Annotated in this window: 55 protein-coding genes; 33 read left to right on the top strand and 22 right to left on the bottom strand. The window is 73.9% G+C overall.

The window, feature by feature from the left end; genetic code table 11:
• Nucleotides 1-85 precede the first annotated feature (85 nt).
• Nucleotides 86-1054 (top strand): fibronectin type III domain-containing protein, encoded by a 969-nt coding sequence (locus tag AC069X_RS34510; RefSeq protein WP_478735010.1) that lies wholly within the window; start codon nt 86-88, stop codon nt 1052-1054.
• 239 nt (nt 1055-1293) lie between these two features.
• Nucleotides 1294-3273, top strand: coding sequence for an ATP-binding protein (locus AC069X_RS34505; RefSeq protein ID WP_478735008.1), 1980 nt, complete (start codon nt 1294-1296; stop codon nt 3271-3273).
• Nucleotides 3274-3434: 161 nt separating this feature from the next.
• On the opposite strand, the gene AC069X_RS34500 is transcribed toward AC069X_RS34505, so the two are convergent.
• Nucleotides 3435-3620, bottom strand: a complete 186-nt coding sequence (locus tag AC069X_RS34500; protein ID WP_125815414.1) for a DUF5999 family protein — start codon at nt 3618-3620, stop codon at nt 3435-3437.
• 155 nt (nt 3621-3775) lie between these two features.
• On the opposite strand from AC069X_RS34500, the gene AC069X_RS34495 reads away from it, so the two are divergent.
• Entirely contained in the window at nt 3776-4198 is a 423-nt protein-coding gene (locus AC069X_RS34495; protein WP_478735006.1) for an SRPBCC family protein, read from the top strand.
• Between the two features lie 63 nt (nt 4199-4261).
• Here AC069X_RS34495 and AC069X_RS34490 read toward each other — a convergent pair whose 3' ends face one another.
• Complete coding sequence (locus AC069X_RS34490; protein ID WP_478735004.1) at nt 4262-5491, bottom strand: acyl-CoA dehydrogenase family protein; 1230 nt, start codon at nt 5489-5491, stop codon at nt 4262-4264.
• A 177-nt stretch (nt 5492-5668) separates the two neighbouring features.
• Between AC069X_RS34490 and AC069X_RS34485 the strand changes: the two genes are divergently transcribed.
• Nucleotides 5669-6313, top strand: coding sequence for a TetR/AcrR family transcriptional regulator (locus AC069X_RS34485; protein ID WP_478735002.1), 645 nt, complete (start codon nt 5669-5671; stop codon nt 6311-6313).
• Nucleotides 6314-6325: 12 nt separating this feature from the next.
• Here AC069X_RS34485 and def read toward each other — a convergent pair whose 3' ends face one another.
• The gene (gene def / locus AC069X_RS34480; RefSeq protein ID WP_478735000.1) at nt 6326-6874 is read right to left on the bottom strand and encodes a peptide deformylase; all 549 of its coding nucleotides are present in this window, start codon (nt 6872-6874) and stop codon (nt 6326-6328) included.
• A 121-nt stretch (nt 6875-6995) separates the two neighbouring features.
• Between def and AC069X_RS34475 the strand changes: the two genes are divergently transcribed.
• From AC069X_RS34475 to AC069X_RS34450, 6 genes are all read left to right on the top strand, one after another.
• Complete coding sequence (locus AC069X_RS34475; protein ID WP_478734998.1) at nt 6996-8234, top strand: MurT ligase domain-containing protein; 1239 nt, start codon at nt 6996-6998, stop codon at nt 8232-8234.
• Between the two features lie 26 nt (nt 8235-8260).
• Nucleotides 8261-8989 carry a type 1 glutamine amidotransferase gene (locus tag AC069X_RS34470; protein WP_478734996.1) on the top strand — a complete coding sequence of 243 codons (729 nt, stop codon included), beginning with the start codon at nt 8261-8263 and terminating at the stop codon, nt 8987-8989.
• A gap of 206 nt (nt 8990-9195) precedes the next feature.
• The gene (locus AC069X_RS34465) at nt 9196-10221 is read left to right on the top strand and encodes a 6-phosphofructokinase (protein ID WP_478734994.1); all 1026 of its coding nucleotides are present in this window, start codon (nt 9196-9198) and stop codon (nt 10219-10221) included.
• Nucleotides 10222-10312: 91 nt separating this feature from the next.
• Entirely contained in the window at nt 10313-11269 is a 957-nt protein-coding gene (locus tag AC069X_RS34460; protein WP_478734992.1) for a cytochrome c oxidase assembly protein, read from the top strand.
• A 32-nt stretch (nt 11270-11301) separates the two neighbouring features.
• A complete protein-coding gene (locus AC069X_RS34455; protein WP_164720846.1) occupies nt 11302-11460 on the top strand; it encodes a hypothetical protein in 159 nt (52 codons plus the stop codon).
• 68 nt (nt 11461-11528) lie between these two features.
• Nucleotides 11529-12239, top strand: coding sequence for a lysophospholipid acyltransferase family protein (locus tag AC069X_RS34450; RefSeq protein ID WP_478734990.1), 711 nt, complete (start codon nt 11529-11531; stop codon nt 12237-12239).
• Between the two features lie 56 nt (nt 12240-12295).
• On the opposite strand, the gene AC069X_RS34445 is transcribed toward AC069X_RS34450, so the two are convergent.
• The 8 genes from AC069X_RS34445 to AC069X_RS34410 form a co-directional block, all read right to left on the bottom strand.
• Nucleotides 12296-13963 (bottom strand): alpha/beta hydrolase, encoded by a 1668-nt coding sequence (locus tag AC069X_RS34445; protein WP_478734988.1) that lies wholly within the window; start codon nt 13961-13963, stop codon nt 12296-12298.
• Nucleotides 13964-14135: 172 nt separating this feature from the next.
• The gene (locus AC069X_RS34440) at nt 14136-14933 is read right to left on the bottom strand and encodes an urease accessory protein UreD (RefSeq protein WP_478734986.1); all 798 of its coding nucleotides are present in this window, start codon (nt 14931-14933) and stop codon (nt 14136-14138) included.
• Complete coding sequence (gene ureG, locus AC069X_RS34435) at nt 14918-15613, bottom strand: urease accessory protein UreG (protein ID WP_478734984.1); 696 nt, start codon at nt 15611-15613, stop codon at nt 14918-14920. Before ureG ends, AC069X_RS34440 begins: the two co-directional genes overlap by 16 nt.
• 41 nt (nt 15614-15654) lie before the next feature.
• A complete protein-coding gene (locus AC069X_RS34430; protein WP_478734982.1) occupies nt 15655-16329 on the bottom strand; it encodes an urease accessory protein UreF in 675 nt (224 codons plus the stop codon).
• Between the two features lie 43 nt (nt 16330-16372).
• Entirely contained in the window at nt 16373-18094 is a 1722-nt protein-coding gene (locus AC069X_RS34425) for an urease subunit alpha (protein WP_478734980.1), read from the bottom strand.
• On the bottom strand, nt 18087-18398 hold the full coding sequence (locus AC069X_RS34420) for an urease subunit beta (protein WP_478734978.1): 312 nt from the start codon (nt 18396-18398) through the stop codon (nt 18087-18089). The genes AC069X_RS34425 and AC069X_RS34420 overlap by 8 nt, the downstream gene beginning before the upstream one ends.
• A 14-nt stretch (nt 18399-18412) precedes the next feature.
• On the bottom strand, nt 18413-18715 hold the full coding sequence (locus tag AC069X_RS34415; protein WP_478734976.1) for an urease subunit gamma: 303 nt from the start codon (nt 18713-18715) through the stop codon (nt 18413-18415).
• A 325-nt stretch (nt 18716-19040) separates the two neighbouring features.
• Entirely contained in the window at nt 19041-19490 is a 450-nt protein-coding gene (locus AC069X_RS34410) for an ATP-binding protein (protein ID WP_478734974.1), read from the bottom strand.
• A 198-nt stretch (nt 19491-19688) separates the two neighbouring features.
• Between AC069X_RS34410 and AC069X_RS34405 the strand changes: the two genes are divergently transcribed.
• Together AC069X_RS34405 and AC069X_RS34400 are read left to right on the top strand one after the other, a co-directional pair.
• Nucleotides 19689-20573 carry a helix-turn-helix domain-containing protein gene (locus AC069X_RS34405; protein ID WP_478734973.1) on the top strand — a complete coding sequence of 295 codons (885 nt, stop codon included), beginning with the start codon at nt 19689-19691 and terminating at the stop codon, nt 20571-20573.
• Between the two features lie 12 nt (nt 20574-20585).
• Entirely contained in the window at nt 20586-20807 is a 222-nt protein-coding gene (locus AC069X_RS34400; protein ID WP_478734971.1) for a DUF397 domain-containing protein, read from the top strand.
• Between the two features lie 8 nt (nt 20808-20815).
• Here the strand turns inward: AC069X_RS34400 and AC069X_RS34395 are convergent, their stop codons facing one another.
• A complete protein-coding gene (locus tag AC069X_RS34395; RefSeq protein ID WP_478734969.1) occupies nt 20816-21988 on the bottom strand; it encodes an 8-amino-7-oxononanoate synthase in 1173 nt (390 codons plus the stop codon).
• Between the two features lie 179 nt (nt 21989-22167).
• Here AC069X_RS34395 and bioB point away from each other — a divergent pair, with 179 nt between their 5' ends.
• From bioB to bioD, 3 genes are read left to right on the top strand one after another with little or no spacing between them, the layout of a single operon-like run.
• The gene (gene bioB / locus AC069X_RS34390; RefSeq protein ID WP_478734967.1) at nt 22168-23433 is read left to right on the top strand and encodes a biotin synthase BioB; all 1266 of its coding nucleotides are present in this window, start codon (nt 22168-22170) and stop codon (nt 23431-23433) included.
• Complete coding sequence (locus tag AC069X_RS34385) at nt 23426-24760, top strand: adenosylmethionine--8-amino-7-oxononanoate transaminase (protein ID WP_478734965.1); 1335 nt, start codon at nt 23426-23428, stop codon at nt 24758-24760. Before bioB ends, AC069X_RS34385 begins: the two co-directional genes overlap by 8 nt.
• Before the next feature lies 1 nt (nt 24761).
• Nucleotides 24762-25478, top strand: a complete 717-nt coding sequence (bioD, locus tag AC069X_RS34380) for a dethiobiotin synthase (protein WP_478734963.1) — start codon at nt 24762-24764, stop codon at nt 25476-25478.
• A gap of 21 nt (nt 25479-25499) precedes the next feature.
• Here the strand turns inward: bioD and AC069X_RS34375 are convergent, their stop codons facing one another.
• Entirely contained in the window at nt 25500-26150 is a 651-nt protein-coding gene (locus AC069X_RS34375; RefSeq protein ID WP_478734961.1) for a hypothetical protein, read from the bottom strand.
• Between the two features lie 174 nt (nt 26151-26324).
• Here AC069X_RS34375 and AC069X_RS34370 point away from each other — a divergent pair, with 174 nt between their 5' ends.
• Both AC069X_RS34370 and AC069X_RS34365 read left to right on the top strand, forming a co-directional pair.
• Nucleotides 26325-26984, top strand: a complete 660-nt coding sequence (locus AC069X_RS34370; protein WP_478734960.1) for a class I SAM-dependent methyltransferase — start codon at nt 26325-26327, stop codon at nt 26982-26984.
• 136 nt (nt 26985-27120) lie between these two features.
• Entirely contained in the window at nt 27121-28539 is a 1419-nt protein-coding gene (locus AC069X_RS34365) for a serine/threonine-protein kinase (protein ID WP_478734958.1), read from the top strand.
• A gap of 79 nt (nt 28540-28618) precedes the next feature.
• Here the strand turns inward: AC069X_RS34365 and AC069X_RS34360 are convergent, their stop codons facing one another.
• The gene (locus AC069X_RS34360; protein ID WP_478734956.1) at nt 28619-29044 is read right to left on the bottom strand and encodes a GNAT family N-acetyltransferase; all 426 of its coding nucleotides are present in this window, start codon (nt 29042-29044) and stop codon (nt 28619-28621) included.
• Nucleotides 29045-29257: 213 nt separating this feature from the next.
• On the opposite strand from AC069X_RS34360, the gene AC069X_RS34355 reads away from it, so the two are divergent.
• From AC069X_RS34355 to mug, 5 genes are all read left to right on the top strand, one after another.
• A complete protein-coding gene (locus AC069X_RS34355) occupies nt 29258-30598 on the top strand; it encodes a hemolysin family protein (RefSeq protein WP_478734954.1) in 1341 nt (446 codons plus the stop codon).
• Complete coding sequence (locus AC069X_RS34350; protein WP_478734952.1) at nt 30595-31614, top strand: hemolysin family protein; 1020 nt, start codon at nt 30595-30597, stop codon at nt 31612-31614. Before AC069X_RS34355 ends, AC069X_RS34350 begins: the two co-directional genes overlap by 4 nt.
• Nucleotides 31615-31650: 36 nt before the next feature.
• Nucleotides 31651-32433 (top strand): SGNH/GDSL hydrolase family protein, encoded by a 783-nt coding sequence (locus AC069X_RS34345; protein ID WP_478734950.1) that lies wholly within the window; start codon nt 31651-31653, stop codon nt 32431-32433.
• 71 nt (nt 32434-32504) lie between these two features.
• Complete coding sequence (gene purB / locus AC069X_RS34340; protein ID WP_478734948.1) at nt 32505-33938, top strand: adenylosuccinate lyase; 1434 nt, start codon at nt 32505-32507, stop codon at nt 33936-33938.
• Nucleotides 33935-34483 carry a G/U mismatch-specific DNA glycosylase gene (gene mug, locus AC069X_RS34335; RefSeq protein WP_478735029.1) on the top strand — a complete coding sequence of 183 codons (549 nt, stop codon included), beginning with the start codon at nt 33935-33937 and terminating at the stop codon, nt 34481-34483. The genes purB and mug overlap by 4 nt, the downstream gene beginning before the upstream one ends.
• A 14-nt stretch (nt 34484-34497) precedes the next feature.
• Here the strand turns inward: mug and AC069X_RS34330 are convergent, their stop codons facing one another.
• From AC069X_RS34330 to AC069X_RS34320, 3 genes are read right to left on the bottom strand one after another with little or no spacing between them, the layout of a single operon-like run.
• Entirely contained in the window at nt 34498-34935 is a 438-nt protein-coding gene (locus AC069X_RS34330; protein ID WP_478734946.1) for a hypothetical protein, read from the bottom strand.
• A 40-nt stretch (nt 34936-34975) separates the two neighbouring features.
• Nucleotides 34976-35740, bottom strand: a complete 765-nt coding sequence (locus tag AC069X_RS34325) for an ABC transporter permease (RefSeq protein WP_478734944.1) — start codon at nt 35738-35740, stop codon at nt 34976-34978.
• A 5-nt stretch (nt 35741-35745) separates the two neighbouring features.
• Nucleotides 35746-36660, bottom strand: coding sequence for an ATP-binding cassette domain-containing protein (locus tag AC069X_RS34320; RefSeq protein WP_478734942.1), 915 nt, complete (start codon nt 36658-36660; stop codon nt 35746-35748).
• A gap of 108 nt (nt 36661-36768) precedes the next feature.
• Between AC069X_RS34320 and AC069X_RS34315 the strand changes: the two genes are divergently transcribed.
• The 3 genes from AC069X_RS34315 to AC069X_RS34305 all read left to right on the top strand — a co-directional run bounded on the left by AC069X_RS34315 (nt 36769) and on the right by AC069X_RS34305 (nt 39854).
• Nucleotides 36769-37944: a sensor histidine kinase gene (locus AC069X_RS34315; protein WP_478734940.1), complete on the top strand. Its 1176-nt coding sequence runs from the start codon at nt 36769-36771 to the stop codon at nt 37942-37944.
• 4 nt (nt 37945-37948) lie between these two features.
• Nucleotides 37949-38599: a response regulator transcription factor gene (locus tag AC069X_RS34310; protein WP_478734938.1), complete on the top strand. Its 651-nt coding sequence runs from the start codon at nt 37949-37951 to the stop codon at nt 38597-38599.
• 100 nt (nt 38600-38699) lie between these two features.
• The gene (locus AC069X_RS34305; protein WP_478734936.1) at nt 38700-39854 is read left to right on the top strand and encodes an ROK family transcriptional regulator; all 1155 of its coding nucleotides are present in this window, start codon (nt 38700-38702) and stop codon (nt 39852-39854) included.
• 126 nt (nt 39855-39980) lie between these two features.
• Here AC069X_RS34305 and AC069X_RS34300 read toward each other — a convergent pair whose 3' ends face one another.
• Nucleotides 39981-40733: a GntR family transcriptional regulator gene (locus AC069X_RS34300; RefSeq protein ID WP_478734934.1), complete on the bottom strand. Its 753-nt coding sequence runs from the start codon at nt 40731-40733 to the stop codon at nt 39981-39983.
• A gap of 379 nt (nt 40734-41112) precedes the next feature.
• Between AC069X_RS34300 and AC069X_RS34295 the strand changes: the two genes are divergently transcribed.
• From AC069X_RS34295 to AC069X_RS34280, 4 genes are all read left to right on the top strand, one after another.
• The gene (locus AC069X_RS34295; protein WP_478734932.1) at nt 41113-41964 is read left to right on the top strand and encodes an alpha/beta fold hydrolase; all 852 of its coding nucleotides are present in this window, start codon (nt 41113-41115) and stop codon (nt 41962-41964) included.
• A gap of 115 nt (nt 41965-42079) precedes the next feature.
• On the top strand, nt 42080-43666 hold the full coding sequence (locus AC069X_RS34290) for an alkaline phosphatase D family protein (RefSeq protein ID WP_478735027.1): 1587 nt from the start codon (nt 42080-42082) through the stop codon (nt 43664-43666).
• Between the two features lie 208 nt (nt 43667-43874).
• On the top strand, nt 43875-45308 hold the full coding sequence (locus AC069X_RS34285) for a GNAT family N-acetyltransferase (protein WP_478734930.1): 1434 nt from the start codon (nt 43875-43877) through the stop codon (nt 45306-45308).
• Nucleotides 45309-45469: 161 nt separating this feature from the next.
• On the top strand, nt 45470-47179 hold the full coding sequence (locus AC069X_RS34280) for a DUF885 domain-containing protein (protein WP_478734928.1): 1710 nt from the start codon (nt 45470-45472) through the stop codon (nt 47177-47179).
• Nucleotides 47180-47252: 73 nt separating this feature from the next.
• On the opposite strand, the gene AC069X_RS34275 is transcribed toward AC069X_RS34280, so the two are convergent.
• A complete protein-coding gene (locus tag AC069X_RS34275) occupies nt 47253-47768 on the bottom strand; it encodes a rhodanese-like domain-containing protein (protein ID WP_478734926.1) in 516 nt (171 codons plus the stop codon).
• A 94-nt stretch (nt 47769-47862) separates the two neighbouring features.
• Between AC069X_RS34275 and AC069X_RS34270 the strand changes: the two genes are divergently transcribed.
• Nucleotides 47863-48309 (top strand): Lrp/AsnC family transcriptional regulator, encoded by a 447-nt coding sequence (locus tag AC069X_RS34270; protein ID WP_405981783.1) that lies wholly within the window; start codon nt 47863-47865, stop codon nt 48307-48309.
• Nucleotides 48310-48370: 61 nt separating this feature from the next.
• Here AC069X_RS34270 and AC069X_RS34265 read toward each other — a convergent pair whose 3' ends face one another.
• Together AC069X_RS34265 and AC069X_RS34260 are read right to left on the bottom strand one after the other, a co-directional pair.
• Nucleotides 48371-51382: an AAA family ATPase gene (locus tag AC069X_RS34265; protein WP_478734923.1), complete on the bottom strand. Its 3012-nt coding sequence runs from the start codon at nt 51380-51382 to the stop codon at nt 48371-48373.
• The gene (locus tag AC069X_RS34260) at nt 51379-52545 is read right to left on the bottom strand and encodes an exonuclease SbcCD subunit D (protein ID WP_478734921.1); all 1167 of its coding nucleotides are present in this window, start codon (nt 52543-52545) and stop codon (nt 51379-51381) included. The genes AC069X_RS34265 and AC069X_RS34260 overlap by 4 nt, the downstream gene beginning before the upstream one ends.
• Before the next feature lie 259 nt (nt 52546-52804).
• Between AC069X_RS34260 and AC069X_RS34255 the strand changes: the two genes are divergently transcribed.
• Complete coding sequence (locus AC069X_RS34255) at nt 52805-53062, top strand: hypothetical protein (RefSeq protein ID WP_478734919.1); 258 nt, start codon at nt 52805-52807, stop codon at nt 53060-53062.
• An 81-nt stretch (nt 53063-53143) separates the two neighbouring features.
• Nucleotides 53144-54127, top strand: a complete 984-nt coding sequence (locus AC069X_RS34250; protein WP_478734917.1) for a vanadium-dependent haloperoxidase — start codon at nt 53144-53146, stop codon at nt 54125-54127.
• Here AC069X_RS34250 and AC069X_RS34245 read toward each other — a convergent pair.
• Nucleotides 54112-54741, bottom strand: a complete 630-nt coding sequence (locus tag AC069X_RS34245; RefSeq protein WP_478734916.1) for a YigZ family protein — start codon at nt 54739-54741, stop codon at nt 54112-54114. The two genes, AC069X_RS34250 and AC069X_RS34245, sit on opposite strands and share 16 nt — an antisense overlap.
• Before the next feature lie 104 nt (nt 54742-54845).
• Between AC069X_RS34245 and AC069X_RS34240 the strand changes: the two genes are divergently transcribed.
• Complete coding sequence (locus AC069X_RS34240) at nt 54846-55250, top strand: CoA-binding protein (protein WP_478734914.1); 405 nt, start codon at nt 54846-54848, stop codon at nt 55248-55250.
• The last annotated feature ends 87 nt before the right edge of the window (nt 55251-55337 follow it).

Here is a 55337-nt window from a genome sequence, read left to right as displayed (position 1 = left end):
CTTGTGGGCCCGCCTCCCCCGTGCCATATATGTCTAGACCACCTGCGGCCGGCCCGGCGCACACACCCCCACCGGAAGGCGTCCCGTGCGAGGCACCCCTGACCCGCGCCGCGCATGGACGCCGGCGCTCGCGCTCGGACTGGCCGCCGCCCTGACGGCGTGCGGCGCGGACGGCGACACCCGCCCCCCGCGCACCCCCGCCGGACTCACCGCCCAGGCGGGCAGCGCCACCTCGGTCCACGTGATGTGGCAGGCTCCGGACACCGCCGACGGGGTCAGCGGCTACCAGGTGTTCCAGGACGGCCGGCTGGTCCGGGAACTCCCCGCCGACAAGACCATGACGGACATCACGGGCCTCACCCCGCGGACGGCCTACGCCTTCTCCGTCCGGGCCGAGGACGCCGCCGGGAACCGCTCCCCGCTCAGCACCCCCGCCGAGGTGACCACGCCGGAGGCCAGGGCCGAGGACCGCCAGGCCCCCACCGCACCGCCCTCCGCCACCGGGCGCGCCGAGGGGCCCCGCGCCGCCCGGCTGGAGTGGGGCGCGGCGGCCGACGACACGGGCGTGACCGCGTACGACGTCTACCAGGCCGGGATCCGTGTCCACACCGCCCCCGGCACCGACGGGAGCACCACCGTCACCGGGCTCCAGCCCGGCACCGCCTACGTGTTCACCCTCCGCGCCCGCGACGGCTCCGACAACTCCTCCCCCGACGGCCCGCCCGTCGCCGTGACCACACCGGCCGACCCCGGCCAGGCCCCGCACACGGCGCCCGGCTCGTTCACCGCCACCGCCTCCCCCGGCGCGGTGGAGCTGGGCTGGACCGCCCCGGAGACCGGCCGGACGACGACCGAGTACCAGCTCTACGTCAACGACCGGCCCGTCACCGTCATCCAGTTCGGCGCCGGGGCCGTACCCGAGGGCAGGGCCGGCTACCGGCTCACCACGACCGAACCGGCCGGGACGGCCTGGACCCTGAAACTGCGCGCCCGGCTGCCCGACGGCAACTGGGGGGCCTTCTCCGAGGAGCGGCGGATCCTGCTGTCCGGCTGACCCCGCCGGAGCCGCCCCCGCCGCCGATCCGGCCCGAACGGCAGACCCGGCGAAAGAAGATCGCGCACAATACATCCGTGTTCGGTGAGTACTCGGTCAACCACAATCAGACAGAATCCCCGTGCGGGGACCCCGCACCGGACCCGGGCCCCGTGCCGCGGAACCTGCCGGGGAACCTGCCTCCGGAAGCAGCCGGATTCATCGGCCGCGAAGGCGAACTCAGGCGCCTGGACGGCCTGTTGGGCGAGCGAAGACTGGTGACGCTGACCGGGGTCGGCGGCGTCGGCAAGTCCCGGCTCGCCCTCCGCGCCGCCACCCGCCACAGCCGGGCCGCCCCGGCGGGCGGCGCCCGGGCCGTCTCCGCCTGGCCCGACGGGATCTGGTGGGTGGAACTGTCGCCGCTGCGCGACCCGGCGCTCCTCACCACCACCGTCGCCCACGCCATCGGGCTCGCCGACCACTCCGTGCACCCCCTCGACGAGGAGCTGTGCGCGTGGATGGCCGACAAGGCCCTGCTGCTCGTCCTCGACACCTGCGAGCACATGGTCGCCGAAGTCCGCCACCTCGCCGGCGAACTCCTCCAGTCCGCACCCGGCCTGACGGTGCTCACCACCTCCCGGGAACGGCTCGACTCCCCCGGCGAGAGCGTGCTCGAAGTCCGCCCGCTCCCCTGCGAGGGCCCCGACAGCGAGGCAGTGGCCCTCTTCCGGGCCCGCGCCCTGGCCGCCGGCCCGCAGGCCGCCGCCGACTTCGCCGATCCGGACCGGGCCCGGACCGCCGCCGAGGTGTGCCGCCGGCTGGACGGCATCCCGCTCGCCCTCGAACTGGCCGGGGCCCGGATGCGGCTGTGGAGCCTGGAACAGATCGCCCAGCGCCTCGGCACCCGCTTCGAGGTGCTCTCCGGCCCCCGCGCCGTGCTCCCGCCCCGGCACCAGACCATGCGGACCGCGATCGGCTGGAGCCACGAGCTGTGCGAGCCCGTGGAACGGCTGCTGTGGGCCCGGCTGTCGGTCTTCAGCGGGGACTTCGACGTGGCCGCCGCCCGGGCCGTGTGCGCCGGCGGCCCGCTGCCGGCCGCGCGGGTGGAACGGGTACTGGAGGGCCTGGTCGCCAAGTCCGTCGTGCGGCGCTCCGAGGAGCGGGGGGCGGGGGCCCGCTACCGGATGCTGGACACCATCCGGGAGTTCGGCCACGACTGGCTGGCGGAGCTCGACGAGGTACGGACCGTCGCGGACCGGCACGCCCACTGGTACGCGGCCCTGTGCTCGGCCGCCGAACGGGGCTGGCTGGGGCCGGGCCAGCTCGACTGGTACCGCAGGATGAGCGCCGAGCACGCGCAGCTGCGCACCGCCCTGGAGCACCTGCTCGGCACCGACCCCTCGGCGGCCCTGGAGATGGCCGGGGCCCTGTGGTTCTTCTGGTTCTCGTGCGGGCACCTCCACGAGGGCCGGGCCTTCCTGGAGCGGGCCCTGCGCGGGGCACCGGCACCGGGACCCGCCCACGTCCAGGCGCAGTGGGCGCTCGGGCTGACGATGCTGCTCCAGGGCGACATGGCGCGGGCCCAGGCGGTGGGCGCCGAGTGCACCCGGGCCGCGGCGCTGCTCGCCGACCCGGAGCGGCGGCTGCGCGCCGCCTACCTGCGGGGGGTGTCGATCCTGATGCCGGGCGACCCGGTGGGGGCGCTCGCGGTGGCGGGGCCCCGGGCGCGGGAGGGACACGGGGGGCGGGCCGAGGGGGCGGGCCGGCTGCTGTGCCGGCTGGTCACGGCGTACGCGCTGTGCGACCTCGGGCGCTTCGAGGAGGCCACCGAGGAGGCGCACGGGCTGCGGGAGGCCTGTGCCGACCTGGGCGAGCGCTGGCTGCGGGCGTACGCGGACTACGTCCTGGCCGTCGCGGCGCTCGGGCTGGGCCAGCACGGCGAGGCCGCGCGGCACGTACGGGCCATGCTGTCCGGCAAGCGGCTGCTCGGCGACCGCTTCGGCATCGCGCTGGGCCTGGACCTGCTCGCGGCGGCGGTGGCGGCCCTCGGCGACGGGGAACTGGCCGCGCGGCTGCTCGGCACCGCGCACGCGTGGTGGCGCACGGTGGGACGGCCCCAGATGGGCTCCCCCTCGCTGACGGCCCTGCGGGACCAGGGCGAACGGCAGGCCAGGGAGGCGATCGGCGACGCGGCGTACGAGACCGCGTTCCGGGGCGGTGCCGCGGCACCCACCGGCTGACCGCGTCGTACGGCCGAGCGGCAGCCGGTGGGGCCGCGTAATGCCTGGGCTCCCGTCAGTACGGGAGGGGTCTGCCCGACGGTGTGCGCAGGTCCAGGTCTCGGGGGGCGGGCTTGGGGACGGGCTTGCGGATCAGCTGCTGGCGCATGCTGCCTCCTCGCTCAGACCAGGGCCGGCCGACGGGGTTCCACCGTCCGGCCTTCGGGGAGCAGTTCACCGGTGTCGTCGAAGATGACCACGCCGTTGCACAGCAGGCTCCAGCCCTGTTCGGGATGGGAGGCCACCACGCGTGCGGCTTCGTGGTCGGCGCTGTCGGCGGGCGGGCAGGGGGGCTGGTGGGAGCACATGGCGCACCTCCTCGCAGTGTGGCGCGGGAGGGCCGGTGGTCACCCGGTCTGATCCGCGATCCACGGTGGCGGTGAGTATTACTGATCGCCACCCTCCGACGGAAGCCATATTCGACGTCCAGTTCAGGGTGTGTATGCCCGCTTACCATGCGCTCATGCCCGTTATCCGGATCATTCGCCGCACGCCCCTCCCGCCGGCCGAGGCCTGGGAGCGGCTGACGGACTGGGAACGCCACGGCGCACAGGTGCCGCTGACCCGGACGATCATCGAGACGGAGCCGCCGACGCGCGCCGGAACGCGCTTCACGGCGCGCACCGGAGTGGGAAGCATCACGCTGGACGACCCCATGGAGGTCGTCGTCTGGGACCCCCCTCGACTGGTCCGGCTGGAGAAGCGCGGCCGGACGGTGACGGGCTGGGCGGAAATCGAACTCCGCCCGGCCCCCGGCGGGGGCACGGAGGCCCTGTGGCGCGAGGACCTCCGCCTGCGCCCCCTCCCCCGCGCCCTGGACCCCCTGGTGGCCTGGACGGCCCACCGCCTCTTCGCCCGAGCCCTGACCAGACTCCTCCACCCGTAGGGACCGGGGCGCGGCCCGGGGGTGTCCGGGGGCGGGCGCGCCCCTGGCCCGGTGAGGCCGCGGCTAGCGGATCGGCATGCCCGAGAGCGTCCGCGCGATCACCAGGCGCTGGATCTCGCTCGTCCCCTCGAAGATCGTGTAGATGGCGGCGTCCCGGTGCATCCGCTCCACCGGGTACTCCCGGGTGAAGCCGTTGCCGCCGAGGATCTGGACGGCCTGGGCGGTGACCTTCTTCGCCACCTCGCTCGCGAAGAGCTTCGACATCGAACCCTCCGCCGAGGTGAACGGCTTGCCCGCGACCGCCATCCAGGACGCCCGCCACACCAGCAGCCGCGCCGCGTCGATCTGCGTGCGCATGTCCGCGAGCTGGAAGGCCACCCCCTGGTTGTCGATGATCGGGCGGCCGAACTGGGTGCGGGTCTTCGCGTAGTCGAGGGCGACCTCGTACGCCGCGCGCGCCGTGCCGACGGCCATGGCGCCCACCGCCGGCCGCGAGGCCTCGAAGGTGGCCATCGCGGCGTTCTTCACCCGCTCACCGCCACCCGCCGCCGCCCGCTCACGGGCCCGCGCGAGCCTCTCGTCCAGCTTCTCCTTGCCGCCGAGCAGGCAGGACCCGGGGACCCGTACGTCCTCCAGGACCACCTCGGCCGTGTGGGAGGCGCGGATGCCGTGCTTCTTGAACTTCTGGCCCTGGGACAGGCCGGGGGTGTTCGGCGGCACGATGAAGGAGGCGTGGCCCTTGGTGCCGAGCTCGGGGTCGACGACGGCGACGACGATGTGGACGTTGGCGATGCCGCCGTTGGTGGCCCAGGTCTTGGTGCCGCTGAGCACCCACTCGTCCTTGGCCTGGTCGTACACGGCCCGGGTGCGCATCGCGCCGACGTCGGAGCCCGCGTCGGGCTCGGAGGAGCAGAACGCGGCGACCTTCACGTCGTCCGGGGTCCCGTACATCTGCGGGATCCAGGTGCCGATCTGCTCCTCGGTGCCGTTGGCGACGACGCCGATGGCGGCGAGGCCGGTGCCGACGATGGACAGGGCGATGCCCGCGTCGCCCCAGAAGAGCTCCTCCATCGCCATGGGGATGCCGAGGCCGGTCGGGTCGAAGAACTGCTGGGCGTAGAAGTCCAGGGAGTAGATGCCGACCTTGGCCGCCTCCTGGATGACGGGCCACGGAGTCTCTTCCCGCTCGTCCCACTCGGCGGCCGCGGGCCGGATCACGTCGGCGGCGAAGCCGTGGATCCAGTCGCGGACCTGCTTCTGGTCGTCGTTGAGCTCCATGGTGAATTCCGCCATGTCCCCTCCAGCTGTCTCGCTCGATTACCGTTACTCCCGGTAACCCACACCGTGGCCACAGTCTGTTACCGGCCGGTAAGCACTGTCAAGCGCCGCCGATTCGGTGACGGGGGTGTGCGGGGTGTTACGTTGCGTGGGCGTCACGCACCATCGCAAGGGCGGGGAGAGAAACACGTCATGGAGACCAGTCAGCAGGCGGGCGAGCCGGGAGCGGGAGAACGCCGCCGGCGCGAGCTGCTCGAGGCGGCGGACCGCGTCGTACTCAGGGACGGCCCCAAGGCCTCCATGAACGCCATCGCGGCCGAGGCCGGCATCACCAAGCCGATCCTCTACCGGCACTTCGGCGACAAGGCGGGCCTCTACCAGGCGCTCGCCGTCCGGCACACCGACGCCCTGCTCGACTCGCTGCGCGCCGCGCTCGACGCCCCGGCCGAACGCCGCCGGCGGGTGGAGTCCACCCTGGACACCTACCTCGCCGCCATCGAGGCCCGCCCGCAGGTCTACCGGTTCCTCATGCACCCCGCCGAGGACTCGCAGAGCAGCGAGCGCGGCTTCGACGTCGGCCTGCACTCCGCCCCGCTGCTGCGGCGGCTCGGCGAGGAGCTGGCGAAGGTGGTCGGGGAACGGGTCGACCTCGGCCCCGGCGGCGAACAGCTCGCCCGGATCTGGGGCCACGGCATCGTCGGCATGATGCACGCCGCCGGCGACTGGTGGCTCGGCGAGCGCCCCTGCGATCGGGCCGCGCTGGTGGCGGGCCTCACCGACCTGCTCTGGGGCCGCCTGGCCACCGCCGGGAACCGCGAGGACGGCCCCGGCTTCTGACCGCGCCGCCCGTCAGGCCCCGGTCCCACCCCACGGGGCCTTGCGGATGGCCCGGCGCAGCCGGCGGGCGCGCAGCCCGGTCACCCGGTCCGCGTAGACGGTGCCGTCGAGGTGGTCGCACTCGTGCTGGAGGCACCGGGCGAAGAACCCGGTGCCCTCGATCCGCACCGGTGCCCCGTCGGACGTGACGCCCTCGACGACCGCCCGGTCGAAGCGCGGGGTGCCCGCCTCCAGGCCGGGCAGCGACAGACAGCCCTCGGGACCGGTGAACTCGTCCCCGTCGGCCTCGACCAGGCGGGGATTGACGACATGACCGACATGACGGACGTCCTCGTCGTCGGGACAGTCGTAGACGAAGACCCGCTGCCCGGTCCCGATCTGGTTCGCGGCGAGGCCGACGCCCTGGGCGGCGTACATCGTGGCGAACATGTCCTCGATGAGACGGTCGAGTTCGGGGCCGAAGGCGGTCACCTCCGCGCAGGGCGTGTGGAGCACCGGGTCACCCAGGAGGCTCATGGGGCGGACGGAACCGGTGGTACCGGGGAGGGGACGCTGTCGCATGGCGGTAAGCGTACGACGGGCGAATATATGAGGAGATCCGCGGCGACCTGGGGCGCCGCGGTCAAGGCCGCGGCCGGTACTGGATAGGCTGGGGCGACCGACGCTAGGAGGACAAGGGACGATGGCAGGCAACACGGAGCCGCTTTCGCCGCGGGCCAAGCTGGCCGTGACGGCGGGCAAGGCCGCGGCGGCGGTGTCGCGGGCCGCGGGACGCGGAAGCGGATCGGTGATCGGAGGCAAGGTCGCACTCAGGCTGGACCCCGATCTTCTCGGCGCGCTGGCGCAGCATCTCGATGTCGTCCTCGTCTCCGCGACGAACGGCAAGACCACGACGACCCGACTGATCGCCGAGGCCCTGCGGGCCAGCGGTCCGGTCGTGTCGAACGCGCTGGGCGCGAACATGCCGGCGGGCATCACCTCGGCCCTGGCCGGAGGCTCGGACGCCAAGTACGGCGTCATCGAGGTGGACGAGAAGTACCTGGCCGGGGTGGCCCGGGACGTCACCCCCAAGGTGATCGCCCTGCTCAACCTCTCCCGCGACCAGCTGGACCGCGCGGCCGAGACCCGCATGCTCGCCGAGAAGTGGCGCGAGGGACTCCAGGGTTCCAAGGCGGTCGTGGTCGCGAACTGCGACGACCCGCTGATCGTGTGGTCGGCGTCCTCCTCGCAGAACGTCGTCTGGGTCGCCGCCGGCCAGGAGTGGAAGGACGACGCCTGGTCGTGCCCCTCCTGCGGTGGCGTCATGCAGCGCCCGGGCGACGACTGGTTCTGCGGCGAGTGCGGCTTCCGCCGCCCGAGCCCGAGCTGGGTGCTCTCCGGCGACCACGTGCTCGACCCGCACGGCAGCGCCTGGCCGATCCACCTCCAGCTGCCCGGCCGCGCGAACAAGGCCAACGCCGCCACCTCGGCCGCCGTGGCCGCCGTGTTCGGCGTGCCCCCGCAGGTCGCGCTGGAGCGCATGTACCAGGTGCAGGCCGTCGCCGGCCGCTACGACGTGGTCAACTTCATGGGCCGTGAGCTGCGGCTGCTGCTCGCGAAGAACCCGGCGGGCTGGCTCGAAACGTTTTCGCTGATCGACGGGCCGCCGGCCCCGGTGATCCTCTCGGTGAACGCCCGCGGCGCGGACGGCACCGACACCTCCTGGCTCTGGGACGTGGACTACCCGCGCCTCGCCGGGCACCCGATCTTCGTGATCGGCGACCGCAAGCTGGACCTCGCGGTACGTCTGGAGGTCGCCGGGCTGGACTTCCGCGTCTGCGAGACCCTCGACGAGGCCGTCCAGCTGGCGCCGCCCGGGCAGATCGAGCTGATCGCCAACTACACGGCGTTCCAGGACGTGCGCCGCCGCGTCGGCAACTAGTAACCGGACCTTCGAAGGACAAGAGCATGAGCGACAACAGCCTGCGTCTGGTGTGGGTCTACCCCGACCTGCTCAGCACGTACGGAGACCAGGGCAACTGCCTCGTCGTGGAGCGCCGGGCGCGCCAGCGCGGCCTGGACGTGCAGCGCGTCGACGTGCGCAGCGACCAGCCCATTCCGACCTCGGGCGACATCTACCTGATCGGCGGCGGCGAGGACCGGCCGCAGCGGCTGGCCGCCGAGCGGCTGCTGCGCGACGGCGGCCTGGAGCGCGCCGTCTCGAACGGGGCGATCGTCTTCTCCGTCTGCGCCGGGTACCAGATCCTCGGCAACGAGTTCGTCAACGACATGGGCGAGCGCCAGCAGGGCCTGGGCCTGCTGGACGTGGTGACCGTGCGCGGTGAGGGCGAGCGGTGCGTCGGCGACGTCATCGCCGACATCGACCCGCGCCTGGGCCTGCCGCAGCTGACCGGCTTCGAGAACCACCAGGGCGTCACCCACCTCGGCCCGACGGCACGGCCGTTCGCCCGGGTGACCATGGGCCGCGGCAACGGCACCGGCGACGGCACCGAGGGCGCGTTCAACGACACCGTGTTCGGTACGTACATGCACGGCCCCGTGATGGCGCGCAACCCGCTCATCGCGGACCACCTGCTGAAGCTGGCCCTCGACGTGAACGCGCTGCCGGCCATAGACGACCGCTGGTATGACGCGCTGCGCGCGGAGCGCATCGCGGCTGCCACGCAGACCGCGTAGAGGGCGCTCCGCCCTTCCCGCCCGGCTTCCGGCCCGGACCCCTTCGGGGGTCCGGGCCGGTGTGCTTTCGTACGATCTTCTGTTTGTTCCGACCATCCTGTGGAGGATGGTTCAGTCCACCGGGAAACCGCTTGTAGGGTGACGGGTAGTTCCAACCGGACGACGTGGTCCGGTCGTCGGCCCACGTTGCAAAGGTTCTTCCTGCCATGCGCATTGGTGTGCTCACTTCCGGCGGCGACTGCCCCGGCCTCAATGCCGTCATCCGCTCCGTCGTGCACCGCGCCGTCGTCGACCACGGCGACGAGGTCATCGGCTTCCACGACGGCTGGCGCGGCCTCCTGGAGTGCGACTACCGCAAGCTCGACCTGGACTCCGTCGCCGGCATCCTGGCCCGCGGCGGCACCATCCTCGGCTCCTCCCGGGTCCAGCCCGCGCACCTGCGCGACGGCGTGGAGCGGGCCCGCGGGCACGTCGCGGACCTCGGCCTGGACGCCATCATCCCGATCGGCGGCGAGGGCACCCTGAAGGCCGCCAACCTTCTCGCGCAGGGCGGTCTGCCGATCGTCGGCGTCCCGAAGACCATCGACAACGACATCGCCTCCACCGACGTCACCTTCGGCTTCGACACCGCCGTCGGGGTCGCGACCGAGGCCCTGGACCGGCTGAAGACCACCGCCGAGTCGCACCAGCGCGTGATGGTCGTGGAGGTCATGGGCCGCCACACCGGCTGGATCGCCCTGCACTCGGGCATGGCGGCCGGCGCGCACGCCATCGTCGTCCCCGAGCGGCCCTTCGACATCGAGGAGCTGACGGCGATCGTCGGCGAGCGCTTCTCGGCGGGCAAGCGGTTCGCGATCGTCGTCGTCGCCGAGGGCGCCAAGCCCCGGCCCGGCACGATGGAGTACCAGGCGGGCGGCAAGGACCAGTACGGCCACGAGCGCTTCGCCGGCATCGGCAACATCCTGGCCGTCGAGCTGGAGCGCCGCCTGGGCAAGGAGGCCCGTCCGGTCATCCTGGGCCACGTCCAGCGCGGCGGCACGCCCACCGCGTACGACCGCGTCCTGGCCACCCGCTTCGGCTGGCACGCGGTGGAGGCGGCGCACCGCGGCGAGTTCGGCATGCTGACGGCCCTGCGCGGCACGGACATCGTGATGGTCCCCCTCGCGGAGGCCACCTCGACCCTGAAGACGGTCCCGGCGAACCGCTACGACGAAGCCCAGAACGTGCTGTGATGTTTCCCCCCTTCTGAGACCGCCCCCGGACGCGATCGCGTCCGGGGGCGGCACTACTGTGGTGGGGCGCCACAGTCAAGGGAGTGAAGGCATGGATCACAGCGGGCACGGCATGGACATGAACATGGACCTGCCGCCGTTCACTCTCGGGCGCGGGCTGGAGTTCTCCTTCGACGCCTTCTTCCTCTTCGGTTCGCTGCTGGGGCTCGCCCTCTACGGGTGGGGCGTCCTGCGGCTGCGGGGGCGCGGAGACTCCTGGCCGGTGGGCCGGACCATCGCCTTCGTCACCGGTGTGCTGACGGTGCTGCTGGTGATGTGCACCAAGCTGAACGACTACGGCATGGTCATGTTTAGCGTGCACATGGTCCAGCACATGGTGATCAGCATGATCACGCCGATCCTGCTGCTGCTCGGGGCGCCGGTGACGCTGGCCCTGCGGGCGCTGCCGCCGGCGGCGCGGGGCCACAAGGGGCCGCGCGAGCTGCTGCTCATGCTGCTGCACAGCCGGTACATGCGGATCATCACCCACCCGGCCTTCACGATCCCGATGTTCATCGCGAGCCTCTACGCGCTGTACTTCACCCCGCTCTTCGACTTCCTGATGGAGAGCAAGCCCGGCCACATCGGGATGATGGTCCACTTCCTCGCCGTCGGCCTGATCTTCTTCTGGCCGATCATGGGCGTGGACCCGGGTCCGCACCGACCCGGCTACGTGATGCGGATGCTGGAGCTGTTCGCGGGCATGCCCTTCCACGCCTTCTTCGGCATCGCGCTGATGATGGCGAGCGAGCCGATGATCAAGACGTACGCCAGTCCGTCGGCCTCCCTGGAGATCGACCCGCTGCTCGACCAGCAGTGGGGCGGCGGCATCGCCTGGGCGTTCAGCGAGATCCCCTCGGTGCTGGTGCTGATCGCCCTGATCTACCAGTGGTACCACTCGGAGCAGCGGGTGGCGCGGCGCTCGGACCGGGCGGCCGACCGGGACGGCGACAAGGAGCTCGCCGCCTACAACGCGTATCTCGCCTCGCTCCAGCAGCGCGGCCAGTAGCGCGGAGCCCGCATCAGGCGCCACCATGGGGCATGACCGGATCCGTTAAGGCGATGGCCGTCACGACCTTCGCCGCCCTGGTGGCCGTCTCCACGTACTCGGTGGCGCTCGGCAGCAACGGCTGGCTGTGGTTCGGCTGGGTGGTGCTGGGCCTGCTGACGATGGGGCTGGCCGCCTCGCACAGCGCCTGACCCTCCCCGCCCCGTGCTGACCGTCCGTAGGATGGCCGTGACATAGGGGCATCGACGGGAGCGGCCTGGTGTTCTACCACTTGCTCAAGCACGTTCTGCTCGGTCCGCTGCTGCGGCTGCTGTTCCGGCCGAGGATCGAGGGGCTGGAGAACATCCCCCCGGACGGCGCCGCGATCGTCGCGGGGAACCACCTGTCCTTCTCGGACCACTTCCTGATGCCCGCGATCCTCACGCGCCGGATCACCTTCCTCGCCAAGGCCGAGTACTTCACCGGGCCGGGCCTCAAGGGCCGGCTGACGGCCGCCTTCTTCCGCAGCGCCGGGCAGATCCCGGTGGACCGCTCGGGCAAGGACGCCGGGCAGGCGGCCCTGCGCGAGGGGCTCGGCGTACTGGCCAAGGGCGAGCTGCTCGGCATCTACCCGGAGGGCACCCGTTCCCACGACGGGCGGCTCTACAAGGGCAAGGTCGGCGTGGCGGCGATGGCGCTGGGCGCGGGGGTGCCGGTGGTGCCCTGCGCGATGCTCGGCACCTTCGAGATCCAGCCGCCCGGCCAGAAGCTCCCGAAGATCCGGCGGGTCACCATCCGCTTCGGGCAGCCACTGGACTTCTCCCGGTACGCGGGCATGGAGGGCGAGCGGGCCGTGCTGCGCGCGGTCACCGACGAGATCATGTACGCGATCCTGGGGCTCTCGGGCCAGGAGTACGTGGACCGGTACGCCGCCGAGGTGAAGGCCGAGGAGGAGGAGAAGCGGAAGAAGGCCCGGCGCCTGACGCGCTGAGCCTCCTCCCGCCCCTGTCACGGGGTACTGCCGGTGTCAGGTACTGCCGCGGGGTCCTAGCGGACGACGGCCGGAAGCTCCTCGGTCTGCGCGGGCGCGGCGGCCGGAGCCTCGGCGAGGGACTTCGCCGCGGCCGGGGCCGGCGGGACCGGGGTGGCGTGCGGGCCGCACTTCACGTCCTGCGCGTCGACCTTGCCGGTGAGCAGGTAGGCGTCCACGCGGGTGTTGATGCAGGGGTTGACGAGGCTGGTCACGCCGTGCGAGCCGGCGTTCTGCTCGGTGATCAGGCGCGAGCCCGGCAGGCGGCGGTGCAGCTCGACGGCGCCCTCGTACGGGGTGGCCGCGTCGCGCTCGGCCTGGACGATCAGGACCGGGGCGATGCCGCGCTTGGCGCCGACCTCGATCGGGGTGCTCTGCTTGGACTTCCAGGTCGCGCAGGGCAGGTTCATCCAGGCGTTCGACCAGGTCAGGAACGGGTACTTCTTGTGGAGCTCGCTGTTGTCCCGGTCCCACTTGGTCCAGCTGGTCGGCCACTTGGCGTCGGCGCACTCCACCGCGGTGTAGACGGCGTTGGAGTTCTCGGAGGCGGCGTTGCCCTTGGTGTCGGACATGTCCGGGGCGATGGCCTCGATCAGCGGCTTCTCGTCACCGGCGGCCCAGGCGCTGAACGCCTGCGCGACCGGGACCCACGAGGAGTCGTAGTACGGAGCGCCCTGGAAGAAGCCGATCAGCTCGGCCGGGCCGACGACCCCGCCCAGCGGGTTGGCCTTGGCCTGGGCGCGCAGCTCCTGGTACTTGGCCTCGACCTTGGCGCGGGTGTCGCCGAGGTGGAAGACGGCGTCGTTCTTGGCGACCCAGTCCTGCCAGTCGTTCCAGCGCATCTGGAAGGCGACGTCCTGGTCCAGGTTGGCCTGGTACCAGATCTTGTCCTGCGACGGGTTGACGACGCTGTCGACGATCATGCGGCGCACGTGGGTCGGGAAGAGGGTCGCGTAGACCCCGCCCAGGTAGGTGCCGTAGGAGACGCCGAGGAAGTTCAGCTTCTTCTCGCCGAGGGCGGCGCGGATGACGTCCAGGTCGCGCGCGGTGTTCGGCGTGGTCATGTGCGGCAGCATCTCGCCGCTGCGCTCCTTGCAGCCGTCCGCGTACTCGGCGGCGAGCTTGCGCTGGGCGCGCTTGTCGGCCTCGCTGGAGGGGACCGGGTCGGCCTTGGGGGCCTTCACGAACTCCTGCGGGTCGATGCAGGAGATCGGCGCGGAGTGGCCGACGCCGCGGGGGTCGAAGCCCACGAAGTCGTAGGCCTTGGAGGTGTTGACCCACAGCGGGCTCTTGGTGGTGACCCGGCGCGGGAAGCGCATGCCGGAGCCGCCGGGGCCGCCCGGGTTGTAGATGAGGGCGCCCTGGCGCTCCTCCTTGGTGCCGGTGGAGACGGCGCGGTCGACGGCGAGCTCGATGGTCTTGCCGAAGGGCTTGGCGTAGTCGAGCGGGACCTTGACCCAGCCGCACTGGATCGGCTTCTCGAAGCCCCAGTCGGCAGGACAGTCCTTCCAGTCGATGCCGGCGCGGGCGGCGCGGGCGGCGGCGATCTGGACGCCGATCGCCTCGGCGCCGCCGTTGTCCCGGCCTGCCGGAGCCGCCGAGGCGGACGGCGCGAGCAGCAGGCCCGCGGCCAGTGCGCCGGTGATGAGGGTGGCGGCGCTCCCCAGCGTCGCATTGCGTATCACGTGGTTGATCCCCCTGGTCATGTGCCGCCCGGAGCGGCAGGTTTGGGTCAGGGGGATCCTTTCGTCTGACCGGTACCCGGCAACAGAGCATGGTCGACTTCTTTGCCAACCCGATAACCGGAAACGTGTGTACCGCTGAGCGGTGTCCCTTTGCCCCTCATCTGTCCCCTCGTCACCACCCGTACGCGCGCTGCGCCTCGTCGAGCAGTTCGCGCAGCCGGAGCGCGTCCGGGGCGAGGGCCGTGACCAGGACGGCGGGGCCGGCCAGCGGGGTGGCCGCGGCGAACTCCCCGAGCACGGCGGCCCGGGGCGGGTCGGTCGCGAAGCGCGGGTCGACGACCAGGAGCTGGCCGAGGGCGCGGTGGCCCGCCGTCACGGCCGGGCCGTCCCAGCCGCCGGGGGCGCCGGGGCCGCAGGACAGCTCCTGGTCCAGCAGGGGCCGGCCGTCCCGGGTGACCGTGAGGCGGCTGCGCAGCAGGCCGGGCGGTTCGGCGCTGCGTCCCAGCACCTGTTCCTCGCGCAGCAGGAGGCGGGCGGTGGGGGCCAGTTCGGCGCGGGTGGTGGCGCGCAGGTCGCTGCCGCGTACGGAGACGAGCGGCTCGGGCAGCCAGCGCACCGCCGACCCGGTGGCCAGCGCCAGCCGTACGTCGAACCGCGCGGGTTCGCCGCCGCGGCCGGGCAGGGCCAGGGTGGCCGCGGCCGAGCGGAGGGCGAGGCGGGCGCCGGGTCCCGCCTCGGCCTCCACCGCGAGCCGGTCGCCGCCGAGGGGGGCGCTCATCGCGCCGACCAGCATCACCCCCGCTTCGGCGCCCGTGCCCCGGACGCGGCGCAGGGCGAGCGGCCCCTCCCCGGCCAGCAGGGGCAGGGCGGTGCCGCCGCGCCCGTCGGCGGCGGCGCGGATGCGGGCGGTGGCGCGCAGGGCGGCCGGGTGGGGGGCGGCGGGGGGTGCGCTGGTCACCGTACGGCCCATGCGGCGATCCGGCCGCGCACCCAGTCGGCCACCGGGGTGACGCCCTCGGCTCCGCGCAGGGACTGGAAGGCCACGGGGAGGGCCCCGCGCTGGGCGGCGGCGTCGCGGGCCATGCGTTCCAGGTCGGAGCCGACGTGGGGGGCGAGGTCGGTCTTGTTGACGACGAGGAGGTCGGAGGTGGTGACGCCGGGTCCGCCCTTGCGGGGGATGTCGTCCCCGCCGGCGACGTCGATAACGAAGATCTGGGCGTCGACCAGGCCCCGGGAGAAGGTGGCGGTGAGGTTGTCCCCGCCGGATTCGACGAGGATCAGGTCGAGGGGGGCGCTGCTGCGGAAGGTGTCCTCCAGTTCCTCGACGGCCTCCAGGTTGGCGGAGATGTCGTCGCGGATCGCGGTGTGGGGGCAGGCCCCGGTCTCGACGGCGCTGATCCGCTCGGGGGGCAGGACCGCTTCGCGGAGCAGGAACTCGGCGTCCTCGCGGGTGTAGATGTCGTTGGTGACGACGGCCATGGACAGTTCGGCGCGCAGGGCGCGGCAGAGCGCGGCGACGGTGGCGGTCTTGCCGGAGCCGACAGGTCCGCCGAGGCCCACGCGCAGGGCGCGGCGGGTGCCGTCGGGGCGGAGCGGGGCCGCGCTGTGGGTGTGGCGGTGGGGGTGGGCCACGTCGTGGTCGAGGTGCACGGAGGGTCTCCTTGGGAAGGGGGGGGTCGGGATGCCGGGGCTCAGGAGGCGAAGAGGCGTACCGCCCAGTCGGCATGTGCCTCTGCCGTGATCTCCAGCAGGGGCGAGGAGGCCGCGGGCAGGGCGTGCGCGCCTTCGGTGCGGGCGAGCAGGGCCGCTTCGGCCGCCCGCGCGGCGACGGCGTCGAGTGCGGGGGTGAGGCGGGCGAGTACGGCGCTCGCCTCGAAGGGGTCGAGGCCCAGCAGCCGGACCGTGGCGGTGGCCGGTCCGCTGACGCTCTCGTACGCCGCCACGTGCGCGGCGTCGAGGGCCCCGAGCCCGGCGGCGCGGGCGGCGACGCCGAGCACGACGGGCTGGTGCGCCCCGCGCGGGAAGGCCTGGGCGAGGGCGTCCAGTTCGGCGGCGGGCCAGGTGGCGCGGGCGGCGCGCAGGAGCTGCCGGCCGAGGCGGCGCGCGGCGGCGCGCAGCGCGGGCGAGGGGGTGCGGGCGTCCGCGGCGGCGTCGAGTCCGGCCGGGTCGAGGCCCAGGGCGGCGGCCGCGGCGAGCCCGGCGGCGGTGAGTCCGGCGGTGTGCAGCCGGCCCCGGCAGAACTGTTCCAGGGTGGCGGCGTCGTGGATGCGGCCCGCCTTGCAGGCGGCTTCCGCCCCGCCGGAGTGGGCGTGCCCTCCGGCGGGGAAGCGGCCGTCCGCGAGGACGAGCAGCGCGGCGAGGCTCATCGGCGGGGCCCCTTCGGCGGGGCGGGTGCCGTCGTGGGGGCCATCAGAAGAGGAAGTATCTCTGTGCCATGGGCAGTTCGGCGGCGGGTGCCGGTTCCACCGTCTCGCCGTCGATGGTGACGGTGAAGGTGTCGGGGTCGACTTCGACCCGGGGCATGGCGTCGTTGTTGCGCATGTCGGCCTTGCCCAGCTTGCGGGTGTTCTCGATGGCCGTGAACCTCTTGCCGAGTCCGAGGCGTTCGGGGAGGCCGTCGTCGAGGGCGGCCTGGGCGGTGAAGTTGACCGAGTTGAGGGCGGGTGCCCGGCCGATGCCTCCGTACATGGGGCGGGGCAGGACCGGCTGCGGGGTGGGGATGGAGGCGTTGGCGTCGCCCATCTGGGCGTGCGCGATCTGGCCGCCCTTGACCACGAGCTCGGGCTTGACCCCGAAGAAGGCGGGGTCCCAGAGCACGAGGTCGGCGAGCTTGCCGACCTCGACGGAGCCGATCTCCTTGGCCAGGCCCTGCGCGACGGCGGGGTTGATCGTGTACTTGGCGACGTAGCGGCGGGCCCGGTGGTTGTCGGCGGGGCCGTCGCCGGGCAGGAACCCGCGGCGCTGCTTCATGACGTGGGCGGTCTGCCAGGTGCGCAGCACGACCTCGCCGACCCGGCCCATGGCCTGGGAGTCGGAGGAGATGATGGAGATGGCTCCGAGGTCGTGGAGGACGTCCTCGGCGGCGATGGTGGAGGGGCGGATCCGGGACTCGGCGAAGGCGAGGTCCTCGGGGACGGCCGGGTTGAGGTGGTGGCAGACCATCAGCATGTCGAGGTGTTCCTCGACGGTGTTGAGGGTGTGCGGCCGGGTGGGGTTGGTGGAGCTGGGCAGGACGTTGGGCTCGGAGACCACGGTGATGATGTCGGGTGCGTGGCCGCCGCCGGCGCCCTCGGTGTGGTACGAGTGGATGGTCCGCCCGGCGATGGCCGCGAGGGTGTCGGCGACGAAGCCCGCCTCGTTGAGGGTGTCGGTGTGGATGGCGACCTGGGCGCCGGTCTCGTCGGCGACGCTCAGGCAGGCGTCGATGGCGGCGGGGGTCGAGCCCCAGTCCTCGTGGATCTTGAAGCCGAGCGCGCCGCCGCGCAGCTGGGAGAGCATGCCCTCGCGGGACATGGTGTTGCCCTTGCCGAGCAGGCCGATGTTGACGGGGTAGGCCTCCAGCGCGGCGAACATGCGGGCCAGGTGCCAGGGTCCGGGGGTGACGGTGGTGGCCTTGGAGCCCTCGGCGGGGCCGGTGCCGCCGCCGACGAGGGTGGTGATGCCGGATGCGAGCGCCTCGTCGACGACGGTCGGGGAGATGAAGTGCACGTGGGCGTCGATGGCGCCGGCGGTGACGATCTTCCCGTTGCCGGCGATGATCTCGGTCTCGGGGCCGATGACGAGTGCGGGATGGACCCCGTCCATGGTGTCGGGGTTGCCGGCCTTGCCGATGCCGCTGATGCGGCCGCCCGCGATGCCGATGTCGGCCTTGACGACGCCCCAGTGGTCGAGGATCACCGCGCCGGTGATCACCGTGTCGGGGGCGCCCTCGGCGCGGGTGGTGCGGGCCTGTCCCATGGACTCGCGGATGACCTTGCCGCCGCCGAAGACGGCCTCGTCGCCGGAGTTGCCGGGTCCGCCGCTGAGGTCCTGCTCGATCTCGACGAAGAGGGCGGTGTCGGCGAGCCGGACGCGGTCGCCGGCGGTCGGTCCGAAGAGGTCGGTGTAGGCCTGGCGCGAGAGTTCAGCCATCGAGGGGCCCTCCGGTCTCGCCGCGCAGTCCGGGTACGGTGCGCAGTCCGCCGAGCGGTACGAGTTCCACGGCGACGGGGATGCCGGGCTCGAAGCGGACGGCGGTGCCGGCGGCGATGTTCAGGCGCAGGCCGCGCGCGGCCCGCCGGTCGAAGTCGAGGCCGGGATTGGCCTCGGCGAAGTGGTAGTGGGAGCCGACCTGGACGGGCCGGTCGGCGGCGTTGAGGACGGTGAGGCGGGTGACGGGGCGGCCTTCGTTCAGGCGCACCGGGCCCTCCCCGTGGACGATCTCGCCGGGGATCATGCTGCCGCTCCCCCTCAGACGATCGGGTCGTGGACGGTGACGAGCTTGGTGCCGTCGGGGAAGGTCGCCTCGACCTGCACGTCGTGGATCATCTCGGGGATGCCCTCCATGACCTCGGCCCGGGTCAGGACGGTGCGGCCGGAGGTCATCAGCTCGGCCACGGTCCGCCCGTCGCGGGCGCCTTCGAGGAGGTGCGAGGTGATCAGGGCGACGGCTTCGGGGTGGTTGAGGAGCACTCCGCGCGCCCTGCGCTTCTCGGCCACGTCGGCGGCCACGTGGATGAGGAGTCTCTCTTGTTCGTGCGGTGTCAGTCGCACCTGTATCACCAAGCTTCCGGGACATGGTCGTCGTCGCGCCGGGGTGACCGTACCGGCCGTCAGTACTTTGTTGACCTGCTCTTATCCGTGCCAGGCATGTCTTGCCCAACACAGGACGAGGCTTTCCGTCCCGATCACCGCCGCTTTACCGGAGCGTGGGTGATCATTGGCGGAAGAGCGAGGACCATACCGTAGGCGCCGTATTTTTCCGCCGAGTTAACCCACGTTTCGGGAAGGCACTCGGTTCAGGTCCGCCCCGGTCCCGGCGGGGAGGTCCGTATACGGCGGGGGCGGGCACGGCGGGTGGCCGTGCGGCCCGGTCGGTTCAGCAGCCCCTGAGGGTGCGTGCGGAGGCGCCGGCGGGCCAGGGCAGGGCGATCCACACGGTCTTGCCGCCGTCGTCGGTGGGGCTGACCGAGAGCCGGCCGCCGGCCTCGGCGGCGAGCCAGCGGATGATGACCATCCCCCGGCCGTTGTCCTGCTGGACGGCGGCGGGCAGCCGCCTGGGCCAGCGGGGGTGGCTGTCCGTCACTCCGACGCGCAGCCATTCCTCGCGTTCGAGGCGGACGTCGACGGTGAAGGTGGGCGACTGGCCGAAGGTGTGCTGCACGGAGTTGGTGGCGAGCTCGGAGACGATCAGCCGGACGGTGTCGGCGGTGGCGGCGTCTTCCGGCAGTCCCCAGTCGGTGAGCACCTGTGCCACGTAGCGGCGGGCGGCGGCGACCGAGACCGGGTCGCTCGGCAGAGTGACGGATGCTTCCAGCTGATCTGCCATGGCGACGTCCCTTTCCCACCGGGGCGGAAGCCGTCCCGGATCTACGCTGAGCGCCAGAGTGCCACCGATCGTGCCGCCGTTTCCGCTGTTCCCCCAAGATATGCATATATCTGTCGCTCAATGCGGTGAACTCTGCTACGGAAGAGCGTATTTGGACGGCAGACTGGTGCGAGGTGTGCCGGTGGAAGGAGAGCGGGTATGCAGCACGGTCCCGCGGTACGTCGGCGCAAACTCGGCGAGGAGCTGCGCGCCCTGCGCGACCGCTCCGGGCTCACCAGCGGCGAGGTGGCCCGCATCGTCGGCTGGCACCAGTCGAAGGTCAGCCGGATCGAGACGGGCCGCAGTGGCGTGAAGACGGAGGACATCCGGCTGCTGCTGGACGCCTACGGGGAGGTGGTGAGCGCCCAGCAGCGCGCGCTGCTGGAGGCCCTGGGTGCCTCGGCGGCCGGTCCGGCGGCGAGCGGGGACGCGGCGCGCGGGCGGCAGTGGTGGCACGACTACCGGGGCCTGCTCCCGCAGGAGTACCGGGACTTCATCAGCCTGGAGGCCGGGGCCCGGGCCGCGCGGACCGTCGAGCTGTCGGTGGTGCCGGGTCTGCTCCAGACCCCGGACTACGCGCGGGCCGTGACCCGGGCCGCGCTGGGCGGGCTGCCGGAGCCGAAGGTGGACGCGCTGGTCGACGTACGGCTGGCGCGGCAGGCGGTGCTGAGGGCCGATCCGCCGCTGGAGCTGAGCGCGGTACTGGACGAGGCCGTGCTGCGCCGGCAGATCGGCGGGCCGGGGGTGATGGAGGAGCAGCTGAGGCATCTGGTGGAGGTGGCGCGGCTGCCCCAAGTGCGGCTCCAGGTGCTGCCGTTCACCGTGGGGGGCCATCTCGGCCTGACCGGACCGTTCGTAATTTTCTCATTTCCGAACATCGCCGATCTGGATGTGGTGGTGCTCGACCATTTGACGAGTAGCCTCTATCTGGAGCGGAAGGAAGACCTAGAGGCGTACAGCGCCGCGTTCCGCACCATCCAGGCGCACGCCCTCCCGCCCCGTGACTCGTCGGATCTCATCAGCTCTATCGCTGACGACGCGTAAGGAGGCACCCCCGTGTCCGCAACCCCCTTATCCACCAGCGGACTTCTGAGCAGCGCGCGGTGGCGGCGGAGCAGCCGCAGCACCGGAATGAACAACTGCGTGGAAGCGGCCGCCCTGACCGGCGGTCTGCTGGCCGTCCGCGACTCCAAGCGGACGGACGGCCCGGCCGTGCTCTTCACCGGGCCGGCCTGGGACGGCTTCCTCGCCTCCGTGAGGGCGGACGTGCACGTGTGACGTGACGCCTAACGGTCCGTGGCTCCGGCCGGAGCGGTCCCGAGGACCGTGCCGACGGCCCGGCTGATCTCGTCCCCCGTGAGATCCGCCCGCGCCGTCAGCCGCAGCCGGGAGATGCCGTCCGGCACCGACGGCGGACGGAAGCACCCCACGGACAGACCTGCCTCGCGGCAGTCGGCGGCCCAGCGCAGTGCCGCCGAAGCCGACGGGGCCCGAACCGACACCACGGCCGCGTCCGGCCGGGCCGCGGTCAGGCCGGACGCGGTGAGCCGCCCGTACAGCTCGGCGGCCACCTCCCGGACCCGGGCCGCGCGCTCCGGTTCCCGGCGCAGCAGCCGCAGGCTCGCCAGCGCCGCGCCGGCCGCGGCCGGGGCCAGCCCGGTGTCGAAGATGAAGGCGCGGGCGGTGTTGACCAGGTGCCGGATGACCTTGGCCGGTCCCAGCACCGCGCCACCCTGGCTGCCCAGCGACTTCGAGAGGGTCATCGTGGCGACCACTCCCGGCGCGCCCGCGAGCCCGGCGGCGTGGAGCGCGCCGCGGCCGCCCTCGCCCAGCACCCCCAGGCCGTGCGCGTCGTCCACGACCAGCGCGGCGCCCGCGTCCCGGCAGGCGGCGTGGTAGGCGGCGAGCGGGGCGGCGTCCCCGTCGACGGAGAACACCGAGTCGCTCACCAGCAGGGCACGGCCCTCGTGGGCGGCCAGGGTCTTGCGGACCGGTTCCGGGTCCGCGTGCGGGGTGACCGCCACCTCGGCCCGCGAGAGCCGGCAGCCGTCGACGATCGAGGCGTGGTTCCCCGCGTCGGAGACCACGAGCGTGCCCCGGCCGCTGAGCGCGGTCACGGCGGCAAGGTTCGCGGCATACCCGGACGAAAGCACCAGGGCCGCCTCGAATCCGGCGAACGCGGCGAGCTCCCGCTCCAGTTCGGCGTGCAGTTCCGTCGTACCCGTGACCAGGCGCGACCCGGTGGCCCCGGCGCCCCACCGCTCGGCCGCCTCGCAGGCCCCGCGCACGGTCTCCGGGTGCCGGGACAGGCCCAGGTAGTCGTTGCTCGCCAGGTCCAGCAGGGGTGAGGAGGCGGGCCTCGGACGGAGGGTCCGCACCAGCCCCGCCTGCTCGCGGACGCGCTCCGCGCCGTCGATCCAGGCGAAGACGTCCTCGGGTTGCGGGGTGTGCTGGGTCATCGGCGGTCCTCGCGTCGCGTCTCGCGATGTGTCTCGCGATTTGTCGGCAGTCGACAGATCTGCTCGACCCTATCCGCCGTGACCCGAGGGACTGGTGTGGCGATCCACACACTCCCTTCCGGCCATGTTGTCCGATCTCTCCTTGGCCGGGAGTGGTCGCGTGGGACAGGATCGGGCGCATGGACCTGCTGAACACCCTGGTGGAAAAGGGACTGCGGCGCGAGCTGCCGACCCGCGAAGAGGCGCTCGCCGTGCTGGCGACCTCCGACGACGAACTGCTCGACGTGGTGGCCGCCGCCGGCAAGGTGCGCCGCCAGTGGTTCGGGCGCCGCGTCAAGCTGAACTACCTGGTCAACCTGAAGTCGGGGCTCTGCCCCGAGGACTGCTCGTACTGCTCCCAGCGCCTGGGGTCGAAGGCCGGGATCCTCAAGTACACGTGGCTGAAGCCCGACGAGGCCTCCAAGGCGGCCGCCGCCGGTGTCGCCGGCGGCGCCAAGCGGGTCTGCCTCGTGGCCAGCGGACGCGGTCCGACCGACCGTGACGTGGCCCGCGTCGGCGAGACGATCGCCGCCATCAAGGAGCAGAACGAGGGCGTCGAGGTCTGCGCCTGTCTGGGCCTGCTCGCCGAGGGCCAGGCCGAGAAGCTCCGCGAGGCGGGTGCGGATGCCTACAACCACAACCTGAACACGTCCGAGGCCACCTACGGCCAGATCACCAAGACGCACACCTACGCGGACCGCGTCGACACGGTGCAGAAGGCGCACGCGGCGGGCCTGTCCGCCTGCTCCGGCCTGATCGCCGGCATGGGCGAGAGCGACGAGGACCTGGTCGACGTCGTCTACTCGCTGCGCGAGCTGGACTCGGACTCCGTCCCGGTGAACTTCCTGATCCCGTTCGAGGGCACCCCCCTCGCCAAGGAGTGGAACCTGACCCCACAGCGCTGCCTGCGGATCCTCGCGATGGTGCGCTTCGTCTGCCCCGACGTCGAGGTCCGCATCGCCGGCGGCCGCGAGGTGCACCTGCGCTCGATGCAGCCGCTCGCGCTGCACATCGCCAACTCCATCTTCCTCGGCGACTACCTCACCAGTGAGGGCCAGGCCGGCCAGGCCGACCTCGACATGATCGCGGACGCCGGCTTCGAGGTGGAGGGGGCCGGTACGACGACCCTTCCCGCGCACCGCGCCGACGCCGCGGCCGCCGCCCACGCGGGCGGAGTGTGCGGATCCTCGGCGGGCTCCGGCGGCTGCGGACCGGCCGCCGACGCGGAGGCCCCCGGCTGCGGCTCGGCCTGCGGCGGCTGCTCCGGCCACGCCGAGGCGGTCCCCGCCGCGGCCGCGGCGCCGGCCCAGGCCGCGCCCGCGCAGGCCGAACCGGGCGAGGTGCGCCCGGACCTGGTGGCGGTGCGCCGCCGCGGCGCGGGGACGGACATCGCCCCCAATGCGTGACCGGTTCCCCCTGCACGACCCGCTCGACCCCGCGTCGGACACGGCGGGGCTGCTCGCCCTCGACCGGCAGCACGTCTGGCACCCGTACGGCCCCATGCCCGGGCGGCAGGAGGCCCTCGTGGTCTCCTCCGCCTCGGGGGTCCGGCTGCGGCTCGCCTCCCCCGCCCAGGGGCGGGAGGAGCTGGTCGACGGGATGTCCTCCTGGTGGTCGGCGATCCACGGCTACAACCACCCGGTGCTGAACGAGGCCGCGACCTCGCAGCTGGGCCGGATGTCGCACGTGATGTTCGGCGGGCTCACCCACGAGCCCGCCGTCCGGCTGGCCGCCCGCCTGGTGGAGATCACCCCCGCCGGCCTGGAGCACGTCTTCCTCTGCGACTCGGGCTCGGTGTCCGTCGAGGTCGCCGTCAAGATGTGCCTCCAGTACTGGCGTTCGCTGGGCCGCACCGGCAAGACCCGGCTGCTGACCTGGCGCGGCGGCTACCACGGCGACACCTGGCAGCCCATGGCCGTCTGCGACCCCGACGGCGGCATGCACGAGCTGTGGCAGGGCCACCTGCCCCGGCAGGTCTTCGCCGACGCCCCGCCCGGGGACTTCGACACCCCCGTCGACCCGGAGTACACGGCCCACCTGCGCGCGCTGGTCGCCGCCCACGCCGACGAGCTGGCCGCGGTCATCGTCGAGCCGGTCGTCCAGGGCGCGGGCGGCATGCGCTTCCACCACCCGGGCTACCTGCGGGTGCTGCGCGAACTGTGCGACGAGTACGGGGTGCTGCTGATCCTGGACGAGATCGCCACGGGCTTCGGCCGCACCGGCGCGCTCTTCGCCGCCGACCACGCGGGCATCACCCCCGACGTGCTGTGCCTGGGCAAGTCCCTGACCGGCGGCTACCTCACGCTCGCCGCCACCCTGTGCACCGAGCGGGTCGCCGACGGGATCTCGCAGGGCGAGGTGCCGGTCCTGGCGCACGGGCCCACCTTCATGGGCAACCCGCTCGCCACGGCGGTGGCCCTCGCCTCCGTCGACCTGCTGCTCGGCCAGGACTGGGCGGGCGAGGTCAAGCGGATCGAGGCCGGACTGCGCGAAGGCCTCGCACGGGCCTCGGCCGTGCCCGGGGTCAAGGACGTACGGGTGCTCGGCGCCATCGGCGTCATCCAGCTCGACCACCCGGTCGACGTGTGGGCGGCCACCCGGGCGGCGGTCCGGGAAGGCGTCTGGCTGCGCCCGTTCCGCGACCTGATCTACACCATGCCCCCCTTCGTCACCGGCGACGCCGACGTGGCCCGGATCTGCCGTGCGGCCGTCGCAGCGGCGCAGGAAGGCTGAGATGTCCGTCATCGTCGTGTCCGGTACCGGCACGGAGATCGGGAAGACCGTGGTCACCGCGGCCCTCGCGGCGGCCGCCCTGACCGCGGGCCGCTCGGTGGCCGTGCTCAAGCCCGCGCAGACCGGCGTCGGCCCGGACGAACCCGGGGACGCCGCCGAGGTCGTACGCCTCGCCGGCCCGGCCGTGACCCCGCTGGAACTGGCCCGCTACCCCGAGCCCCTGGCCCCGGACACCGCCGCGCGGCGCTCCGGGCTGCCGACGCTCACCCCGGCCGGGATCGCGGAGGCGGCCGCGCGACTGGCCGCCGAGCACGACCTCGTGCTGGTGGAGGGCGCGGGCGGGCTGCTCGTCCGGTTCGACGAGGACGGCCACACCCTGGCGGACGCGGCCCGGCTGATGGCGGCGCCGGTGCTGGTGGTGGCCCCGGCGGGGCTCGGGACGCTGAACAGCACCGGCCTCACGGCGGAGGCGCTGGCGGCCCGGTCCCTCAGCGCGCTCGGCGTGGTCGTCGGGAGCTGGCCCGCCGCACCCGACCTGGCCTCGCGGTGCAACCTCGCCGACCTGCCGAAGTCCGGACTGCCGCTGCTGGGGGCCGTACCGGAGGGTGCCGGCGGGCTGGATCCGGCCGCCTTCCGCGCGGCCGCGCCGGGATGGCTGGGGGCCGCGCTGGGCGGCACCTGGTCGGCGGAGTCCTTCCTCGCGGAGTGGCCCGCCTGACGTGACGCGGCGGCGGGGGGGTCAGTGGCCTCCCGCCGGCTCCTTGCAGCCGCCCTCCACGTACACCCCGTGCGCCTCGACGCGGGCGGGGGGTGCGGGGGCCGCGGCTGTGGGGGCCGAGGGGGCGGGTGCCACGGCGGCGGGTGCCGCGGCCCGGCCCGAGACGCAGGGGCCGGTGCCGGGCAGCATCAGCGCGAAGCCCGGTCCGGCGGAGCCGCCGCCCTCGTACACGTCCCCGCTCGCCACGGGGTAGCCGAGGCCGCGCAGCAGGGCGGTCAGTTCGGCGGCGTTCCCCGCGGGGGCGGCGGCCAGCTTGGCGCCGATGCGGGCCGCGTGGGCCTCCCCGCGGCAGCGGGCTTCGGGGCTCAGCTCGGTCCGCTGCCGGTACGCGTGGTTCTCCGCGTACTTGCGCGACTCCGGATCCGGCGGGGCCGCGTCCGCCCCGGTACGGGTGCCGGGGGCTGTGGCGGTCGGGGAGGCGGGGGCTCCGGCACACCGCGCGGCCACCTCCGCCACGAAGGCGGCGTTCGGGTCGGCGGCGTTCGGGTCGGCGGCGGGCGCCCCGGCCCGGGGGGCCGGAGCGGGATCGGACCCGCAGCCGGCCGTCAGGAACGCCGCGACGGTGAGCAGCGCGCAGGCCGCGCCCCTGACGGGGACCGTACGGGAAGTCAAGGTCGTCCACCCTCCTGTGTGCACCGCCCCCGAGTGCGGTGGCCGGAGTGCCGATTATGGCCTCCGCCGCACGGGCGGGTCCGGTTTCGGGACGACCCCCGGTGGGGAACAGCCCCGAAGGGCACGCGCAGCCGTGTCGTCCGTCCGCCGCCGATCCGCGCCCGGAGGCCCGCCATGCGCAGCCATGCCCCCGATCCGGTGCACCACCCGTACTTCGCCCGGTTCTACGCCCGCGCCAGCACCGCCGCCGAGACCCGTGCCGGGATCGGGGCCCTGCGCCGCGAACTCCTGGAGGGCCTGTCCGGCCGGGTCATCGAGATCGGCGCGGGCAACGGCCTGAACTTCGCCCACTACCCGTCCGCCGTCTCCGAGGTCGTGGCCATCGAGCCCGAGCGCACCCTGCGCCGGCTCGCCGCGGCGGCCGCGCTGCGCGCCGAGGTACCGGTGGACCTCGTACCGGGTGTCGCCGAGGCGCTCCCGGTCAAGAGCGAGGCCTTCGACGCGGCGGTCGCCTCGCTGGTGCTGTGCACCGTACGCAACCTGCCGCGCGCCCTCTCCGAACTGCACCGGGTGCTCCGCCCGGGCGCCGAACTCCGGTTCCTGGAGCACGGGCTCGCCCCCGGCCCGGGGATGGCCGCCGTGCAGCGGGCGCTCGACCGGACGGTGTGGCCCCGGCTGTTCGGCGGCTGCCACACCGCCCGTGACCCGCTCGCGGCACTGGAGGCGGCCGGCTTCCGGATCGCCTCGCACCGCTCCTTCCGCCTGCCCGAGCGCGGCCCGGCGCTGCCCACCTCGTACTGCGTACTCGGCTCGGCCCGCCGCCTCGACGACTAGGGGGTGTCCGGGCCGAATCCCGTACCCCTTCCGGCGGACCGGCAGTCAGAGGCGGCCGGCAGGCACCACAATCGAGCCGGGGCCGCGCCGTCCGCGGTGGCCCGCAGCCGTGTCTGAGGTGGAGCGGAGGGGGAGCGTGGCACACGAGGCGCAGCCCGGACAACTGGTCAACCGCCGTTACCGGCTCGTCCGGACCCTCGGGTCCGGCGGCATGGGACGCGTCTGGAAGGCACACGACCAACAGCTCGACACGCCCGTGGCCGTCAAGGAACTGCTCCTGCCGCCGGGCCTGTCGGCGGCGGAGTCGTCGGACCGTCTGGAACGCGCCCTGCGGGAGGCCCGCAGCGCCGCCCGGCTGCGGCACCACCCCAACATCGTCACGGTCCACGACGTGGCCCTGGTGGGCCGGGTGCCGTGGATCGTGATGGAGCTGGTGAGCGGCGCGACGTTGCAGGAACGGCTGCGGGCGGAGGGCCCGTTGCCGGTGGAGGAGGTCGCGGAGGTGGCCTCGGCGCTGCTGAAGGCGCTGGACGCGGCGCACAAGGAGGGCATCGTCCACCGCGACGTCAAGCCGGCCAACGTGATGCTGACCGGGGACGGCCGGATCCTGCTCGCCGACTTCGGGATCGCCCTCAACGAGTCCGATGACGGACTGACCGGGACCGGTGTGATCATCGGGTCGATGGCGTACCTCTCGCCCGAGCGGGCCCGTGGCGCGAAGGGCGGTGCGGCCGGCGACCTGTTCTCCCTGGGGACGACCCTGTACGAGGCCGTCGAGGGCGTGTCGCCGTTCCTCCGGGAGACCCCGGTCGGTTCGCAGTACGCGGTCGCGCACGACGAGGCCCCGCCGCTGCGGCACGCGGGGCGGCTGGCACCGCTGATCGAGGGGCTCATGAAGAAGGACCAGGACGCGCGCCTGACGGTGTCCGGGGCACTGGAACTGCTGGGTCCGCCGAGGCCACGGCCGGTACCCCGACCCGCACCGGCGTCAGAGGCCCCTCCGGCGGGAGCGCTTGCCTTCCTGAACCGTCCCTCCGCCGCGCGGCCCACGCCGCGCCCGGCGCCGGCCCGGGCCGCTTCGGGGGGCGCCGGGACGCCGGGGGCCCGGATCCTCGCGGGGGGCGCGGCCCGGCGGGCGACTCCCCCGGCCCCTTCGCCACGGAGGGGCCTGCGCCGTGCGGCGCTCCTCGCCGCGGCGGCCGTCCTGATCGGCGGCGCCCTGTACGGCGGTCACCTCTGGACGCGGACGCAGTACTACGTCGGCGTGAACGACGGCCACGTCGCCGTGTACCGGGGCCTCAGCCAGAAGCTGGGCCCCTTCCCGCTGTCGGAGGTGGAGACCGACCGCCCCGAAATCGAGCTGCGCTACCTGCCGTCGCACCTGCGGCACCAGGTCGAGGGGACGATCGTGATGCGCGGCGCCGAGGCCGCCCGGGCCCGGGCTGACGAACTCGCCCTCCAGGCTTCCGCCTGCGCGAAGCACGCCGGGGAGAACGGAGAGGACTCGGTCCTCTCGGAGGAGGAGCGGGCCCTCACGTCCCTGTGCGACCGGTGACGGCCCGCCGGGCAGGGGCATCGGCCGGGGCCGCCCCGGGCTCGGGGAAGTCGCCCGGGAGCGGCGGCCGTCCGCCGGGTCAGGCCGTGAGCGGCTTCACCCAGCGGCTCCAGATGTCCTCGGGGCCGTAGCCGGCCGCCCGCCAGGCCCCGTGCGCGTCCTCGTTGCCGTCGAGCACCATCGCGTCGGCGCGCCGCCCGCCCAGTGCCGCGAACCGCTCCTCGGCGGCGGCGAGCAGTGCGGAGCCGATGCCCTGCCGGCGGTGGTCCGGGTGTACGGCGAGCCGGTACAGGTGGCAGCGCCAGCCGTCGAAGCCCGCGATCACGGTGCCGACGAGCGCGCCGTCGCGCCGGGCGAGCAGCAGGGCCTCGGGGTCCCGGGCGTACAGCCGCTCGACCCCGGCGAGGTCGTCGCTGATGCTGGCGCCCTTGGCGGCGCCCTTCCAGAAGTCCAGCACGGTGGACAGGTCGGCGGCCGAGGCCGGGGCGATGTGGAGATCGTTCATCCCGGGATCCCATCATCCGCGCTCACTCGCCCAAAAGGATGAGCCATCGCCTTTGCCTTTCCTTTACCATGTGATCAACTGTTTCCTCCCGAGCACGTACGAAAGGTGTGAGCGTCCGCCCATGGGCGAGCCTCCCGGTCCCCGACATCCCGGCGCGCGACACCGCGCGGCCCCCCTCCTCCTGACCGATCATGGGACGGAGGTGAACGACCGATGACCGAGGTACTCCTGCTCGTCGTGGCGCTGCTGCTCTGTCTTGCCTGCGGGGTGTTCGTGGCGGCCGAGTTCTCGCTGACCACCGTCGAGCGCAGCGAGCTCGAACGGGCCGTCGAGCGGGGCGAGCGCGGAGCCGACAGCGCCCTGGCCGCGGTCCGCAGTCTCACCTTCCAGCTCTCCGGCGCCCAGCTCGGCATCACCGTGACCGGCCTGGTCATCGGCATGATCTCCAAGCCCTCGATCGCCGCCCTGCTCACGGGCCCCTTCGAGGACGTGGGGCTGTCGGCCGGCGCCGCGTCCTCCACCGCCCTGGTCCTCGGCACCGTCCTGTCGACGGTGGTCCTGATGGTGATCGGCGAACTGGTCCCGAAGAACTGGGCGATCTCCTCGCCGCTGGCCATCGCCAAACGCGTGGCGACCATGCAGCGGGTCTTCTCCCGGTCCTTCAAGCCCCTGATCAGCCATTTGAACACCACCGCCAACCACATGGTGCGGCGCCTGGGCCTGGAGCCCGCCGAGGAGCTGGCCTCCGCCCGCAGCCCGCAGGAGCTGGTGGCCCTGGCCCGGCACTCCGCGAAGGCGGGCGCGCTGGAGAAGGACACCGCCGAGCTGTTCGTGCGGACGCTGAACCTGGCCGACCTGATCGCGGAGAACGTGATGACCCCGCGCGTGCAGGTCACGGCGCTCGACGTGCAGACCACCGCCGAGGACGTGGCCAACGCCACCATGGCCACCGGCCTGTCGCGCTTTCCCGTCTACCGGGGCAGCCTCGACACCGTCGTCGGCATCGTCCACATCAAGGACGTCCTGGCCCTGCCCGCCGGGGAGCGGCACCGCCATCCGGTGTCGCAGCTGCTGCGCGAGCCGCTCCTCGTACCGGAGTCGCTGACCGTGGACCGGCTGCTGGACCGGCTGTCCGGCAAGCAGACGATGGCCGTGGTGATCGACGAGTACGGCGGCACGGCCGGAGTGGCCACCCTTGAGGACATCGTCGAGGAGGTCGTCGGCGAGGTCCGCGACGAGCACGACCCGCACGAGACCCCCGACCTGGCCCCGGCCGGCACGGACGAGTCGGGGCGCGCCCTGTACTCGGCCGACGGCGCGGCGCGCACCGACCAGCTGCGGCGGATCGGGCTGCGGGTGCCCGAGGGTCCGTACGAGACCCTGGCCGGGCTGATAGCGACCGAGCTGGGCCGGATCCCGGCGGTCGGCGACCGCCTGGAGCTGGACGGCTGGCGGCTGGACGTGGTCGACGCCAGCGGGCGCAGGGCCGCCCGCGTACTCCTGCACGAGCCGGCCGAGCCCGTCGGCGACGAGACCGCGGAGGAGACCCGATGACCGCGATCCAGCTGCTGATCGGCCTGGCGACGCTGCTCGTCAACGCCTTCTTCGTCGGCGCGGAGTTCGCGCTGATCTCGGTCCGGCGCAGCCAGATCGAGCCGTACGCCGAGCAGGGCGACCGGCGGGCCCGCGCGGTGCTGTGGGGCCTGGAGCACGTGTCGGCCCTGATGGCGGCGGCCCAGCTGGGCATCACCCTGTGCACTCTGGTGCTGGGCGTGGTGGCCGAACCGGCCATCGCGCACCTGCTGAGCCCGCTGCTCGACGCGGTCGGGGTGCCCTCCGGGGTGACGCACGGGATCTCCTTCGTGGTGGCGCTGGCGCTGGCCACGTACCTGCACATGCTGTTCGGCGAGATGGTGCCGAAGAACGTGGCGCTGGCCGAGCCGGTGCGCACCGCGCTGGCGCTGGGGCCGCCGCTGGTGGCCCTGACGCGGGGACTGAAGCCGGTGATCTTCGCGGTGAACGCCTTCGCCAACGCCCTGCTGCGGCTGCTGCGGGTGGAGGTGAAGGACGAGGTCGCGGCGACGTTCTCGGACGACGAGCTGGCCCGGATGGTCAAGGACTCCAGTGACGCGGGGCTCATCGACGACCGGGCGAGCGAGCGGCTGCACGACGCCCTCGAACTGGGGCGCCGGCCCGTCGCGGACGTGGTGATGCCCGTCCACCGGGTCGTCACGGCCCGGCAGGGGATCACCGCCGCCGCCCTGGAGGCGCTGTCCGCCGAGTCGGGGTACTCCCGTTTCCCCGTGGTCGACGCCCGGCAGCGGATCCAGGGGTACCTGCACGTCAAGGACGCCTTGGACGTACTGGAGCGGGACGAGCCCTTCCCGGCGGCCGCGCTGCGCCCGATCGCCCAGGTGCGTGCCGAGACCCCGCTGGACGACGTGCTGACCGCCATGCGGCGCAGCCGTACGCACCTGGCGGCGGTCCTGGGCGCGGACGGGGCCCTGGCGGGGCTGGTGACGATGGAGGACGTGCTGCGCGAGCTGTTCGGCCGGCCCGCGTCCACCTAGGACGGGGTGCCTACCGCGCGGTAGCATCGCTCCGCCATGGAGATGAATGCCTCGTACACCAGTTTCGTCGCGGTCGGCGACTCCTTCACCGAGGGGATGTCCGACCTGCTGCCGGACGGCTCCTACCGGGGCTGGGCCGACCTGCTGGCCGCCCGGCTCGCCGCGCGCGAGCCGGGCTTCCGCTACGCGAACCTGGCGGTGCGCGGAAAGCTGATCGGGCAGATCGCCGAGGACCAGGCGCCGGCCGCCGCCGCGATGGGCGCCGACGTGGTGGCCCTGGTGGGCGGGCTCAACGACACGCTGCGCCCCAAGGTGGACATGGGGCGGGTCCGGGCTCACCTGGAAGCCGCCGTGGACATCCTGGCGCCGTCCTGCAAGCACCTGGTGCTGATGCGCTCGCCCGGCCGCGACGGCCCGGTGATGGAGCGCTTCCGCCCGCGCATGGAGGAGCTCTTCGGCATCCTCGAAGAGCTCGCCGCCCGGCACGGGGCGCTGCTGGTGGACCTGTACGGGGCCCCGGTGCTCGGCGACCCGCGCCTGTGGGACGTCGACCGGCTGCACCTGACCCCCGAGGGGCACCGCCGCGTGGCCGAGGCCGTCTGGCAGACTCTGGGACTGCCCGCCGAGGACGACTGGCGGGCCCCGCTGCCGCCTGCGGCGCCCCCGGGCTGGCCCCTGCGCCGCGCCGAGGACCTGCGCTTCGCCCGGCGGCACCTGCTCCCGTGGATCGGGCGGCGGCTGACGGGCCGCTCCTCGGGGGACGGCCGCCCCGCCAAGCGGCCGGAGCTGCTGCCGTACGGCACCCCGCCGCTCTCGTAGCAACCCACAATTCCGAGGGCCGCCCCTACCTGCGTAAACACACAGCCGCGGCCCAAGTAGAATCCCTACACGTGACTGCCAAGCCCCGCATCCCCAATGTCCTGGCCGGCCGCTACGCCTCCGCGGAGCTCGCCGTCCTGTGGTCCCCCGAGTACAAGGTCACGCTGGAGCGGCGGCTGTGGCTCGCCGTGCTGCGCGCCCAGAAGGACCTCGGCATCGAGGTCCCCGACGCCGCCCTCGCCGACTACGAGCGTGTCCTGGAGACGGTCGACCTCGCCTCCATCGCCGAGCGCGAGAAGGTCACCCGGCACGACGTGAAGGCCCGGATCGAGGAGTTCAACGCCCTCGCCGGCCACGAGCACGTGCACAAGGGCATGACCTCCCGCGACCTGACCGAGAACGTCGAGCAGCTGCAGATCCGGCTCTCCCTCGAGCTGGTCCGCGACCGCACGGTGGCCGTCCTGGCCCGCCTCGGCAAGCTCGCCGGCGAGCACGCCGAGCTGGTCATGGCCGGCCGCTCCCACAACGTGGCCGCGCAGGCCACCACCCTGGGCAAGCGCTTCGCGACCGCCGCCGACGAGCTGCTGGTCGCCTACGACCGCCTCGGCAACCTCCTCGACCGCTACCCGCTGCGCGGGATCAAGGGCCCGGTCGGCACCGCCCAGGACATGCTCGACCTGCTGGGCGGCGACGCCGCCAAGCTGGCCGACCTGGAGCAGCGGATCGCCGCCCACCTCGGCTTCGCCCAGGCCTTCACCTCGGTCGGCCAGGTCTACCCGCGCTCGCTGGACTACGACGTGGTCACCGCCCTGGTGCAGCTGGCCGCCGCGCCCTCCTCCATCGCGAAGACGATCCGCCTGATGGCCGGCCACGAGCTGGTCACCGAGGGCTTCAAGCCCGGCCAGGTCGGCTCCTCCGCGATGCCGCACAAGATGAACACCCGCTCCTGCGAGCGCGTGAACGGCCTGATGGTCATCCTGCGCGGCTACGCCTCGATGACGGCCGAGCTCGCCGGCGACCAGTGGAACGAGGGCGACGTCTCCTGCTCCGTGGTCCGCCGGGTGGCCCTGCCCGACGCGTTCTTCGCCTTCGACGGCCTCCTGGAGACCTTCCTGACGGTCCTCGACGAGTTCGGCGCCTTCCCGGCCGTCGTCGCCCGCGAGCTGGACCGCTACCTGCCGTTCCTCGCCACCACCAAGGTGCTGATGGGTGCGGTGCGGGCCGGTGTGGGCCGCGAGGCCGCGCACGAGGTCATCAAGGAGCACGCCGTCGCCTCCGCGCTGGCCATGCGCGAGCAGGGCGCCGAGCGCAACGAGCTGCTGGACAAGCTGGCGGCCGACGAGCGGATGCCGCTGGACCGTGCGCAGCTGGACGCCCTGATGGCCGACAAGCTCTCCTTCACGGGCGCGGCGGGCGACCAGGTCGCCACCGTGGTCTCCCGCATCGAGGCCATCGCCAAGGAGCACCCGGAGGCCGCCGGTTACGCTCCTGGGTCGATCCTCTGACCCCCGAAGAGCTCGAAGCAGCCCGCGGCCGCGTCGTCCCGGACGTGGTCGCGGGCGGTCTGCGCGTACTCTTCTGCGGGATCAATCCGGGTCTCCTCTCCGCCGCGACGGGCTACCACTTCGCCCGCCCCGGCAATCGTTTCTGGCCGGTCCTGCACCTGTCGGGTTTCACCCCCCGCCGGCTCGCGCCCGAGGAGCAGGAGGAGCTGCTCTCCTACCGCCTGGGCATCACCAACGTCGTCGCCCGGGCCACCGCCCGCGCCGACGAGCTGAGCGCCGAGGAGTTCCGCGAGGGCGGCAGGATCCTGACCGCGAAGGTGGAACGGCTGCGCCCCCAGTGGCTCGCCGTGGTCGGCGTCACCGCCTACCGCACGGCCTTCGGGGAGCGGCGTGCCCTGATCGGCCCCCAGGACCGCACCATCGGCGCCACCCGCATCTGGGCCCTGCCCAACCCCAGCGGCCTGAACGCCCACTGGACCGCCGAGTCCATGGCCGAGGAGTACGCCCGCCTGCGCGTGGCCGCGCGGTCCACCGACGGCCCCTGAGTCTTCCCCCCGGGCTACGGGGGGTCGACCACAGTCACCCCTGCCATCAGCATGAAGGGGAGTTCCTCGTCCCACTGCGCCACGCAGACCACCAGCCACCGGTCGCCGGCCCGCCACAGGTGCACGTGGTCGGTGGTGCCGCACAGCTCCTTCCACGGCTCCGGTATGTCCTGCCCGCCGAACCCCTGGTCGCGCATGGATCCCACGGCGAAGACCTGCGGCTGCCCCCACCGGTCGGTCAGGGCCAGGGTGAGCGCCCCGTACTCGGCGCTGATCTGCTCGGCCGCCTCCTTCCGGCCCGAACCGTCGTCGTCGTGGAAGTCCCGGGTCCGGCTGAGCTGGACGAGGTGGTATCCCGGGCCGGTGCTCCGTTCGCCGGACACGGCCGGCTCGGACGGGAAGTCCTGCGCCCTGAGCCGGTCGATCGTGTCGAGATGCTCTGCCGTGGTCATGTCGTCAGTATCCCGGTGAGCACTGACAACTGGCCGGGCGTCACGCGTCGCGGCGCCGTACGGCCAACCAGCCCGCGGCCAGGGCCGCGAGGGCCCACAGCCCGGCCACCCCGAGCCCGCTCCAGGGGCCGAGCGACCCCTCCGCGTGGGCCCGCATCACCATCTGGCCCGCCCGGTCGGGCATGAACTGCATGGCCCCGCCGGCGACCTGGCCGACCACGAAGGGCACGATCAGCAGGAAGGGTATGAGCAGGCTCATCACGAGGGTGCCGCTGCGTACCAGGGCGGTCAGGCCGGCGGACAGCAGGGCGATCAGCGTCAGGTAGACCCCGCTGCCGAAGACGGCGCGCAGCGTCCCGGGGTCGCCGAGGGACAGGGCGTACTCCCCCATGAGGGCCTGCCCGGCCAGGAAGGTGACGAGGCCGGTGATCTGCCCGACCAGGAAGGTGAGTCCGGCCACGGCGGCGGCCTTGGACAGGTAGAGCCGGGACCTGTTGGGCACGGCGGTGAGCGAGACCCGCAGGGCGCCGGCCCGGAACTCGCCGGCGAAGGCGGTCGCGCCGAAGGCGATGGCCGCTATCTGACCGAAGTTGATTCCGAAGAAGGCTCCGAGCAAGCGGTCCTCCCCGAGGGCTCCGGGCTCCGAGGTGCCTATCGCGGCGGCGGTGAGCGCCGTGATGCCGGCGGTGGCCGCGAAGACGGCAATCAGCGATCCGAGGACGGCGCGGGCGGACCGTATCTTGATCCATTCCGAGTGCAGGACGGGGACGGTGGGCAGGGCGGCGGTCACGGCAGTGGCTCCCATCGGTTTCAGGCGGCGGTGGCGGTGAAGGGGGTGCGGTCGGCGGTGAGGTCGAGGTAGGCCTGCTCCAGTGAGGCCCGCTCGTCGGAGAGTTCCAGTACGGCGATGCCCTCACGGGCAGCGAGGGCCCCGACCCGCTCGGCCTGTATGCCGTCGACGGTCCAGCGCCCTTCCTCGGCGGCGTCCATGCGCAGGCCCTCGCGGGCCAGGACCGCCTCCAGCCGGTCCGGGTCGGAGGTCCGCAGCCGCACCCTGGGCGTACTGCGGGCGTCGATGAACTCCTGTAGCGGGGTGTCGGCGAGCAGCCGGCCCTGTCCGAGTACGACGAGGTGGTCGACGAACGCGGCGGACTCGGCCATCAGGTGGCTGGAGACGAAGACTGTGCGCCCTTCTGCGGCAAGGCCGCGCATCAGCTCACGGATCCAGATGATGCCTTCCGGGTCGAGGCCGTTGGTCGGCTCGTCCAGCAGCAGGACTCCCGGGTCTCCGAGCAGGGCGGCCGCTATGCCCAGGCGCTGGCGCATGCCGAGCGAGAAGGTGCCGATCCGGCGGCGGGCGACCGCCGCTATGCCGGCCTGCTCCAGCACCGCGTCGACCCGGGCGGCCGGGATGCCGTTGCTCACGGCGAGGGCGAGGAGGTGGTCGCGTGCCCTGCGTCCGGGGTGGGCCGCCTGGGGGTCGAGCAGCGCGCCCACCTCGCGCAGCGGGCTGCGCAGGTCGGTGAAGCGGCTGCCCGCGATGGTGGCCGTACCCGCGGTCGGCCGGTCCAGGCCCAGGATCAGGCGCATGGTGGTGGACTTGCCGGCTCCGTTGGGCCCCAGGAATCCGGTGACCCTGCCCGGCAGGACGTCGAAGGTGAGGTGGTCCACGACCCGGTGGGTGCCGTGGTCCTTGGTCAGTTCGCGGATCTCGATGCGGTTCATGGCTCAAGATTCGCCGTCGCGCCCGGGCCCGTCCCTCCCCCACGCGAGGGTGCCGTCTCCCCCACGTGGGGGAGACGGCCCGTCCCCTCCCCCTGCCACGATGGGTGCATGATCCGACTTCTCCGTGCCCCGCTCAGGCCGGTGACGTACTCGCGCTGGCTGCACTTGTGCGTCCCGCTGCTGCTGCTCGCCATCTGGATGTTCATCAACCCGCGCTGGCCGTGGATGCCGCTGCTGATCGTCATACCGTTCGGGTTCGTGCCGTGGGTGCGGCTGGCCGAGGGGCTCCAGGCCCGGTTCCTGCTCACTCCCCAGCACCGGGACAGCGACGAGAGCGGCATCAGCGCCGCCCCGTCGGCGCGGTGGGCGGACCGGTGGCGGACCGTGCTGTGGCTGGAGATACGGCTCGTCGTGTCCGGGGCCGCCATGTTCGCCTCCGTGTGGCTTCCCGTGGCGGCCGTGGAACTCGTCGCGGTCGCGGCGGGGCATCCCCTGACCGACGACCCCGCCGTGCCGTTCGTCCCCGCGCGCTGGGCCGCCGCCCTGCTCGCTCCCCTGCCCCTCGTGCTGCTGGTCGCCGTGGTGGTCCTGCTCGGCGAGATGATCACCGCGATCGCCCGGCGGCTGCTGGGGCCTTCCGCCGCCGAGCGGCTGACGGCGCTGGAGGCGCGTACCGAGCAGCTGCTGGAGCGGACCCGTATCGCACGCGAGCTCCACGACTCCATCGGGCACGCCCTGACGGTGGCGGTGGTCCAGGCCGGGGCCGCGCGGGCCGCCGGGGATCCGGAGTTCACCGACCGGGCGCTGGGCGCGATCGAGGAGACGGGCCGGGCCGCGCTGGAGGATCTGGAACGGGTCCTGCTGGTGCTGCGGGAGTCCGCCACGCCCCCGTCCCAGCGGCCGACGCTGGTGGAGGCGGACCGGCTGCTGGAGTCGGCCCGTGCCTCGGGGGCGGCGGTGGACGCCCGGATGACAGGCCCCCTGGAGAAGTTGCCCGGCCCGGTCACCCGCGAGGGCTACCGGATCCTGCAGGAGGCGCTCACCAACGTGCTGCGGCACTGCGGTCCGGTGCCGGTCCGGGTGCGGATCGACATGGGCGGGGGCCGGCTGGACCTGGAGGTGACGAACCCTCTGCCGGTGCGCCCGGCCGTCACGACGGGCGGCGGGAGCGGGCTGCGGGGCATCCGGGAGCGGGCCGCGCTGCTCGGCGGCGAGGCGGAATCCGGCCCGCACGAGGGGGGTTGGCGGGTGCGCGCGAGGCTTCCGCTGGAGCGAATACCCTGACCGGATGCCGGTTACCGTACTGCTCGTCGACGACGAGCCCCTGGTGCGCGCGGGTCTGCGCGCCGTCCTGGAGGCCCAGCCCGACATCGAGGTGGTGGGTGAGGCCGCTGACGGAGCGTCCGTCATCCCGCTCGTGCGGCGGTTGCGGCCCGACGTGGTGGCGATGGACGTACGGATGCCGCTACTGGACGGGATCGAGGCGACGCGGGCGGTCCTGCGGTCGGTGGACTCCCCGCCGAAGATCCTGGTGGTGACGACCTTCGAGAACGACGAGTACGTCTACCAGGCGCTGCGCGCCGGAGCCGACGGCTTCCTGCTGAAGCGGGCCCGCCCCTCGGAGATCGTGCACGCGGTGCGGCTCGTGGCGGAGGGCGAGACCCTGCTCTTCCCGGCCGCCGTCCGGGCCCTCGCCGCCGAGTACGGGAACCGGGAGGCGCGTGCGGTCCTGGCGCGGGCCGCGCTGACGGAGCGCGAGGAGGCCGTGCTGCGGCTCATGGCGAGGGGGCTGACGAACGTGGAGATCGCCCGTGAGCTGATCGTCGGCACGGAGACCGTGAAGTCTCACGTCAGCGCGGTCCTGGGCAAGCTGGGGGCGCGCGACCGGACCCAGGCGGTGATCACGGCGTACGAGTCCGGATTCGTCTCGCCGGCCTGAGGCAGGGACCGTTTCCGGCTGGCGGGGGGCCGCTTCTCGCCGCCGCGGCGGGGGCGCAGTACGATCCGGCTGACAGGGTCGTTAGCTGGGAGGACACACGTTGGGGCAGCTGACCGGCGGGGATCCCTCTCTGCTCCGGCGCATCAATTCGGCCGTGGTGCTGCGCGCACTGCGGGCCGCCGGATCGCCGACCCTCACCGACCTCACCCGGGTGACCGGGCTCTCCCGGCCGACCGTCGAGGGGGTCGTCGAGGGGCTGATCGGTACCGGCCTGGTGGTCGAGGCGGTCGCCGAGGAAGGCGCACGCCGCCAGGGCCGTCCGGCGAGGAGGTTCCGCTTCCGCGCCGAGGCTGGACACCTGCTGGGGATCGAGATCGGAGCGCACCGGATCGCGGTGCTGCTGTCCGGGCTCGACGGCCGGGTCATCGGAGCCGGCACCAAGGACGTCTCGGAGACGGCTTCGGCCGACGAGCGCCTGGAGCGGGTCAGGGCGGCGGTCGCCGATCTGCTGCGCCGGGCCGGGATCCCCCGTGACTCCCTGCGGGCGGTCGGTGTCGGCAGCCCCGGCATCGTCGAGGCCGACGGGACGGTCCGCCTCGGAACGGCCCTGCCCGGCTGGACGGGACTGCCGCTCGGCGAGCGGCTGCGGCGTTCGTTCCGCTGCCCGGTCCAGGTGGAGAACGACGCCAACGCGGCGGCGGTCGCCGAGCACTGGAAGGGCGCGGCGCGCGACACCGGCGACATGGTGTTCGTGATGGCCGGGCTCAGCCCGGGCGCGGGTTCGCTGATCGGCGGCCGCCTGCACCGCGGCTTCGGCGGCGCGGCGGGCGAGATCGGCGCGCTGCACCTGCTGGGCCGGGAGGCCACCCCGGAGCGGCTGCTGTCGACGACGGGGGAACCGCTGCACCCCCTGGACGAGCCCGCGGTCGCCGAGGTGTTCGCGATGGCCAAGCGGGGCGACGAGCACGCGGTGGCCGCGGTGGACCGGTTCCTCCAGCGGCTGGTGCACGACGTGGCGGCGCTGGTGCTGGCGATGGACCCGGAGCTGGTGGTCGTGGGCGGCTGGGCGGCCGGCCTGGACGGGGTCCTGGAGCCGCTGCGCCGCGAGCTGGCGCGGTACTGCCTGCGCCCGCCCCGGGTGGCCCAGTCCATGCTCGGCGAGGCCGCCGTGGCGACGGGCGCCCTGCGCCTCGCCCTGGACCACGTCGAGGAAGAGCTGTTCGCGGTGGAGAAGACGGTCACCGCCCGCCGCTGATCCCGGCAGGCGCTCCCCCGGCATCCCGCGCACCCCGGGCCCGTCCGGCAAGAAGACGCGCCCGCCCCGGCGCAACGGGAAACCCCGGGGCCCTTGGGGCGCCCGGGGTCCGTGGGTGCGGCGGGGTCAGGAGGCCGCGCGGGTCTCGGTGATCTCCACGCCGGAGTCGCCGAAGGTCAGGCGGCAGGTGTCGGCGCGGTACGTGGCCACGGAGACGGCGGCGGTGCCCGCGGCGGTGAAGTAGCGGGTGGTCACCAGGAGCACGGGCGCGCCGGGCAGCCGGTCCAGCTCCTTGGCGTCGTCGGCCCGGGCGGAGCCCAGCTCGACCGAGCGGTCCTGCCCCTCCAGGGCGAGCCGCTGGAGCTCCCGCAGGACGGCGCGCGCCCGGGCCGGGCCGGTCGGGGCGTCGATGGCGGAGAGCCCGGGCACGGAGGCGGCGGGCACGTACAGCAGCTCGGCGGCGACGGCCTGGCCCTGCGTGACGCGGGTCCGGCGCACGGTGTGCACGGCCTGGTCGGCGGCGGTCCCGAGGAGCGCCTGGACGGCGGCGGCGGGAACGGTGTCGACGGCGTCCGCGGCCTCCCAGCCGTCGGTGCCCTCGCAGGGCCAGCCGTGCTGCGCGCTGCCGACGGCGACGCCCACGCGCGGCGGGGCGACGGTGGTGCCGACGCCGCGGCGGCGCTGGAGGCGGCCTTCGAGTTCGAGCTGCTCCAGGGCCTGCCGCAGGGTCGCGCGGGCGACTCCGAAGCGGGCGGCGAGCTCGCGCTCGTTCGGCAGGACCTCGCCGACCGCGAAGTCCTGGTCCAGCGCGTCGCTGAGCACGGTCTTCAGGTGCCAGTACTTCGGCTCCGGCACCGATTCGAGCTGCGTCGTCCCCACCCTGACTCCTCCTGCGTTCGCCGCTGTCACCGTGTCCGGCATCGCCGTGTTCCAGCGGCGTCTGCGCGCCGCAGTTCCGCGCCCTTGTTTATTAAAGGTTCCTGCACTATCCGCGACGATAGGACGGCGCACCCCCTTGGTCAAGACCAATCCTGGCCGCTTCGCCGGGCAGATCGGGCATATGTAGCAAGCCGTTCACAGGATGTTCTCGCTCGACGATCTCCCGGCCGCGAGGACTTCGCGCGTACTTCGCGCGTCCTTCACACGAACCCGGCGCGGATCCGGCGAGGTCTTGTAGCCGGACACTACTCGGCGGTAATGATGGACCCAGTCGTTACTGACGGCCTGTCTCGCACGCGTCCACCCGACGAGGAGCAGCATGACCGCCACGGTCTCCTTCACGATCGATTCGCCGCTGGGCCCCCGCACCGCCACCGTCGCCTACGAGCGCAAGGGCGCCGGCGAACCGCTTCTCCTGCTGCACGGCATCGGCCACCACCTCCAGGCCTGGCACCCGGTGACCGACGTCCTGGCCGCCGGCCACGACGTCATCGCCGTCGACCTGCCCGGGTTCGGCGCCTCCGGCCCTCTGCCCGACGGCGTCCCGTACGACCTCGGCACCATCACCCCCGCCCTCGGAGCGCTCTGCGCCACCCTCGGCGTCGAGCGTCCGCACGTCGCGGGCAACTCCCTCGGCGGACTGCTCGCCCTCGACATGGGCCGCACCGGCCTCGCCCGCTCGGTCACCGCCCTCTCCCCCGCCGGGTTCTGGTCGGAGCCCGAGCGGCGCTACGCCTTCACCACCCTGCGCGCGATGCGCCTCGGCGCCCGGGCCCTGCCCCTCCCGGCGGTGGAGCGGCTGTCGCGCAGCGGCCCCGGCCGCGCCGCCCTCACCGGCACCATCTACGCCCGCCCCGCCCACCGCGCCCCGGAGGCGGTGGTCGCCGAGACCCTCGCCCTGCGCGAGGCCGCCGGCTTCGAGCAGACCCTGGCCGCGGGCGGCTCCGTACGGTTCACGCACGACGTCCCCGGGATCCCCGTCACCATCGCCTGGGGCACCCGCGACCGGCTGCTGCTCCGCCGCCAGGGCGTCCGCGCCAAGCACACCGTCCCCGGGGCCCGGCTGGTCCGGCTCCCGGGCTGCGGCCACGTGCCGATGAACGACGACCCGGCACTGGTGGCGCGCGTCATCGTGGACACGGCCACGGAGGCGGCCGCGCACCGGTCATGACCGGCTGACGGGTGTTCACCCACGGTTCGCGTGGGCGACGCGGTCGGTCCCGTGTGCGAAGGCACACTGGTCCGGCCCGCCCCCGCCGGCCCCTGGAGACGCGCCCATGGCACCGATGCCGCACACCCGACGGACCCTGCTCGGCGGCTCTCTGGCCGTCCCGCTGGGCCTGGCCCTGTCCACCGCGCTGGCCTCACCCGCCCTGGCCTCCCCCCGTGTGGCCCCCGGCTTCGTCCGCTCCGGCCGTCCGGCCGCGCTCTGGGGGATCCAGTCGGGGGAGATCACCTCCCACTCGGCGACCATCTGGACACGTTCCGACCGGCCCGCCCGGATGTACGTGGAGACCTCCCCGAGCGAATCGTTCCGCTACGGCGTGCGCCGCCACGGCGGCCCCTTCCTCGGACCGGCCACCGACCACACCGGGACCACCACCCTGCGGGACCTGCCGCCCGGCCGGCGCATCCACTACCGGGTCGTGCTCACCGACCCCGACGATCCGCGCCGCTCCGGCGAGCCGGTCCGCGGCAGCTTCCGCACCTCGCCCGTCTCGCGCCGTCACGACGTGCGCTTCCTGTGGTCCGGTGACCTGGCGGGCCAGGGCTGGGGCATCAACCCCGAGCTGGGCGGTTACCGGGTCTTCGACGAGATGCGGCTGCGCGAGCCGGACTTCTTCCTCTTCAGCGGGGACACGATCTACGCCGACGGGCCGGTCAAGGCCGCCGTGCCGCTGCCCGACGGCCGCGTCTGGCACAACGTCACCACCGAGGAGAAGTCCAAGGTCGCCGAGACCCTCGACGAGTTCCGCGGCAACTTCCGCTACAACCTGCTCGACCGCAACCTGCGCGACTTCTACGCCCAGGTCCCCGTCCTCGCCCAGTGGGACGACCACGAGGTCCGCAACAACTGGTACCCGGGGCAGCTCCTGGACGACCCGCGCTACACCGTCAAGGACGTCGACACCCTCGCCGCCCGCGCCCGCCGGGCCTTCGGCGAGTACTTCCCGGTGACCGACCTGCGGGGCGGCCGCACCGAGGGGCGGATGTACCGGGTGCTGCGGCACGGACCGCTGCTGGACGTGTTCGTCCTGGACATGCGCACCCACCGCGACGCCAACTCCCCCGGCCGCCGGACCGAGGACCCGGTCGGCATCCTCGGCGCGGAGCAGCTGGGCTGGCTCAAGCGGGAGCTGTCGCGCTCCCGCGCCACCTGGAAGGTGATCGCCGCCGACATGCCGCTCGGCATCGTCGTCCCCGACGGGGCGGCGAACTTCGAAGCCGTGGCCCAGGGAGACCCGGGGGCGCCGCTGGGCCGCGAACTCCAGATCGCGGAACTCCTGCGCCACATCAAGCACCAGCACATCACCGGCACCCTCTGGCTCACCGCCGACGTCCACTACACCGCCGCCAACCACTACGCGCCCGAGCGCGCGGCCTTCGCCGACTTCGCTCCCTTCTGGGAGTTCGTGTCCGGCCCGATCGGCGCGGGCGGCTTCCCGGCCGGCCGGCTCGACGCGACGTTCGGGCCGCGTACGGAGTTCGTCCAGTCGGCTCCGGTCGCCAACATGTCGCCCGCCGAGAACCCCCCGTACTACGGCGAGGTGGAGATCGACGGCGGGAGCGGGGAGCTCACCGTCCGGCTGCGGCGCCAGGGGGGCGGCGTGCTGTTCACCAAGGTCCTGCGTCCGGGCCGTGTCGGGCAGTAGCGGCCGGCGGGCGCGACGGGCCGCCGAGAGGGCCGGCGGGGGCCGGGGGCCAGGGGCAGCCGGCAGGGGCCGGCGGGAGCCGCAGGCAGTCGGCGGAAACCAACCGAAATCCGCCGGAAAACCCGGCGAAATCGGCCGGATCGACGCTTAACCAGTCGGTCACAGACCGTTCGTGATCACGCAACACCCCTCGGCAAGAGTGGTGTGCATGACTGACCGTAACCCTGCCTCCGCCGCCCACCGTCCGCACCGCCACCACTGGCGCCGGGACCTCGTCGAACTCGCCGCGCTCTTCTGCGCCGTCGCGGTCGCCGACGGCATCGCCAACCTCGTCGTGCACGGCCCGGACGGCCCCGTCCTGCTGGCCGCCTCGGCCGTCGCGCTCCTGGTCACGGCGGCCTTCCACACCTGGTGGGCCCGCCGGCACAGCCATGCCCCGCCCCCGGCGGCCAAGGCCCCTTCCGATCCGGCCGCCGCCCCGGCGGCCACGGCGACGGCCGGTCCCGCCGGCCCCGCGCTGTGGCGCATGCGGACGACCGTGCGCGACGAACCCGGCAGCCTGGCCGCGCTGTGCACCGCGCTCGCGGGCGAGGGCGTCGACATCCTGACCCTCCAGACCCACCCCCTCCCCGAGGGCGGCACGGTGGACGAGTTCCTGCTCCGCGCCCCGCGCGAACTGCCCTCCGCCGACCTGACCCGGGCCATCGCCCGGGCCGGCGGCCGCAGCACCTGGATCGAGCGCGCCGACGCCCACGACCTGGTGGACGCCCCCACCCGGGTCCTGGGCCTGGCCACCCGCACGGCCCTGGACGCCGCCGAACTCCCGCTCGCACTGCGCCAGCTGCTCGGCCGCTGCACCATCCAGTCGATCCCCGCGACGACCCTCTCCGGCCGCCCCAACGCGGGCGCCGACGCCCCCGTCGAGGGCGTCCTGGAGTCCACGGTGATGCGGCTGCGCGACCCCTCGGGCGGCGCGATCACCGTGGAGCGGCCCCACCTGCCCTTCACCCCGACCGAGTTCGCCCGTGCCCGCGCCCTCGTCGAGCTCGACGCGCGCCTCGGGCCGCGGATCCCCCGGAGCCAGGACGTGCTGACCCTCCCCGAGGGCAACGAGATCACCGTGCGCCGCGCCGACGGCTCCGACCTGCGGGCCGCCGCCGCCATGCACGAGCGCTGCAGCGAGCGCACCCTCGGCCTGCGGTACCACGGCCCGGTCGCCGACGCGGACCGCTACCTCGGCCACCTGCTCAGCCCCCGCTTCGGCCGCACCCTCGCCGCGACCACGGCCTCGGGCAAGCTCGTCGCCCTCGGCCACCTGCTGTGGGACGGAGACGAGACCGAGGTCGCCCTGCTCATCGAGGACGACTGGCAGCGCCGGGGCATCGGCTCCCAGCTGCTGCGCCGCCTCATCGCGATGGCCGTCGAGGCCGGGTGCGACAGTGTGTACGCGGTCACGCAGGCCTCCAACACCGGGATGGTCGCGGCGATGCGCGGCCTCGGGCTCCCCCTCGACTACCAGATCGAGGAGGGCACCCTGGTCATCACCGCCCGCCTGGACGCCACCCCGGTCGTCTCGCGCCTGCCGTACGAGACCCCGCGCGCGCAGGCCCCGTACGGGACCCGGCACCTCCCCGGACACTGACCGGCCGCCCCCCGGACGCGACCGTGCCGCCCCCGCGCCTGACCGGCGCGGTCCCCGGCCGTGGCCGCGCCGCCCCCGGTCCCGTGGCCGCCCGGCTTCCGACAGGAGGCTGGGCGGTTATGGTGATGACGCGGGGGCCCCGCGCATACGAAGATGTCCGCATGCCAGAGACCCTCCACACCGACAGCGCAGCGCGTCTGCCCCGCCAGGTCGCCGACGCCTACGTCGACGACCTCATCGCCCTCGACCCGATCCAGGGCACCTACCTCGGCGTCGCCGCCAGTTCGAGCCGGCTGCCGGACTACTCCCCCGCCGGCCGCGCCGCACTCGGCGAGCTGCTGCGCGACACCCTCGCCCGGCTGGACGCCGCCGAACTCCTGCCCGGCGCCGGCACCGACGCCGAGCGCCGCTGCGCCCGGCTGCTGCGCGAGCGGCTGAGCGCAGAACTCGCCGTGTACGAGGCCGACGAGGACCTCCGGGCCGTCAGCAACATCCACTCCCCCGCGCACGCCGTCCGCGAGGTCTTCACCCTCACCCCGGCCGACACCGACGAGGACTGGGCCGCGATCGCCGAACGGCTGCGCGCCGTACCGGCCTGCTTCGCCGGCTACCGCGAGAGCCTCGCGCTCGGCCTGGAGCGCGGGCTGCACGGCAGCCCCCGTCCGGCCGCCACCTTCGTGGAGCAGCTCACCACCTGGGCCGGCCAGGACGGCGACGGCTCCCGGGACTTCTTCGGCGAGTTCGCCGCCGCCGGACCGGAGTCCCTGCGGGCGGAGCTGGACGCGGCGGCGGCCGCCGCGACCACCGCCGTGGCCGGGCTGCGCGACTGGATGCGCGACGTGTACGCCCCGGCCGTGGCCGGCGCCCCGGACCCGGTGGGCCGCGAGCGCTACGCCCGCTGGTCGCGCTACTTCAACGGCACGGACCTGGACCTGGACGAGGCGTACGCCTACGGCTGGTCCGAGTACCACCGGCTGCTCGCCGAGATGAAGGCCGAGGCGGCCAAGATCCTGCCGGGCGAGCCGAACCCGTGGGACGCCCTGCGCCACCTGGACGAGCACGGCACGCACATCGAGGGCGTGGACGAGGTCCGCGCCTGGCTGCAGGGCCTGATGGACGAGGCCATCGAGAACCTCGACGGCACCCACTTCGAGCTCGCCGAGCGGGTCAAGCGGGTCGAGTCGATGATCGCCCCGCCGGGCGGCGCCGCGGCCCCGTACTACACCAACCCCTCCGAGGACTTCTCCCGGCCGGGCCGCACCTGGCTGCCGACGATGGGCCAGACCCGCTTCCCCGTCTACGACCTGGTCTCCACCTGGTACCACGAGGGCGTTCCGGGCCACCACCTCCAGCTCGCGCAGTGGACGCACGTCGCGGACCAGCTCTCCCGCTACCAGGCGAGCGTCGGGCTCGTCAGCGCGAACGCCGAGGGCTGGGCGCTGTACGCGGAGCGGCTGATGGACGAGCTGGGCTACCTCAAGGACGCCGAGCAGCGCCTGGGTTACCTGGACTGCCAGATGATGCGTGCCGCCCGGGTGATCGTGGACATCGGCATGCACCTGGGGCTGGAGATCCCGGCGGACTCGCCGTTCCACCCGGGCGAGCGCTGGACGGTCGACCTGGCGCAGGAGTTCTTCGGCCTGCACAGCGGGCGGCCGGCGGACTTCATCGAGAGCGAGCTGACCCGCTACCTGTCGATGCCGGGGCAGGCCATCGGCTACAAGCTGGGCGAGCGCGCCTGGCTGCTGGGGCGGGACAACGCCCGGGCCGCGCACGGGGATTCCTTCGACCTGAAGAAGTGGCACATGGCCGCGCTGTCGCAGGGCTCGCTAGGTCTGGACGACCTGGTGGACGAGCTGTCGCGGCTCTGACCGCACACCGCGCCGGGCATGACGGGCCGTCCGATCCCGCCGGGGAGCGGACGGCCCGTCGCCGTGCGGAGGCTCAGCAGCCGCAGTCGTCCGAGTCGGTGGGGGCGGTCAGCGGGTCGGCCTCGGCGCGCTGCTGGGTGCCCTGCCAGGTCTCGACCTCGAAGCCCTCGCGGATCCAGTACTCGATGCCGCCGAGCATCTCCTTGACCTGGAAGCCGAGTTCGGCCAGGGCGAGGGCGGAGCGGGTGCCGCCGTTGCAGCCCGGGCCCCAGCAGTAGGTCACGACGGGGACGTTCTTGTCGAGGAGCTTCTCGGCCTGCTCGGGGATCAGCGCGGTGGGCAGGTGGATCGCGCCGGGCACGTGGGCCTGGTCCCAGGAGGGCGTGGAGCGGGAGTCGATCAGCTGGAAGCCGAGGTCGGCGCCCTGCTCTCGGTGGGCCTTGAAGGCGGCGGCGACGTCGGACACGTCCGCGTGGAAGGCCAGGCTCGCGGCGAAGTACGCGGCCGCGGCGGCCGGGGAGGCCGGCGGGACCCGGAGCACGGGGTTGGCGGCGGCGGGGGCGGTGTTCTGGTTCTGCGTCGTCGTCATGGCTCAGAATCTACGAAGAGTCGATCAAGCCGGGAAGTGGATTTCCCCGGCCTTTCCCTTGTTCCTCCGGGGATTCCCCTGCTAGACCTCCTCCATGACCGGTTATTCCCCCGACGCCACCGACTGGCGGATCCTGGCGGCCCTCCAGCAGGACGGCCGCGCCAGTTTCACCGAGCTCGCCCGCACCGTGTCGATGTCCGCGAGCGCCGTCACCGAGCGGGTCCGCCGGCTGGAGGAGGCCGGGATCATCACCGGCTACACGGCGGTGGTCGACCACGAGAAGCTGGGCAAGGCGATCATGGCGCTGGTGCGGCTGCGCTACCCCCACGGCAACTACAAGCCGTTCCACGACTTCCTGGAGGCGACCTCCGAGATCCTGGAGGCCCACCACGTCACCGGGGACGACTGCTTCGTCCTCAAGGTGGCCGCCCGCTCGATGGCCCACCTGGAGGAGGTCACGGGCCGGATCGCCGGGCTGGGCCCGGTGACCACCAGCGTCGTGTACTCGTCCCCGCTCGCCCGGCGCCCGCTCAGCCCGTGACGCCGCCCGGCCGGTGACCGCGCGGCCCGTGACGCCGCTCGCCCGGTGACCGCGGCCGGGCTCAGTCCGCGGCGCCCGCCGTGCGGTGGCGCACCACGGAGCCGCCGCGCTGCTTGACGATCTCCAGCTGGGCCTGGACCCGGGTGCGCAGGTCGCCGACGTGGCTGACGATGCCGACACTGCGGTCCCGTTCACGCAGCGAGTCCAGGACGTCGAGCACCTCGTCCAGGGCCTGGTCGTCGAGGCTGCCGAAGCCCTCGTCGATGAAGAGGGTGTCCAGGCGCATGCCGCCCGCCTCGTCGGTGACCACGTCGGCCAGGCCCAGGGCCAGGGCGAGGGAGGCGAAGAAGGTCTCCCCGCCCGAGAGGGTGGCGGTGTCGCGCTCGCTGCCGGTCCAGGCGTCCACCACGTGCAGCCCCAGGCCGGAGCGCCCCCGTCCGCTCGCTCGGGCGTCGGAGTGCACCAGGGTGTAGCGGCCGCCGGACATGCGCAGGAGCCGTACGGTCGCGGCGGCGGCGACCTGCTCCAGCCGCGCGGCCAGTACGTACGCCTCCAGCCGCATCTTGCGCTCGTTGTCGGCGGAGGTGCCCGCGGTCAGTCCGGCCAGACGGGCCACGCGCTCGTACGCCTCGCGCAGCGGGCCCAGGGCGCGCAGCTCCTGCTCCGCCTGCCGCGAGAGCCGGTCCAGCTCGGCGCAGCGCACCCGGGCGGCGTCCACCGCCGAGCCGGCGGAGCGCAGCCGCGCGGCGGCCCGTTCCTCGGCGGCCGCGGCGGCGTCCGGGTCGGCCGGGGGCAGGGCGGCCGCGGCGGCGGTGTCCCGCTCGGCGCGCCGGTCGGCCAGCATCGCCTCCTCGGCCTGCCAGGCGTCGAGGCGGTGCTGGAGGGCGGTGCGCTCGTACTCGGGGAGCACGGCGTCGGCGGCCTGCTCGGTGGTGTCGAACCCGGCCTTGAAGGCGGCGTCGGCGAGCTGGTCGTCGGCCTCCTTCAGCCGGGCGGCGGTGGTCTCGGCCCGGCGCAGCGCGGCCGCGGCGGTGGTCACCATCCGGATCCGGTCCTCCAGCGTGCGGGCGCGGGCGGCGACGCTGGGCGAGTCGGCGCGGACGAGGACCAGTTCGGCTTCGAGAGAGGCCTGCTCCTGGTCGAGGGCCTCGCGCCGGGAGGCCCGGGCGGCGGCCCGGCGTTCGGCTTCGAGCCGGTCGGAGCTGCGCGCCTCGTGCTCCCGCTCGGCGCGGGCGAGCCGCTCGCGGGCGGTGTGGAGCGCGGCGGCGTCCGCGTGGGCGGCGGCGTGGCGGGCGCTCAGGTCGGCGGTGAGGTCGAGGAGTTCGGCGGTGGTGGCGTCCCCGGCGGCGGAGGCGGCCTCGGCCTCGGCCTCCCGGACGGCGGCGAGCCGCCGCTCGACGGCGGCCCTGCGCTCCTCGGCCCGCTCGAAGCGGGCGTGGGCGGCGTCCTCGGCGGCGCGGTCGACGTGCCCGGGGGCGGGGCGGGCGGGCGCGGGGTGCTCGGCGGAGCCGCACACCGTGCAGGGCTCCCCGGCGGTCAGGGCGGCGGCCAGCTCGGCGGCGATGCCGCGCAGCCGGGCCTCCTTCAGCTCCAGCCAGGTCTCCCGGGCGGCGGACGCCTCCTCGCGCGCCCGGAGCAGTTCGCCCCCGGCGGCTTCGGCGTCGGCGGCGAGGGAGTCGCGGCGCCGGGCGGCGGTCAGCTGCATCCGGGCCGGCTCCAGCCGCCCCGCCAGCTGCTCGGCGAGGGTGAGGGCCTGCTGCGCGGAGTCGACCCGCTCCTGGAGGGCGGCCCGGGTGGCCTCCCAGCGGGCGAGCCACTCGGCGGACTCCTGGTACCGCTCGTCGGCGTCCCGGGACTCCCGCTCCAGCGTGGCGCGCTCCCGGCCGATCTCGGCGCTGCGCTGCTCGGCGCGCTGGGCGGCTCCGGCCGCCCCGAGGTCCTCGCGCAGGCGCTGCTCGACGGCGGCGAGCTGTTCGGTGCCGGCTCCGGCGAGCGGCGGGGGCAGCTCCGCCCGGGCCAGGGTCTCGGCGTGTGCGGCGGTGAGGTGGGCGGCGGCCGCGGCCCCGCGCAGTTCCAGGGCGGGGGCCACGAGGGCGCCCCGGCGTGCCCGGTCCAGCAGGGCCCGTACCCGTTCGCGCTCCGGCGCGGCCTGCTCCAGCAGGGCCGCCCGGCGGGCGGTCTCGGCGTGGCGGCGCTGGAGCCGGTCGAGTTCCCGCGCCTCCTCGGCGTCGCGCCGGGCGGCCGCGTGGCGTCCTTCGACGGCGGCGAGCGCGTACTCGGCGACGGTGAGCCGCTCCCGGGCGGAGCAGCGGGCGACGGCGGCCCAAGCGCGGACGGCCTCGGCGAGGCCGGGGTCGCCGGGCTGGTGTCCGGGGAGCGGCCAGGCCCGCAGGTCGGCGCTGTGCCCGGCGGCCTGGGCGAGGCGCTGGGCGGCGGCGAGCACCTTCTCGTCGCCGGCCCGCACCTTGGCCTCGGCGGCGCGGCGGCGCTCGGCGAGCAGGGTCTCAACGGCGGCGAAGCGGCGGGTGTCGAAGAGCCGGCCGAGGAGCCGGCCGCGGGCTTCGGCCCCGGCCCGCAGGAACTGGGCGAACTCCCCCTGGGGCAGCAGGACCACCTGGCAGAACTGCTCGCGGCTCATCCCGAGGAGCTGTTCGATCTCCTCGCCGATCTCCTGGTGGGAGCGGCTGAGCGCGGTCCAGCCGTCGCCGGTGTGCTCGCGGAGCCAGGACTGGGCCTTGTCCTTGGTGGTGCCGGTGCCGCGCTTCTTGGGGCGGTCCTGTTCGGGGCGCCGGGTGATCTCCAGGCGGCGGCCGCCCGCGGTGAGTTCGAGGGTGACCTCGGTCGGGGTGTCGGGGGCGGCGTGGTCGCTGCGCAGGGTGGTGCCGGGGGCCTGGCGGGAGCCGGGGACGGATCCGTAGAGGGCGTAGCAGACGGCGTCGAGGACGGAGGTCTTGCCGGCGCCGGTGGGGCCGTGCAGCAGGAAGATCCCGGCGCCGGAGAGGGCGTCGAAGTCGATGGTCTGGGGTTCGGCGAAGGGGCCGAAGGCGGTGATCCGGAGCCGGTGGAGCCTCATCGGCCGGCCTCCTGACGGCCGTCCTCGGCCCGTACGTCCTCGAAGGCGCCGCGCAGCACGGCCCGCTCGGCCTCGTCGGCGGTGCCGCCGCCGCGGACGTGGGCGACGAAGTCCTCGGCGATCTCCTGGTCGCTGCGGCCCTTGAGGCGCTGGGCGTAGGAGGCCGTGCCGTCCTCCTCGCGGCCCTCGGGGTCGAAGGCGAGGCTGAGCGTGTGCGGGAAGCGGGCGGCGAGGCGGGCCATGGGGTCGTCGGGGCGGGCGGGGTCGGTGAGGGTGGCCTCGATCCAGGAGTCCTCGTACGCGGTGTGCGCGGGGTCGTCGAGGAGGTCCTCCAGGCGTCCGCGCAGCCGGGCGAGGGGGCGGGGGACGGGGGTGTCGATCCGTTCGGCGGTGATCTCCCCGGCCGGGCCGAGGTCGATCAGCCACATGGTCTTGCGGTGGGCGGTCTCGGAGAAGGAGTAGGCGAGCGGGGAACCTGAGTAGCGGACCCGTTCGTTGATCGTCTGACAGCCGTGGAGGTGGCCGAGGGCCGCGTAGTCGACCCCGTCGAAGACGGAGGCGGGTACGGCCTCGACCCCGCCGACGGCGATGTCGCGTTCGCTGTCGCTGGCCTGCCCGCCGGTGACGAAGGCGTGGGCGAGGACCACGGAGCGGGTGCCGGGGGCCCGGCCGGCCAGGTCGGCCCGGATCCGGTCCATGGCCGCGCCCAGTACGGCCTCGTGGCTGACCTTCTCGGCGGCGAAGGTGTCCTTGACCAGCGCCGGTTCCAGGTAGGGCAGCCCGTAGAAGGCCACGTCGCCGTGTACGTCGGCCAGCACCACGGGGTCGGCGCAGCCGGCGGGGTCGGTCCTGAGGTGGATCCCGGCCCGGACGATCAGCCCGGCGCCGACACCGAGGCGGCGGGCGGAGTCGTGGTTCCCGGAGATCATCACGGTCGGCACGCCGAGGTCGGCGAGCCGGTGCAGGGCGCGGTCGTAGAGCTCGACGGCGGGCAGCGGGGGCACGGCCCGGTCGTAGACGTCGCCGGCGACGAGGACGGCGTCGGCCTCGTGCTCCTGGACGGCCTCGACGAGGTGGTCGACGAACGCGGCTTGGGCGCCGAGCATGTTCACGCGGTGGAAGGACCGGCCCAGGTGCCAGTCGGAGGTGTGCAGGAACTTCACTCGACCGCTCCGACCCGCACGCTTGTTCTCCTCTGGCTCCGCACCGACCATCCAGGCTAACCCGTCGCCGGACGCGGCCCGGCCGGACCGGGATTCCGGGCCGCTTCCGGGCCGTTTCCGGGCCCGGACGGGGCCGGAGGGGCCGGACGGGGCCGGTGTGTTGCGGGACCGTGGCGCCGGCGCGAATACCGCGTGGCCGAACTCCGCCGGCGGCTTCGGGTACTTGAAGCCCTTCCGGGCCGCTGGTTGGCTTCGCGGCATGCCGTTCTCCGGACCCCCGCGCATCCGTCCCGCGCTGCTCGCCGCCGGCTCCGCCGCGCTCCTCGCGCTGACCGCGGCCGCGCCCTCGGCCGCCTCGCCCTCGGGCACCCCGCCCCCGGCGCCCGTTCCGGCGCCGCCGGGCGCGGCCGCCGCCGGCGCGGTGGTGCTCGACTGGTACGACGCCACCGCGCGGACCGTCGCCGCCACCGCCGCCCCGACCCAGATCACCAACAGCCGCACCTGGGCGATCGGCTGAACCGCCGCCGCCCGCGCCGCCCGCGAGGCCCCGGGCGGGCCGGGCCGGGGCCGCTTCCAGGACGCGGCCGTCGCCTCCGCCGTGCACGACGCGCTGGTCGCCCTCGCCCCGTCCCGCAAGGCCGACCTCGACGCGGCGCTCGCCGCCACGCTGGGCCGGATCCCGGACGGGCCCGCCGAGGAGCGGGGGGTGGCGGCCGGCTCCCGGCAGGCCGCGGCGGTGCTCGCGGCCCGCGCCGGGGACGGCCTCGACCCGGCCTCCTCGAACGCCCCGTTCGCGGTTCCGGGCGCCGCCCCCGGTGTGTGGCAGCCCACCCCGGACGGCTACGCGCCGGCGATCCAGTACGGCAACCGGCTGGCCCGGCCCTTCCTGCTGGACCGCGCCGACCAGTACCGGCTGGGCCCGCCGCCCGCGCTGGACTCGCGCCGCTACAGGGCCGACCTCGCGGAGGTGCGGGCGTACGGCGCGGCCGACAGCACGGTGCGCACGCCGCGCCAGACGGAGACGGCCGGCTTCTGGTACGCGGGCTCGCTGCCCCTGTTCACGGAGCCGCTGCGGGTGGCGGTGGCCCGCTCGCACGGCTCGGCCGCCGACCGGGCGTCGCTGGTCGCGCTGTTCCACGCGGCCTCGGTGGACACCCAGATCGCGACCTCCGACAGCAAGTCCACGTACCTGCGCTGGCGGCCGGTGACGGCGATACGGAACGGGACGGTCGACGCCGATCCCGCCTGGCGGCCCCTGCACCAGACCCCGTCCCACCCCGACTACCCCAGCGGGCACGCCACGTACGCCGGGGCGGCCCAGACCGTGCTGGACGCGCTCGTGGGGCCGGTGACCGCGCCGTTCGAGCTCACCAGCCCGGCCGCGCCCGGGGTACGCCGCACCTACACGGCGTGGAGCGGGCTCACCCGGGACAACGTGGACGCCCGCGTCTGGTCCGGGATCCACACCCGTACCGCGGACGAGGCGGGCGTACGGCTCGGCGAGGCCGTCGCCCGGCACGCGCTGCGCAACGCGGACCGCCTCCTGGGCGGGCGCCCGACCGGGGCTCAGCCCTCGCCGTAGGCCTCTCCGCCGAGCTCGAAGCCGGCGGTCCCGGCGGTGACGTCGGCGAGCCAGGCCCGGAAGGCGTCGACGTCCGATTCGGGGAGGCCGATCTCGATGGAGACGGCCTCCCCGTACCGCACGTCCAGCACGGTGCGGCCGGTGGAGCGCAGGTCGTTCTGGGTCTTGCCGGCCCGCTGGTGGTCGACGGTGACGGTGGCCAGCCGGTAACGGTGCCGGGTGACGGTCCCGATGGCGTCGAGCGCCTCGCCGACGACCCCGCCGTAGGCCCGGATGAGCCCGCCGGCCCCGAGCTTCACGCCTCCGTAGTACCGGGTGACGACGGCGACGGCGTACCGGACGTCGCGCCGGGTCAGCATCTGCAGCATGGGCACCCCGGCCGTCCCGCCGGGCTCGCCGTCGTCGCCGGCCTTCTGGACGGAGGCGTCGGCGCCGATCACGTAGGCGTAGCAGTTGTGCGTGGCGGTGGGGTGCTCCTTGCGGATGCGGGCGATGAACTCCTGCGCCTCCCGCTCGGTCGCGGCGGGCGCGATGGAGCACAGGAACCGCGATCGGTTGATCTCCGCCTCGTGCATCCCCTCACGGGCCACGGTCACGTACTGGTCTGCCTTCACCGCTCCACCCTACGGGGAATCGGACGGGTGTCCGCGCCGTTGATCCTGCCGAGCGATCCGGCGGGAAGGCCCGGCCGGACGACCCCCGGCAGGAGGCTGCGCACGTGTACGGCGACCAGGAGACCATCCGCAGGATCCTCACCGAGCTCGGGGACACCTGGGCCGTGGTGGGTCTGTCCAACAACTCGGACCGGGCCGCCTACGGGGTGGCGAAGGTGCTCCAGCGGTTCGGCAAGCGGGTGGTACCGGTGCATCCGAAGGCGGAGACCGTGCACGGGGAGCCGGGGTACCCGTCGCTGGAGGCGATTCCGTTCAAGGTCGACGTGGTTGACGTCTTCGTGAACAGCGCGCTCGCGGGCCGGGTCGCCGACGAGGCGGTCGCGGCGGGCGCCGCGGCCGTCTGGTTCCAGCTGAACGTGATCGACGAGGCCGCCTTCGCGCGGACCCGCGAGGCCGGGCTGGAGATGGTGATGGACCGCTGCCCCGCGATCGAGATCCCGGCGCTCTAGGTGTATTGACCCGCAGGGTTGTTAACTCGGCTGATGGGCGGGTGGCCGCCCAGTGCGGTGTGGCAGCGGTGGTGGTTGTAGGTGTGG

The sequence above is a fragment of the Streptomyces sp. NPDC043896 genome (assembly GCF_056435605.1).
The sequence above is the reverse complement of the archived record's forward strand: the minus strand, read 5'-3'. Positions and strand labels throughout refer to the sequence as shown.

Bases quoted from the DNA above. Each gene is read 5' to 3' on its own strand.
- AC069X_RS34455 (WP_164720846.1), top strand. From the start codon at position 11,302: ATGACCGGATCCGTTAAGGCGATGGCCGTCACGACCTTCGCCGCCCTG.
- AC069X_RS34310 (WP_478734938.1), top strand. From the start codon at position 37,949: ATGCCGGTTACCGTACTGCTCGTCGACGACGAGCCCCTGGTGCGCGCG.
- AC069X_RS34490 (WP_478735004.1), bottom strand. From the start codon at position 5,491: ATGGCGGAATTCACCATGGAGCTCAACGACGACCAGAAGCAGGTCCGC.
- AC069X_RS34500 (WP_125815414.1), bottom strand. From the start codon at position 3,620: ATGTGCTCCCACCAGCCCCCCTGCCCGCCCGCCGACAGCGCCGACCAC.
- bioB (WP_478734967.1), top strand. From the start codon at position 22,168: ATGGACCTGCTGAACACCCTGGTGGAAAAGGGACTGCGGCGCGAGCTG.
- AC069X_RS34265 (WP_478734923.1), bottom strand. From the start codon at position 51,382: ATGAGGCTCCACCGGCTCCGGATCACCGCCTTCGGCCCCTTCGCCGAA.
- AC069X_RS34470 (WP_478734996.1), top strand. From the start codon at position 8,261: ATGAGCGACAACAGCCTGCGTCTGGTGTGGGTCTACCCCGACCTGCTC.
- AC069X_RS34295 (WP_478734932.1), top strand. From the start codon at position 41,113: ATGACCGCCACGGTCTCCTTCACGATCGATTCGCCGCTGGGCCCCCGC.
- AC069X_RS34460 (WP_478734992.1), top strand. From the start codon at position 10,313: ATGGATCACAGCGGGCACGGCATGGACATGAACATGGACCTGCCGCCG.
- AC069X_RS34465 (WP_478734994.1), top strand. From the start codon at position 9,196: ATGCGCATTGGTGTGCTCACTTCCGGCGGCGACTGCCCCGGCCTCAAT.
- AC069X_RS34495 (WP_478735006.1), top strand. From the start codon at position 3,776: ATGCCCGTTATCCGGATCATTCGCCGCACGCCCCTCCCGCCGGCCGAG.
- AC069X_RS34430 (WP_478734982.1), bottom strand. From the start codon at position 16,329: ATGAGCCTCGCCGCGCTGCTCGTCCTCGCGGACGGCCGCTTCCCCGCC.
- AC069X_RS34425 (WP_478734980.1), bottom strand. From the start codon at position 18,094: ATGGCTGAACTCTCGCGCCAGGCCTACACCGACCTCTTCGGACCGACC.
- AC069X_RS34355 (WP_478734954.1), top strand. From the start codon at position 29,258: ATGACCGAGGTACTCCTGCTCGTCGTGGCGCTGCTGCTCTGTCTTGCC.
- AC069X_RS34440 (WP_478734986.1), bottom strand. From the start codon at position 14,933: ATGGGCCGTACGGTGACCAGCGCACCCCCCGCCGCCCCCCACCCGGCC.
- AC069X_RS34325 (WP_478734944.1), bottom strand. From the start codon at position 35,740: ATGGGAGCCACTGCCGTGACCGCCGCCCTGCCCACCGTCCCCGTCCTG.
- AC069X_RS34275 (WP_478734926.1), bottom strand. From the start codon at position 47,768: ATGACGACGACGCAGAACCAGAACACCGCCCCCGCCGCCGCCAACCCC.
- AC069X_RS34475 (WP_478734998.1), top strand. From the start codon at position 6,996: ATGGCAGGCAACACGGAGCCGCTTTCGCCGCGGGCCAAGCTGGCCGTG.
- AC069X_RS34485 (WP_478735002.1), top strand. From the start codon at position 5,669: ATGGAGACCAGTCAGCAGGCGGGCGAGCCGGGAGCGGGAGAACGCCGC.
- AC069X_RS34395 (WP_478734969.1), bottom strand. From the start codon at position 21,988: ATGACCCAGCACACCCCGCAACCCGAGGACGTCTTCGCCTGGATCGAC.
- AC069X_RS34360 (WP_478734956.1), bottom strand. From the start codon at position 29,044: ATGAACGATCTCCACATCGCCCCGGCCTCGGCCGCCGACCTGTCCACC.
- AC069X_RS34290 (WP_478735027.1), top strand. From the start codon at position 42,080: ATGCCGCACACCCGACGGACCCTGCTCGGCGGCTCTCTGGCCGTCCCG.
- AC069X_RS34330 (WP_478734946.1), bottom strand. From the start codon at position 34,935: ATGACCACGGCAGAGCATCTCGACACGATCGACCGGCTCAGGGCGCAG.
- AC069X_RS34405 (WP_478734973.1), top strand. From the start codon at position 19,689: ATGCAGCACGGTCCCGCGGTACGTCGGCGCAAACTCGGCGAGGAGCTG.
- AC069X_RS34255 (WP_478734919.1), top strand. From the start codon at position 52,805: ATGCCGTTCTCCGGACCCCCGCGCATCCGTCCCGCGCTGCTCGCCGCC.
- AC069X_RS34385 (WP_478734965.1), top strand. From the start codon at position 23,426: ATGCGTGACCGGTTCCCCCTGCACGACCCGCTCGACCCCGCGTCGGAC.
- AC069X_RS34270 (WP_405981783.1), top strand. From the start codon at position 47,863: ATGACCGGTTATTCCCCCGACGCCACCGACTGGCGGATCCTGGCGGCC.
- def (WP_478735000.1), bottom strand. From the start codon at position 6,874: ATGCGACAGCGTCCCCTCCCCGGTACCACCGGTTCCGTCCGCCCCATG.
- AC069X_RS34370 (WP_478734960.1), top strand. From the start codon at position 26,325: ATGCGCAGCCATGCCCCCGATCCGGTGCACCACCCGTACTTCGCCCGG.
- bioD (WP_478734963.1), top strand. From the start codon at position 24,762: ATGTCCGTCATCGTCGTGTCCGGTACCGGCACGGAGATCGGGAAGACC.
- AC069X_RS34350 (WP_478734952.1), top strand. From the start codon at position 30,595: ATGACCGCGATCCAGCTGCTGATCGGCCTGGCGACGCTGCTCGTCAAC.
- AC069X_RS34420 (WP_478734978.1), bottom strand. From the start codon at position 18,398: ATGATCCCCGGCGAGATCGTCCACGGGGAGGGCCCGGTGCGCCTGAAC.
- AC069X_RS34285 (WP_478734930.1), top strand. From the start codon at position 43,875: ATGACTGACCGTAACCCTGCCTCCGCCGCCCACCGTCCGCACCGCCAC.
- AC069X_RS34345 (WP_478734950.1), top strand. From the start codon at position 31,651: ATGGAGATGAATGCCTCGTACACCAGTTTCGTCGCGGTCGGCGACTCC.
- AC069X_RS34410 (WP_478734974.1), bottom strand. From the start codon at position 19,490: ATGGCAGATCAGCTGGAAGCATCCGTCACTCTGCCGAGCGACCCGGTC.
- AC069X_RS34280 (WP_478734928.1), top strand. From the start codon at position 45,470: ATGCCAGAGACCCTCCACACCGACAGCGCAGCGCGTCTGCCCCGCCAG.
- AC069X_RS34320 (WP_478734942.1), bottom strand. From the start codon at position 36,660: ATGAACCGCATCGAGATCCGCGAACTGACCAAGGACCACGGCACCCAC.
- AC069X_RS34315 (WP_478734940.1), top strand. From the start codon at position 36,769: ATGATCCGACTTCTCCGTGCCCCGCTCAGGCCGGTGACGTACTCGCGC.